Annotated in this window: 50 protein-coding genes (1 of these 50 running past the window's edge); 31 read left to right on the top strand and 19 right to left on the bottom strand. The window is 70.1% G+C overall.

Features of this window, described 5'->3' with window-relative positions; genetic code table 11:
* Both GD748_RS18830 and GD748_RS18825 read left to right on the top strand, forming a co-directional pair.
* Positions 1–989, top strand: partial view of a PhoH family protein gene (locus GD748_RS18830; RefSeq protein WP_152196834.1) — the 3' portion only. It extends 349 nt beyond the left edge of the window; the window shows 989 of its 1,338 coding nt (coding positions 350–1,338); the start codon falls outside the window, past its left edge; its stop codon occupies positions 987–989.
* 96 nt (positions 990–1,085) lie between these two features.
* Positions 1,086–1,931: a sulfite exporter TauE/SafE family protein gene (locus tag GD748_RS18825; RefSeq protein ID WP_152816115.1), complete on the top strand. Its 846-nt coding sequence runs from the start codon at positions 1,086–1,088 to the stop codon at positions 1,929–1,931.
* Positions 1,932–1,968: 37 nt separating this feature from the next.
* On the opposite strand, the gene GD748_RS18820 is transcribed toward GD748_RS18825, so the two are convergent.
* Positions 1,969–2,667, bottom strand: a complete 699-nt coding sequence (locus GD748_RS18820; protein ID WP_152196777.1) for a carbonic anhydrase — start codon at positions 2,665–2,667, stop codon at positions 1,969–1,971.
* Between the two features lie 372 nt (positions 2,668–3,039).
* Here GD748_RS18820 and GD748_RS18815 point away from each other — a divergent pair, with 372 nt between their 5' ends.
* The 4 genes from GD748_RS18815 to GD748_RS18800 are packed head-to-tail and all read left to right on the top strand — an operon-like array spanning position 3,040 to position 7,438.
* Complete coding sequence (locus tag GD748_RS18815; protein ID WP_152196833.1) at positions 3,040–4,263, top strand: extracellular solute-binding protein; 1,224 nt, start codon at positions 3,040–3,042, stop codon at positions 4,261–4,263.
* Positions 4,260–5,288: a carbohydrate ABC transporter permease gene (locus GD748_RS18810; RefSeq protein ID WP_152196776.1), complete on the top strand. Its 1,029-nt coding sequence runs from the start codon at positions 4,260–4,262 to the stop codon at positions 5,286–5,288. Before GD748_RS18815 ends, GD748_RS18810 begins: the two co-directional genes overlap by 4 nt.
* An 8-nt stretch (positions 5,289–5,296) precedes the next feature.
* Positions 5,297–6,136: a carbohydrate ABC transporter permease gene (locus GD748_RS18805; protein WP_152196775.1), complete on the top strand. Its 840-nt coding sequence runs from the start codon at positions 5,297–5,299 to the stop codon at positions 6,134–6,136.
* A gap of 24 nt (positions 6,137–6,160) precedes the next feature.
* Positions 6,161–7,438: an ABC transporter ATP-binding protein gene (locus GD748_RS18800; protein WP_152196774.1), complete on the top strand. Its 1,278-nt coding sequence runs from the start codon at positions 6,161–6,163 to the stop codon at positions 7,436–7,438.
* Positions 7,439–7,595: 157 nt separating this feature from the next.
* Here GD748_RS18800 and GD748_RS18795 read toward each other — a convergent pair whose 3' ends face one another.
* From GD748_RS18795 to GD748_RS18780, 4 genes are read right to left on the bottom strand one after another with little or no spacing between them, the layout of a single operon-like run.
* Positions 7,596–8,747: a carbohydrate kinase family protein gene (locus GD748_RS18795; protein WP_152196773.1), complete on the bottom strand. Its 1,152-nt coding sequence runs from the start codon at positions 8,745–8,747 to the stop codon at positions 7,596–7,598.
* Positions 8,744–9,076 (bottom strand): exodeoxyribonuclease VII small subunit, encoded by a 333-nt coding sequence (locus GD748_RS18790; protein WP_152196772.1) that lies wholly within the window; start codon positions 9,074–9,076, stop codon positions 8,744–8,746. The genes GD748_RS18795 and GD748_RS18790 overlap by 4 nt, the downstream gene beginning before the upstream one ends.
* A gap of 21 nt (positions 9,077–9,097) precedes the next feature.
* On the bottom strand, positions 9,098–10,390 hold the full coding sequence (xseA, locus tag GD748_RS18785; protein ID WP_152196771.1) for an exodeoxyribonuclease VII large subunit: 1,293 nt from the start codon (positions 10,388–10,390) through the stop codon (positions 9,098–9,100).
* Between the two features lie 4 nt (positions 10,391–10,394).
* Positions 10,395–10,814, bottom strand: a complete 420-nt coding sequence (locus tag GD748_RS18780) for a DUF3151 domain-containing protein (RefSeq protein ID WP_152196770.1) — start codon at positions 10,812–10,814, stop codon at positions 10,395–10,397.
* Positions 10,815–11,077: 263 nt separating this feature from the next.
* Here GD748_RS18780 and GD748_RS18775 point away from each other — a divergent pair, with 263 nt between their 5' ends.
* Positions 11,078–12,151, top strand: coding sequence for a 4-hydroxy-3-methylbut-2-enyl diphosphate reductase (locus GD748_RS18775; protein ID WP_227659339.1), 1,074 nt, complete (start codon positions 11,078–11,080; stop codon positions 12,149–12,151).
* Positions 12,152–12,401: 250 nt separating this feature from the next.
* Here GD748_RS18775 and GD748_RS18770 read toward each other — a convergent pair whose 3' ends face one another.
* Positions 12,402–13,649, bottom strand: a complete 1,248-nt coding sequence (locus tag GD748_RS18770; protein ID WP_152196769.1) for a DNA recombination protein RmuC — start codon at positions 13,647–13,649, stop codon at positions 12,402–12,404.
* 132 nt (positions 13,650–13,781) lie between these two features.
* Between GD748_RS18770 and ychF the strand changes: the two genes are divergently transcribed.
* The 3 genes from ychF to GD748_RS18755 all read left to right on the top strand — a co-directional run bounded on the left by ychF (position 13,782) and on the right by GD748_RS18755 (position 16,201).
* Complete coding sequence (gene ychF / locus GD748_RS18765; protein WP_152196768.1) at positions 13,782–14,867, top strand: redox-regulated ATPase YchF; 1,086 nt, start codon at positions 13,782–13,784, stop codon at positions 14,865–14,867.
* A gap of 276 nt (positions 14,868–15,143) precedes the next feature.
* Entirely contained in the window at positions 15,144–15,533 is a 390-nt protein-coding gene (locus tag GD748_RS18760; protein ID WP_152196767.1) for a hypothetical protein, read from the top strand.
* Positions 15,530–16,201, top strand: coding sequence for a hypothetical protein (locus GD748_RS18755; RefSeq protein WP_152196766.1), 672 nt, complete (start codon positions 15,530–15,532; stop codon positions 16,199–16,201). Before GD748_RS18760 ends, GD748_RS18755 begins: the two co-directional genes overlap by 4 nt.
* Positions 16,202–16,413: 212 nt before the next feature.
* Here GD748_RS18755 and GD748_RS18750 read toward each other — a convergent pair whose 3' ends face one another.
* A complete protein-coding gene (locus GD748_RS18750; protein WP_152196765.1) occupies positions 16,414–16,827 on the bottom strand; it encodes a transposase in 414 nt (137 codons plus the stop codon).
* Between the two features lie 60 nt (positions 16,828–16,887).
* The gene (locus GD748_RS18745; protein ID WP_226921639.1) at positions 16,888–17,679 is read right to left on the bottom strand and encodes a tyrosine-type recombinase/integrase; all 792 of its coding nucleotides are present in this window, start codon (positions 17,677–17,679) and stop codon (positions 16,888–16,890) included.
* A gap of 193 nt (positions 17,680–17,872) precedes the next feature.
* On the opposite strand from GD748_RS18745, the gene GD748_RS18740 reads away from it, so the two are divergent.
* Complete coding sequence (locus GD748_RS18740; protein WP_193313025.1) at positions 17,873–18,100, top strand: helix-turn-helix transcriptional regulator; 228 nt, start codon at positions 17,873–17,875, stop codon at positions 18,098–18,100.
* Complete coding sequence (locus GD748_RS18735; RefSeq protein ID WP_152196763.1) at positions 18,097–19,401, top strand: type II toxin-antitoxin system HipA family toxin; 1,305 nt, start codon at positions 18,097–18,099, stop codon at positions 19,399–19,401. The genes GD748_RS18740 and GD748_RS18735 overlap by 4 nt, the downstream gene beginning before the upstream one ends.
* Before the next feature lie 83 nt (positions 19,402–19,484).
* On the opposite strand, the gene GD748_RS18730 is transcribed toward GD748_RS18735, so the two are convergent.
* Positions 19,485–20,315, bottom strand: a complete 831-nt coding sequence (locus tag GD748_RS18730; RefSeq protein WP_152196762.1) for a hypothetical protein — start codon at positions 20,313–20,315, stop codon at positions 19,485–19,487.
* Positions 20,316–21,357: 1,042 nt separating this feature from the next.
* On the bottom strand, positions 21,358–23,019 hold the full coding sequence (locus GD748_RS18725) for an IS1634 family transposase (protein WP_152196761.1): 1,662 nt from the start codon (positions 23,017–23,019) through the stop codon (positions 21,358–21,360).
* Positions 23,020–23,140: 121 nt separating this feature from the next.
* Between GD748_RS18725 and GD748_RS18720 the strand changes: the two genes are divergently transcribed.
* A complete protein-coding gene (locus GD748_RS18720) occupies positions 23,141–25,276 on the top strand; it encodes a preprotein translocase subunit SecA (RefSeq protein ID WP_152196760.1) in 2,136 nt (711 codons plus the stop codon).
* Between the two features lie 1,332 nt (positions 25,277–26,608).
* Here the strand turns inward: GD748_RS18720 and GD748_RS18715 are convergent.
* From GD748_RS18715 to GD748_RS18705, 3 genes are all read right to left on the bottom strand, one after another.
* Complete coding sequence (locus tag GD748_RS18715) at positions 26,609–27,130, bottom strand: YfcE family phosphodiesterase (protein ID WP_152196830.1); 522 nt, start codon at positions 27,128–27,130, stop codon at positions 26,609–26,611.
* A 34-nt stretch (positions 27,131–27,164) separates the two neighbouring features.
* Positions 27,165–27,461, bottom strand: a complete 297-nt coding sequence (gene yidD / locus GD748_RS18710) for a membrane protein insertion efficiency factor YidD (protein ID WP_152196759.1) — start codon at positions 27,459–27,461, stop codon at positions 27,165–27,167.
* A gap of 83 nt (positions 27,462–27,544) precedes the next feature.
* Entirely contained in the window at positions 27,545–27,985 is a 441-nt protein-coding gene (locus GD748_RS18705) for an NUDIX hydrolase (protein WP_319593325.1), read from the bottom strand.
* 57 nt (positions 27,986–28,042) lie between these two features.
* On the opposite strand from GD748_RS18705, the gene GD748_RS18700 reads away from it, so the two are divergent.
* Positions 28,043–28,840, top strand: a complete 798-nt coding sequence (locus tag GD748_RS18700; RefSeq protein ID WP_152196758.1) for a carbon-nitrogen hydrolase family protein — start codon at positions 28,043–28,045, stop codon at positions 28,838–28,840.
* A gap of 200 nt (positions 28,841–29,040) precedes the next feature.
* Here the strand turns inward: GD748_RS18700 and GD748_RS18695 are convergent, their stop codons facing one another.
* The gene (locus GD748_RS18695; protein ID WP_152196757.1) at positions 29,041–29,328 is read right to left on the bottom strand and encodes a HesB/IscA family protein; all 288 of its coding nucleotides are present in this window, start codon (positions 29,326–29,328) and stop codon (positions 29,041–29,043) included.
* Between the two features lie 255 nt (positions 29,329–29,583).
* Between GD748_RS18695 and GD748_RS18690 the strand changes: the two genes are divergently transcribed.
* The 9 genes from GD748_RS18690 (at position 29,584) to GD748_RS18650 (ending at position 42,613) form a co-directional block, all read left to right on the top strand.
* Entirely contained in the window at positions 29,584–29,991 is a 408-nt protein-coding gene (locus GD748_RS18690) for a spore germination protein GerW family protein (protein ID WP_226921637.1), read from the top strand.
* A gap of 552 nt (positions 29,992–30,543) precedes the next feature.
* Positions 30,544–32,166 (top strand): peptide ABC transporter substrate-binding protein, encoded by a 1,623-nt coding sequence (locus GD748_RS18685; protein ID WP_152196827.1) that lies wholly within the window; start codon positions 30,544–30,546, stop codon positions 32,164–32,166.
* A gap of 156 nt (positions 32,167–32,322) precedes the next feature.
* On the top strand, positions 32,323–33,249 hold the full coding sequence (locus GD748_RS18680) for an ABC transporter permease (RefSeq protein ID WP_152196756.1): 927 nt from the start codon (positions 32,323–32,325) through the stop codon (positions 33,247–33,249).
* Entirely contained in the window at positions 33,242–34,228 is a 987-nt protein-coding gene (locus tag GD748_RS18675; RefSeq protein WP_152196755.1) for an ABC transporter permease, read from the top strand. The genes GD748_RS18680 and GD748_RS18675 overlap by 8 nt, the downstream gene beginning before the upstream one ends.
* Positions 34,225–35,973, top strand: a complete 1,749-nt coding sequence (locus GD748_RS18670; RefSeq protein ID WP_152196754.1) for a dipeptide ABC transporter ATP-binding protein — start codon at positions 34,225–34,227, stop codon at positions 35,971–35,973. The genes GD748_RS18675 and GD748_RS18670 overlap by 4 nt, the downstream gene beginning before the upstream one ends.
* Positions 35,974–36,328: 355 nt before the next feature.
* Positions 36,329–37,312 (top strand): ABC transporter permease, encoded by a 984-nt coding sequence (locus tag GD748_RS18665; RefSeq protein WP_152196753.1) that lies wholly within the window; start codon positions 36,329–36,331, stop codon positions 37,310–37,312.
* Between the two features lies 1 nt (position 37,313).
* The gene (locus GD748_RS18660) at positions 37,314–38,333 is read left to right on the top strand and encodes an ABC transporter permease (protein WP_152196752.1); all 1,020 of its coding nucleotides are present in this window, start codon (positions 37,314–37,316) and stop codon (positions 38,331–38,333) included.
* 2 nt (positions 38,334–38,335) lie between these two features.
* A complete protein-coding gene (locus GD748_RS18655; protein WP_152196826.1) occupies positions 38,336–40,474 on the top strand; it encodes an ABC transporter ATP-binding protein in 2,139 nt (712 codons plus the stop codon).
* Between the two features lie 414 nt (positions 40,475–40,888).
* Positions 40,889–42,613, top strand: a complete 1,725-nt coding sequence (locus GD748_RS18650) for an ABC transporter family substrate-binding protein (RefSeq protein ID WP_152196751.1) — start codon at positions 40,889–40,891, stop codon at positions 42,611–42,613.
* A 474-nt stretch (positions 42,614–43,087) separates the two neighbouring features.
* Here the strand turns inward: GD748_RS18650 and GD748_RS18640 are convergent, their stop codons facing one another.
* Positions 43,088–43,702: a PH domain-containing protein gene (locus tag GD748_RS18640; protein ID WP_193313024.1), complete on the bottom strand. Its 615-nt coding sequence runs from the start codon at positions 43,700–43,702 to the stop codon at positions 43,088–43,090.
* 428 nt (positions 43,703–44,130) lie between these two features.
* Between GD748_RS18640 and typA the strand changes: the two genes are divergently transcribed.
* The 5 genes from typA to GD748_RS18615 all read left to right on the top strand — a co-directional run bounded on the left by typA (position 44,131) and on the right by GD748_RS18615 (position 50,804).
* Positions 44,131–46,044, top strand: a complete 1,914-nt coding sequence (gene typA, locus GD748_RS18635) for a translational GTPase TypA (protein ID WP_152196749.1) — start codon at positions 44,131–44,133, stop codon at positions 46,042–46,044.
* A gap of 98 nt (positions 46,045–46,142) precedes the next feature.
* Complete coding sequence (locus tag GD748_RS18630) at positions 46,143–47,255, top strand: PIG-L family deacetylase (RefSeq protein WP_152196748.1); 1,113 nt, start codon at positions 46,143–46,145, stop codon at positions 47,253–47,255.
* 62 nt (positions 47,256–47,317) lie between these two features.
* A complete protein-coding gene (locus GD748_RS18625) occupies positions 47,318–47,791 on the top strand; it encodes a DUF6113 family protein (RefSeq protein WP_152196747.1) in 474 nt (157 codons plus the stop codon).
* A complete protein-coding gene (locus GD748_RS18620; RefSeq protein ID WP_152196746.1) occupies positions 47,788–48,330 on the top strand; it encodes a flavin reductase family protein in 543 nt (180 codons plus the stop codon). Before GD748_RS18625 ends, GD748_RS18620 begins: the two co-directional genes overlap by 4 nt.
* A 170-nt stretch (positions 48,331–48,500) precedes the next feature.
* Positions 48,501–50,804, top strand: coding sequence for a VanW family protein (locus GD748_RS18615; RefSeq protein ID WP_152196745.1), 2,304 nt, complete (start codon positions 48,501–48,503; stop codon positions 50,802–50,804).
* 59 nt (positions 50,805–50,863) lie between these two features.
* Here the strand turns inward: GD748_RS18615 and GD748_RS18610 are convergent, their stop codons facing one another.
* On the bottom strand, positions 50,864–51,196 hold the full coding sequence (locus GD748_RS18610; RefSeq protein WP_226921635.1) for a putative acetyltransferase: 333 nt from the start codon (positions 51,194–51,196) through the stop codon (positions 50,864–50,866).
* 126 nt (positions 51,197–51,322) lie between these two features.
* On the opposite strand from GD748_RS18610, the gene fdxA reads away from it, so the two are divergent.
* The 3 genes from fdxA to GD748_RS18595 all read left to right on the top strand — a co-directional run bounded on the left by fdxA (position 51,323) and on the right by GD748_RS18595 (position 54,242).
* On the top strand, positions 51,323–51,640 hold the full coding sequence (gene fdxA / locus GD748_RS18605) for a ferredoxin (RefSeq protein WP_152196744.1): 318 nt from the start codon (positions 51,323–51,325) through the stop codon (positions 51,638–51,640).
* A gap of 4 nt (positions 51,641–51,644) precedes the next feature.
* Positions 51,645–52,781: a succinyldiaminopimelate transaminase gene (dapC, locus tag GD748_RS18600; RefSeq protein WP_152196743.1), complete on the top strand. Its 1,137-nt coding sequence runs from the start codon at positions 51,645–51,647 to the stop codon at positions 52,779–52,781.
* Between the two features lie 162 nt (positions 52,782–52,943).
* Positions 52,944–54,242, top strand: coding sequence for a citrate synthase (locus GD748_RS18595; RefSeq protein WP_152196742.1), 1,299 nt, complete (start codon positions 52,944–52,946; stop codon positions 54,240–54,242).
* 204 nt (positions 54,243–54,446) lie between these two features.
* Here GD748_RS18595 and GD748_RS18590 read toward each other — a convergent pair whose 3' ends face one another.
* The 3 genes from GD748_RS18590 to GD748_RS18580 all read right to left on the bottom strand — a co-directional run.
* A complete protein-coding gene (locus GD748_RS18590; RefSeq protein WP_452176698.1) occupies positions 54,447–55,433 on the bottom strand; it encodes a hypothetical protein in 987 nt (328 codons plus the stop codon).
* Positions 55,426–56,391: a 2,3,4,5-tetrahydropyridine-2,6-dicarboxylate N-succinyltransferase gene (gene dapD / locus GD748_RS18585; protein WP_152196741.1), complete on the bottom strand. Its 966-nt coding sequence runs from the start codon at positions 56,389–56,391 to the stop codon at positions 55,426–55,428. Before dapD ends, GD748_RS18590 begins: the two co-directional genes overlap by 8 nt.
* Before the next feature lie 607 nt (positions 56,392–56,998).
* Positions 56,999–57,671, bottom strand: a 673-nt coding sequence (locus GD748_RS18580) for an IS110 family RNA-guided transposase (RefSeq protein ID WP_193313022.1), incomplete at its 5' end; no start/stop codon positions are given.

Raw genomic sequence — 57,671 nt, 5'->3', positions numbered from 1 at the left:
CCGTCGCGGCGAACCTCGCCGCCGAGGGGCACGCGGTCACCGTCGTCTCCAAGGACCTGCCCATGCGGGTCAAGGCGTCCGCCGTGGGCCTGCACGCCGAGGAGTACCGCTTCCAGCAGGTGGTGGACTCCGGCTACACCGGCATGACGACGGCGGAGCTCACCGAGTCGGAGATGGCGCAGCTCTGGGAGGACGGGCACGTCGTCGTCGGCGACCTCGCGACGCCCGGCGACCTGGCCACGGCTCCCGGGCACACCGGGGTGGTGCTGCACTCGCCGCGCGGCTCGGCGCTCGCCCGGACCGCGGCGGACGGGACCCTGCAGCTGGTGCGCGGCGACCGGGAGGTCTTCGGCGTGCGAGGCCGCAGCGCCGAGCAGCGCATCGCCATCGACCACCTCCTCAACCCCGACGTCGGCATCGTCTCCCTCGGCGGTCGGGCGGGCACGGGGAAGTCCGCGCTGGCGCTGTGCGCGGGTCTGGAGGCGGTCATGGAGCGCCGCGAGCACCGCAAGGTCCTCGTGTTCCGGCCCCTCTACGCCGTCGGCGGCCAGGAGCTGGGCTACCTCCCGGGCGACCAGGGCGAGAAGATGAACCCCTGGGCCGAGGCGGTCTACGACACCCTCGGCGCGCTCGTCAGCCCCGAGGTCCTCGACGAGGTCATCGCCCGCGGGATGCTCGAGGTGCTCCCGCTGACCCACATCCGCGGCCGGTCCCTGCACGACGCGTTCGTGATCGTGGACGAGGCGCAGTCGCTGGAGCGCAACGTGCTGCTGACGGTGCTCTCGCGCATCGGGCAGAACTCCAAGGTGGTGCTGACCCACGACGTCGCCCAGCGCGACAACCTGCGGGTCGGCCGGCACGACGGCGTGGCGGCGGTCGTCGAGGCGCTCAAGGGCAAGGAGCTCTTCGCCCACGTCACGCTCACGCGGTCCGAGCGCTCCGCCGTCTCCGCCCTGGTGACCGAGCTGCTGGAGGGCATCGAGCTCTGACACCGGCCGACGCTGCCGCGGCCGGCGGCGAGGTGACATGCTCGGGCGGTGCCTGACCTCTCCGCACTCGCCTGGGCCCTTCTCGCCGTCGGCGCGCTGCTCGTCGGCCTCAGCAAGACCGCACTGCCCGGTGCGGCCACCATCTCGGTGGCCCTGTTCGCGGCTGTCCTGCCGGCCAGGGAGTCCACCGGTGCGCTGCTCGTCCTGCTGATCCTCGGGGACCTGTTCGCCGTCCGGATCTACCGGGCGCACGCCGACTGGCCGACGCTGCGCCGGCTCGTGCCGACGGTCCTCGCCGGCGTTCTCGTGGGGACGGCGTTCCTCGCGCTCGTCGGCGACGAGGGCGTGCGCCGCACGATCGGCCTCATCCTCCTGGTTCTCGTCGCGGTGACGCTGGTGCGTGCGCGGTGGGGGCGGAGCCCCCGACAGCATCGCGGCAGCGGTGAGGGCGGCACGGCCGGCAGCGGCGCGGACGACGTCCTGGCGACCGGCGGCACGGACGGCTCTGGGGTCGGCAACAGCTCTGTCGGCGAGAGCGGGGTCGGCAGCAAGAGCGACGACGGCGGCGCGGATCCGCGCCGGTGGGGCCGACGCCTGGAGACCGGCACGTACGGCGTGCTCGGCGGCTTCACCACGATGGTCGCGAACGCGGGCGGGCCGGTGATGTCGCTGTACTTCCTGGCCTCACGGTTCTCCATGAAGCAGTTCCTGGGCACCGCAGCCTGGTTCTTCCTCGCGGTGAACCTGGCCAAGACCCCGTTCTCGGTGGGCCTCGGACTGATCGACGGACAGTCCCTGCTGACGGACCTCGTCCTGGCACCCGCCGTCGTCGTCGGCGCACTGGCGGGCCGGAGCCTCGCCAAGCACGTGAACCAGCGGCTGTTCGAGCGGCTGGTGCTCGTGCTGACGATCGTCTCGGCGGTCTACCTGCTCCTGCCGTGACCCGCCCGGGCAGCACCGAGCCGCCGACGAGGCGCGCTCAGATCTCGCCGATGTGGTCGACCAGGTGGGCGGTGCCGTCGGCGAGGGTGTACTCGACCCCGACGATGGCGGTGCGGCCCTCGGCCACCGCCGTGGCGAGCGACCTGGAGTAGTCGCGCAGCATCTGGACGGTGGCACGCACGTGCTCGCGGCGCAGCTCGTCGTCGTCGGGCAGCTGCAGGGTCCGGGACTCGGGCCCCGCCCCGGCGTCGCGCGGCGCTCCGGCGTCGTCCGCCAGCTCGGCGTGGGTGAGCAGCGAGGGGATGACCCGGTCGACGACGGCGCGCACGAAGCTGGTGGGCATCCGGCCGGTGAGCAGGGCCTGGGCCGCCGCGCCCACCGCGCCGCAGTGGTCGTGCCCCAGCACGACGACGAGCGGGGCGTTCAGGAGGTCCACGCCGTACTCGATCGAACCGATCACGGTGGTGTCCACGACGTGCCCGGCGGTGCGCACCACGAAGAGGTCGCCGAGCCCCTGGTCGAAGATGATCTCGGCGGCGACCCGGGAGTCGGAGCAGCCGAAGAGCACGGCGTAGGGGTGCTGCTCGCGGGCGAGCGCCGAACGGGACGCGGCACCCTGCGACGGGTGCTCCATGGCGTCTGCGACGAAGCGGGCGTTGCCCTCCTGCAGCCTGCGCCAGGCCTCGGCCGGGGTGATCGGGACGGACGGGGACGGTGGGGCGCTGGAGGTGCTCATCCGGACATCTTGCACCCGCGCCTGGTGCTCGCGCGTCGGCGGCCCGGAGTGCGGCAGCCGCTGCCGCCCGGCGGCCCGCGTCGTCGGCCCGGGGTGCGGCGGCGCCCGGCCACGGCGGCCCTACGTCGTCGGCCCGGGGGCGTCGGCGCCTGGCCACGGCGACCCTCCGTCGTCGGCCGGGGGTGCGAGACGCAGCCTCGGCGCGACGGTCCTGCGTCGTCCGCCCGAGGTCGTGAGCCGGCCTTCCGGATGCGGACCGGCCGCAGCCGGTGTTCCCTGGGTCCACCACGGTCGTGGAGGACCGGGGACCTGCAAGCCGAGGAGGGCCACGTGCGACGACGTCGTCTGGTGGGCGCGGCAGCGGTGCTGGGCATGACCACCGCCGTGCTCGCGGCCTGCGCCGATGACTCCGGTCCGCCGGTGCTCACCTGGTACATCAATCCCGACGACGGCGGGCAGGAGGAGATCGCCGGGCTGTGCACCGAGGCGGCCGGTGGCGAGTACACGATCGAGACGTCCCTCCTCCCGCGTGACGCGGCGTCTCAGCGCGAGCAGCTCGCGCGCCGGCTGGCCGCCTCCGACGACTCCATCGACATCATGAGCCTCGACCCGCCCTTCATCCCCGAGCTGGCCGAGCCGGGGTTCCTGGCCCCGGTTCCCGAGGATCTGCAGACCACCGACGGGATCGTCCAGGGCGCCGTCGAGTCCGCGACCTGGGAGGACGAGCTCGTCACCGTCCCGTTCTGGGCCAACACCCAGCTGCTGTGGTACCGCGAGTCCGTGGTCGAGGCCGCCGGGCTCGACATGAGCCAGCCCGTGACCTGGGACCAGGTCATCGAGGCCGCAGAGAGCCAGGAGAAGCTTCTCGGCGTCCAGGGGGCGCGCGCCGAGTCGCTCACGGTGTGGATCAACGCGCTGGTGGCATCCGCCGGCGGGGAGATCGTCGTCAACCCTGACGCGGCGGCCGACGAGGTCGAGCTGGGCCTGGAGTCGGAGGCCGGCCGGAGCGCGGCTGAGATCATCGGCTACATCGGGCAGGAGGGGCTCGGCGGCGCCGGGCTGCCGACGGCGGACGAGAACGCCTCGATGAACCTCTTCCAGGGCGAGCGGGGCTCGTTCATGGTCAACTGGCCGTTCGTGTGGCCGGCGATGTCCGAGGCGAACCCCGAGGTCATCGAGGACCTGGGCTGGACCATCTACCCACGGGTCGACGAGGGCACCGAGGCTGCGCCCCCGGTCGGTGGGATCAACCTCGGCGTCGGCGCCTTCAGCGAGCATCCGGACCTGGCGTACGACGCCGTCGCGTGCATCGTCCAGCCCGAGCACCAGGCGGAGTACTTCGTCACCAACGGCAACCCGCCGTCGTCGATCGAGGCGTACGACGATCCGAGCGTGCAGGAGCAGTTCCCGATGGCCGACACCATCCGCGACTCTCTCGACCAGGGCGTCCCTCGGCCCCAGACCCCGTACTACAACGAGGTCTCGCTCGGTCTGCAGGAGACCTGGCACCCGCCGCGCTCGGTCGAGCCGGAGAGCACGCCGGCGCAGTCCGCCGACTTCATCATCGCGGTCCTGCGAGGGGAGAGGTTGCTATGAGCTCCCAGATTCCGGCCGGCGGGCCGGCGGCCGGTCGTCGGCCGGACGAGGAGGCGTCGGGGCGGCCCGAGCCCGGGCGGCCTGCGGGGCGCTCGGAGCGTCGCCCCGCGGCCACGGGGCGACGGTCGGACCGGTCGCGCTCCGAGGCGAGGCTCGGCTGGTACCTCGCCGGCCCGGCGTTCGTGATCATGCTCGCCGTGACGCTCTACCCCATCCTGCAGGCGATCTACGACTCGCTGTTCAGCCTGCGGCTCACCGCGCCGGACGACACCGAGTTCATCGGGTTCGCGAACTACGGCGTCGTGCTCGGCGACCCGGCGTTCTGGCAGAGCCTGCGGGTGACCCTGTTCATCACGGTGGTCACCGTGCTGATCGAGCTGGTGCTCGGCTTCGCCCTGGCCATGGTCATGCACCGCGCGGCCACCCGGCTGCGCGGCCTCGTGCGCACCGCGATCCTGGTGCCCTACGGCATCATCACCGTGGTCTCCGCGTTCGCCTGGTTCTATGCCTTCGACATCAACTCCGGCGGGTACATCAACAACTGGTTCGACTGGGTGCCGGGAATCGAGCCGAACCTGAACTGGTTCGCGGCCCAGGGGACGTCGCTGTTCGTCATCATCGCCTCGGAGGTGTGGAAGACCACGCCGTTCATCTCCCTGCTGCTGCTCTCCGGCCTGGCTCAGGTGCCGGGCGAGCTCGAGGAGGCCGCCAAGGTCGACGGCGCCACGACCTGGCAGGTGCTGCGCAAGGTGATCCTGCCGAACATGAAGGCGGCGATCATGGTGGCGGTCCTCTTCCGGGCGCTGGAGGCGTTCCGGATATTCGACAACGTCTACATCATGACGGCAGGCGCCAACAACACCCAGGTCCTCTCGCTGCTCGCGTACGACACCTCGATCGGACGGCTGGAGATCGGGCTCGGCTCGGCGATCTCGGTCCTGCTGTTCCTGTGCGTGCTGATCATCAGCTTCATCGCGATCAAGGGCTTCAAGGTGGACCTGGCCGGCACGAGAGGAGAGAAGTGATGGGTGGGATGACGACCAAGCAGAAGGTCGGGTGGCTCGCGATCACGCTGCTCGTGCTCGTGTGGTCACTCTTCCCGGTCTTCTCCATCCTCATGACGTCGTTCAAGACGCAGTCCGGTCTCTTCTCCGGCACCCTGCTGCCGCCGGAGTGGACGCTGGAGAACTACGAGTCCATCCTCGCGCCGGGCGGCAGCGCCCAGGACCTCTTCCTGCCCTCGCTGCGCAACTCGATCGGCATCTCCCTCATCGCCACGCTCATCGCGGTCGTGCTGGCGACCTTCTGCGCCTACGCCATCGCCCGGCTGGACTTCCGCGGCAAGAGGCTGATCCTCACCACCGCGCTCGCCGTCTCGGTGTTCCCGGTGGTCTCCATCGTCACGCCGCTGTTCAACCTCTGGCGGATCATCGGCCTCTACGACACCTGGCTCGGCCTGATCATCCCGTACCTCTCGCTGACGCTGCCGATCTCGATCTGGACCCTCGCGGCGTTCTTCCGGCAGATCCCCTGGGAGCTCGAGCAGGCGGCCCAGGTCGACGGCGCGACGCCGTTCCAGGCCTTCCGCAAGGCCGTCGTCCCGCTGGCGGCCCCCGGTGTCTTCACGACGGCGATCATCGCCTTCTTCATCGCCTGGAACGACTTCGTCTACGGCATCTCGCTGACGTCCACCAGCGCTGCCCGGCCGGTACCCGCGGCGTTGTCCTTCTTCACCGGCGCCTCCCAGTTCCAGGAGCCCACCGGCGCGATCTCCGCCGCCGCCATCGTGGTGACGGTGCCGGTGGTGATCGTCGTCCTGCTGTTCCAGCGGCGCATCGTCTCTGGCCTGACCCAGGGTGCCGTCAAGGGCTGACGTCCCGATACTCAAGGAGCAAACATGGCTGCCATCACCTTGGACAACGTGGTCAAGACCTACCCGGACGGCTTCATGGCGGTCAAGGGCGTGGATCTGGAGATCGCCGACGGCGAGTTCGTGATCCTCGTCGGCCCCTCCGGCTGCGGGAAGTCCACCCTGCTGCGGATGATTGTGGGCCTGGAGGACATCACCTCCGGCGAGCTCCGCATCGATGACCAGGTCGTCAACGACAAGGCGCCGCGCGACCGCAACCTGGCCATGGTGTTCCAGAACTACGCGCTGTACCCGCACCTGAGCGTCTACGAGAACATCGCCTTCCCGCTGCGCCTGACCAAGGGCCAGTTCAGCGACGAGGAGATCGACGAGCGCGTCCGGAAGGCCTCGAGCCTGCTCGAGCTGGACGAGCACCTCGAGCGCAAGCCGGCCAACCTCTCCGGCGGTCAGCGCCAGCGTGTGGCGATGGGCCGGGCGATCGTGCGCCAGGCTCAGGCATTCCTCTTCGACGAGCCGCTGTCCAACCTCGACGCGAAGCTGCGCGGCCAGATGCGTACGGAGATCGCCCGCCTCCAGCGCAACCTCGCCACCACCACCGTCTACGTGACCCACGACCAGACCGAGGCGATGACCCTGGGGGACCGGGTGGCGGTGCTGCGGCGGGGCGAGCTCCAGCAGGTCGCGAGCCCACGGGGGCTGTACGACCAGCCGCTCAACCTCTTCGTCGCCGGCTTCATGGGGTCTCCGCCGATGAACTTCCTGCCCGGGATCGTCGACGGCGACACGCTGCGTCTCCCGGTGGCCGGGGTGCCCCTGGACGAGCGTCTCCGCGCCGCCGTCGGGGACCGCGAGGTCGTCATCGTCGGCATCCGTCCGGACTCCTTCGAGGACGCCGACACGCTCTCGGCCGAGAAGCTCGACGCAGGCGTCCGCTTCGAGGCCGACGTCGACGTCACCGAGTGGCTCGGCGAGGTGTTCTACGCCTACGTCCCCTTCGAGACCCACGAGGCAGTGCGGGAGAAGCTGGACGAGCTGGACCGCGACCTGGACGGTGAGGGGATGCGCCCTCAGCTGGTGGTGGCGCTGGAGGCGATGAGCAGGATCCGGGCCGGTGACACGGCCGAGCTGTGGTTCGACCCGGCGTCGCTGCACATCTTCGACCCCGAGGGTGGCACCAACCTCACGCGTGACGAGGACAGGGCGCAGCAGCTCGAGGAGGAGGCCCGGGAGCAGCGTCGCCGGGCCCTCGAACGGGCGAGGAAACGGTCGGAGCGGGCCGAGGCGCGGGCGGGCGTGGACAGCTGAGCGAGGTCATAGGTCACGTACCGCTGGACGGAGGTCACGGGCCTCTGGACGGCGGTGGCGCCGTCGCGCTGGACGGCGGTGGCGCCGTCGCTGATCCCTTCCGGCTGTTCGTGGTGACCAGCGACGCCCTTGGGTGGCCGGTCGCGGTGCTGAGGTGTCAGTCCGTGGTGAGCTCGGCGCGGGTGGGCGGGTTGGCGCCCTCGCGGGAGACGGTGATCGCCGCGATGGTGCTTGCCCGGTCCAGCACGCCCTGGAGCGTGCCGGCGTCGATCTCACGCAGGGCCTGGCGACGGTCTGCGCCGAGCAGTCCGGCGGACCAGAGGCCGTCGAGGATCCCCGCCATGAAGGAGTCGCCGGCGCCGACGGTGTCCACGACCTCGACCTCGCGGGCCGCCGCGGTGAGCTCGGTCCCGTCGGCCGCCGCGGCCCACGCACCCTGCGCGCCGCGGGTGACGACGACGAGCGCGGGGCCGGTCCGCAACCACTCGCGGGCCACGTCGAGCGGCTCGGCCCCGGGGACGAGCCAGGCCAGGTCCTCGTCGGAGACCTTCACGACGTCTGCGCGGGCGACGAGCCCCTCGACGACGCCGCGGGTCTGCTCGGCCTCGCCCATCAGCGGTGGGCGCACGTTGGGGTCGTAGGAGATGGTGGCGCTGCCGCGGTACTTCTCGACGGCGGCCGTGACGGTCTGCGCACCGGGCTCGAGGACCGCGGCGATCGACCCGGTGTGGAGGATGCGCGGCTGGGAGGTCGGCTCCGGCGTCGGCGGCGCCCACTCGAGGTCGAAGTCGTAGGTGGCGCCACCGGCGTCGTCGAGGCGGGCGCGAGCCGTGGAGGTCCTGCCCGCGCGGGCGGAGGCGGCCGAGAGCCGCACGTTCTCCAGCTCCAGGTGCGAGCGCAGGAGCGAGCCGTGCGGGTCCGCGCCGAACCAGCTCACGAGCTCGACGTCCCGGCCGAGGCGGGCGAGCCCGACGGCGACGTTCGCCGGCGAGCCGCCGGGGTGCTCGGCCGGCTCTTCGCCCGGACGTTCGACGATGTCCACCAGCGCCTCGCCGACCACGAGGGCGGAGCCGGCGGTCGCCGCGTCGTCGGGCAGGCCCTGCGTGGCTCCCCAGGCCTCGCTCGTCGGCGGCTTGGCCCCGTCGCCGAGGGTCGGGTCGTCGCTCGGGCGGCGGAACGGGTCGTGCTGGGCGGGTGCCTTGGCGGAGCGGACGGTGGGCTCGGTTCCGCCGGGGGCGTTGCCCGCCTGCCCGGGCGGGACGGCGCCGTCGGGCTCGACGGGGCCGCGGGCGGCGTCGCGGGTGCTCATGCGTTCTCCTCTGCGGGGAGGGCTGCGGCGGCGTCGTCGAGGGCGGCCTCGCGGTCGGCGCCTGCCCCCTCTGCGCCGTTGGCGGAGGCCGGGACGCCCGCCGCGCGGGCCTCGGTGCCGTCCCGCGCGGCGTCGAGGCGCTCGCGGGCACCGTCGAGCCACGTCTGGCAGCGGGCCGCCAGCGCCTCGCCGCGCTCCCAGAGACCCAGGGCGTCCTCGAGGGAGGTGGAGCCGGCCTCGAGGTGGCGGACCACCTCGACCAGCTCGTCGCGGGCCTGCTCGTAGCTGAGGGTCGACACGTCGGGACGGTCGGTCGTGTTCTGGCTCACCTCGTCAGTCTCCCAGAGCCCTCAGAGTTCCGCAGCGACGGACTCCGCGGAGGTGGCCGTGACCTCCACGCCCAGACGTCCCGACGCCAGCAGCGCCTCCAGCCGGTCGCCGGCGGTGACCTCCTCGGCGGCGCGCACGACCTGCCCGTCGCGGGTGCGGAGCACCGAGTAGCCACGGGCCAGCGTCGCGGCGGGGGAGAGGGCGACGAGGCGACCGTGCAGGGTCGCGAGCTCGCCGCTCGCCCGCTCGGTCCGCCACGAGAAGGACTGCCGGGCGGCGGTGCGGAGCCGCAGCAGCTCCTCCTCGCGCAGGTCGACCAGGGCGTGCGGGTCCGCCAGGACGGGGCGGGAGCGGAGGGAGTCGAGGCGGTGCTGCTCGTGGCGGAGCCGGCCGGTGACCGCGAGGTGCATCCGTTGGCGTGCCTGGCTCAGGCCACGTCGCTGCTCGGCGACGTCGGGCACGATGCGCTTGCCGGCGTCGGTAGGTGTCGAGGCGCGGTGGTCGGCGACGAGGTCGAGCAGCGGGCTGTCGGTCTCGTGGCCGATGGCGGACACCAGCGGGGTGCGGCAGGCGGCGGCCGCCCGGACCAGGGTCTCGTTGGAGAAGGGCAGCAGGTCCTCCACCGAGCCGCCGCCGCGCGCGACGACGATGACCTCCACGGCCGGGTCGGCGTCCAGCTCGGCGATCGCCGCGGTGACCTCGGTGACGGCGTTCGCGCCCTGCACGGCCACCTCGCGGATCTCGAAGCGCAGCGCGGGCCAGCGCGCCTGGGCGTTGACCACGACGTCGTGCTCGGCCTTCGACTCACGCCCGCACACCAGTCCCACCGTGCGCGGCAGGAACGGCAGCGGGACCTTGCGGTCCGCGTCGAAGAGGCCCTCGGCGGCGAGCACCCGCTTGAGGTGCTCGATCCGGGCGAGGAGCTCACCCACCCCGACCGGCCGGAGCTGGTCGGCCTGGAGCTGCAGCGTGCCGCGCTTGGGCCAGAACGTCGGCTTCGCGTGGACGACGACGTGCGCCCCCTCGGACAGCGGCGTCGGTACGGCCGCGAGGACCCGTGCCTGCACGGTCACCGGCAGCGACATGTCGGCGTCGGTGTCGCGCAGGGTGAGGAAGGCGAGGCTCGCGCCGGGGCGGCGGTTGAGCTGCACCACCTGCCCCTCGACCCACAGCGGGGACATGCGGTTGACGTACTCGGTGATCTTCGACGATAGCAGCCGCAGCGGCCACGGGTTCTCGGCGGTGGTCTCGAGCGCGCGTGCGGCCAGCTGCCGCGGGGCTGGCGCGTGGTGGTCGCTGCTCACGGTGCCCACGTCCTCACCGCGCCCCGAGCACCTCGAGGGCCCGCGGGTCGGAGTCGGTGAGTAGCGTCATGCACCGCTCGTGCTCCTCGGTCTCGCCGATCGCCTGGGCGGCGTCGGCCAGCGCGAGGACCGAGAGCAGGACGCCCTGGTTCGGCAGGTGGTCGGCCGGCACCGGTCCGGCGCCCCGCCAGCCGGCCCGGCGCAGGGAGTCCAGTCCGCGGTGGTAGCCGGTGCGGGCGAAGGCGTAGGCGACGACCGCGTCGCCGTCGTCGAGCGCGGTCCGGGCGAGGGTGGCCCACGCCAGGGAGGAGGCGGGGAGGCGGGTGGCTACGTCGCGGGCGTCCTCGCCGGCTTCCAGGGCGGCGCGGGCGGTGACGTCGGGGTGGTCGTCGGGGAGGCGGACGGGCTCGGGGCCGAGCAGGTTCGTGGGCATGGCCCCATGGTGGCACTCTCCGGTGACAGGGTGTGCCGCCGGTGTGGTTGCCGGACACCGTCACGAGGTCTCGCTGGGCGGTTCCGGACATCGTCACGGGTCTCGTCGGGCGGCTCCGGACACGCCACGGCGGCTCTCCCGTGTGGCATCGGACACCGCGATGGCCCTTCCGACGCGGCCCCACGTACCCTGGCAGGGTGACTTCCGCACCGATCGACGCCACCGCTCCCGCCGGCCGGACCGCTCTGCCCGTGACCTCGTCCCTGGCAGGTGCATCGGCCTTCCCCTCCTCCGTGGAGTCGGTGCCCGCCCCCGACGGCAAGCGAATCCTGCTCGCCGCGCCGCGTGGCTACTGCGCAGGCGTGGACCGCGCCGTGGACGCCGTCGAGAAGGCCCTCGCCCTGTACGGGGCGCCGGTGTACGTGCGCAAGGAGATCGTGCACAACAAGTTCGTCGTCGAGACGCTCTCCGAGCGCGGCGCGATCTTCGTGTCCGAGACAGACGAGGTGCCCGAGGGTGCGCGCGTGGTGTTCTCCGCGCACGGCGTCTCCCCGGCCGTGCACGCCCAGGCGGCCGCACGCAACCTCGCCACGATCGACGCCACGTGCCCGCTCGTGACGAAGGTGCACAAGGAGGCCGTGCGCTTCGCCACCGACGACTACGACATTCTCCTCATCGGCCACGACGGCCACGAGGAGGTCGAGGGCACCCAGGGCGAGGCGCCCGAGCACATCCAGGTGGTCAACGGCCCGCACGAGGTCGACCAGGTGCAGGTGCGCGACCCGCAGAAGGTCATCTGGCTTTCCCAGACCACGCTGTCCGTGGACGAGACCATGCAGACCGTGCGGCTGCTGCGCGAGCGGTTCCCGCACCTGCAGGACCCGCCGAGCGACGACATCTGCTACGCGACCCAGAACCGCCAGGTCGCGGTGAAGAAGCTCGCCCCTGACGCTGACGTCGTCATCGTGGTCGGTTCCGCGAACTCCTCCAACTCGGTGCGCCTCGTCGAGGTGGCGCTGGAGGCTGGTGCCGGCGCGGCCTACCGGGTGGACAAGGCCGACGAGATCGACCCCGCCTGGCTCGACGGCGCCACCTCGGTCGGCCTGACCTCGGGAGCCTCGGTTCCGGAGATCCTGGTGCGCAACGTCATCGACCGCCTCAAGGAGCTCGGGTACACGGGCGTCGAGGAGGTCCGGACGGCGACCGAGGACATCATGTTCTCGCTGCCGAAGAACCTGCGCGCGGACCTGAAGGGCGCAGGCGAGCAGCCCGACCGCCCTCACCGGGCGCGCCGGCCTCGCACCGCGGCGGGCGCCACCACCGCCACCCAGGCCTGAGTAGCCGCCAGCGTCGCAACTCAGGCCGCCTGAGTAGCCGTCAGCGCCGCCACCAGCCTCGGTAGCCGCCACCAGCCTCGGTAGCCGCCAGCGCCACAACCCGGGCCTGAGCACGAGGGGAACGGGGAAGGCGCAACCGTGGTTCGTGGCGCCCGACTTCAGTGCGCGAACGCGCAAACCCCGACGCCGCGCGTTACGCCGTACGCCGGGGCGTCTCGCGGTATGCCGCGCTTCCGCCGTACGCGGACGGCTACGCAGAGCGCTCCGCGAGCTCGTCGAGCGTGAGCTGGTCCTCGGCAGTCAGCTCCGGGGCGGTGAAGGTCCGGACCTGGGCATCGTCGGCGTCGACCGGCTGGACGGCCAGGTCCCTGCCCGCGGCCAGGGACTCGAAGTCCCGGGCGGTGACGAGGAGGCGCTGCTCGACCGAGGCGACGGCCTTGTTGTAGTGCTGCACGCTCGAGCGCAATGAGCGGCCGAGGCTGCCCAGGTGTCCGGCGACGACGCCCAGCCGCTCGTACAGCGTCCGGCCGAGGGCAAGCAGCTCCTTTGCCTCGGCGGTGACCTGCTCCGCCGACCAGATCGACGCGACGGTGCGCATGAGCGCGAGCAGCGAGGCCGGTGCGGTCGGGGCGACGCCCTGCCGCAGGGCGTGCTCGAGCAGCGTGGGGTCCGCCTCGAGCGCTGCCGCCAGCAGCCCCTCGGAGGGGACGAACATGACCACCAGCTCCGGCGACCCGGGCAGGTGCTCGTGGTACCGCCGCCGGGCCAGGGCGTCGACGTGACTACGCAGCGCCTTGGCGTGCGTTGCGAGCAGGCGCTCCCGCCGGTCGGCCTCCTCGCCGGTGGTGTGGCTACCGAGCGCGCTCGCCTCCAGGTACGCGTCCATCGGGACCTTGGCGTCGAGGGCGAGGTACTTCTCACCGGGCAGGTGCACGACGACGTCGGGACGCCCGCCGCCAGCGCGACCGGGGCCGCCCGTCCCGGCCGGCCCCAGGGCACGCTGCTCGGTGAAGTCGACGTGGCGCAGCATGCCGGAGATCTCGAGGACGCGCCGGAGCTCGACCTCGCCCCACTGGCCCCGGGCCGACGTCGAACGAAGGGCACTCTCAAGCTGCGCCGTCGTGCGCTGGAGCTCGGCGTCGGTGCGCCGCGCGTGGTGCAGCTGCTCAGTCAGGACCGTGAACTGCTCGATGCGTTCGCGCTCGAGCAGTGCGACGTGCTCGCCGACCTGAGCCAGCGTCGACTGCACCGGCGCCAGCGCGCGAAGCACGTCCTGGTCCTGGCGGGCACGGGTGTGCAGTGCCTCGACCTCCTCTGCCAGGCGCTCGGCACGGGCCTCCGCACCCGCGGTTCGGGTCCGCAGCGCCGCAAGCTCCTCGATCGCCGTCGCGTCCTGCGTCGCGCGGCGGGCGAGGGTCCTGGCGGTACCCACGGCGAGTCCCAGGCCGACGCCGATCAGCAGGGCGAGGACCATGAGCAGCGCGGTTGTCGTCTCCATGTCCTGCACCTTGCCAGCGCCCACCCACACCGGGACGCAGCGACCCGCTTTGCGTCGATCCGTGGGGCGGTGGGTCCGGGGCGGGCAACGTCACAGCCGGTGGGCCCGGAGGAGCCCGTAGACTCGGCCCACGTGGCCCTCACCATCGGAATTGCGGGACTGCCGAACGTCGGCAAGTCGACCCTGTTCAACGCGCTGACCCGCGCGACCGTGCTCGCGGCGAACTACCCGTTCGCGACGATCGAGCCCAACATCGGCGTCGTCCCGCTGCCGGACCCGCGCCTCGGGAAGCTGGCGGAGGTCTTCGGCTCGGAGCGGATCGTCCCGGCCACCGTGTCCTTCGTCGACATCGCCGGCATCGTCAAGGGCGCCTCCGAGGGGGAGGGGCTGGGCAACCAGTTCCTCGCCAACATCCGCGAGGCCGACGCGATCTGCCAGGTCACCCGTGTCTTCCAGGACCCCGACGTCGTCCACGTCGAGGGCCAGGTCGATCCCAAGGACGACATCGAGACCATCAGCACGGAGCTGATCCTCGCGGACCTGCAGACGTTGGAGAAGGCGATCCCGCGGCTCGAGAAGGAGGTTCGGGGCAAGAAGGTCGAGGCGGAGGTCCTGGAGACCGCCAAGGGGGCGCAGAAGCTCCTCGAGGAGGGCACGCTCCTCTCCGCCGGCGCCGAGAAGGCAGGCCTCGACCCCGAGATCCTCGCCACCTTCCAGCTGATGACCGCCAAGCCCTTCATCTACGTCTTCAACACCGACGACGCCGGGCTGGCTGACGAGGCCATGCAGGCGGAGCTGCGCGAGCTCGTCGCCCCCGCAGACGCGATCTTCCTCGACGCGAAGTTCGAGTCCGAGCTCGTCGAGCTCGAGCCCGACGAGGCCGCCGAGATGCTCGCCGAGTCGGGGCAGGACGAGGCCGGGCTGGACCAGCTGGCCCGCGTCGGCTTCCACACGCTCGGCCTGCAGACCTATCTCACGGCCGGGCCGAAGGAGGCCCGTGCCTGGACGATCCACCAGGGGTGGACGGCGCCCCAGGCGGCCGGCGTGATCCACACCGACTTCGAGCGCGGATTCATCAAGGCCGAGATCATCTCCTACGACGACCTGATCGAGCTCGGCTCGGTGGCCGAGGCCAAGGCGCACGGCAAGGTCCGCATGGAGGGCAAGGACTACGTCATGCGCGATGGCGACGTGGTCGACTTCCGCTTCAACGTGTGAATCGGCGCATTTGTGCAGGTCAGAGCCCGGGCCGGGGCTTCCAGTCCCCACACAGTCCGCAAGAGATTTGGCCTGATGGACTCGATCTGGCCGTTCGGAGGACCGATCTCCGGACCACGGGTGCCGCCAGTGACCCTCCCGTGAGGTGACTCTTTGGCGGTGGTATGACGCAGGTTGTCTTCGGACGGCGGTCCGGCCGCCCGGGCGACGAGGGGATCGGCGCGCTCGCGCACAGGCAAACTCGACGTCGCCGCCTGCTGGCTCCAAAATGGGCATGTGAACGAGGACGAATACGGCATCCTTCTTCGAACTCTGCGACAGCGGACCCACGACAGCGGCAGAGCCGACCTTGACGGCCTACTCATGAACTCGCGTGTTAGCGATGCCGAAGGAGCACGAGAGGCGGTCATCGGGTATCTGTTAGGGCTGCGTGACGAGATGTCTCTAGGCGGGGAGGCCGTGATCCGAGAGTCGATGCGGCGGCTCCGCAGGTTTCCTACCGAGTCGGGCACTCCGATCGACGGAATAGTCGTCGACATAGACGAGGAGGACCGAGCGGCGTTCGGTGTCGTTGCGGTCGACCTGGTGGGTAGCACCCAGCTTGATGAGGCCGTGAGCCAGATAGACGAACTGATAAGGGAGTTGCAAGGAGACGAGGCTCGATGAGTCTCGCCTTAGAGTCAGTAATCGCCAAGGTGAACGGAATATTCGCTACATACGACTCTGCAGGCACTGCAAGTAGCCTCGTTGGGGAGGACTGGAAGGCAGGCAAGGTCTACGAGGCGTGGGTGCTCTCGGTAGTGCTCGATCGGTTGGAGCAGGTCGAAGGCCTTCACGTGATGCTGGTCGGAGGCACCAAAGTGCACCTGAAATCTTCGCCTGGGCCTATCAACACCAACTACCCGCATTTCCGGGTGGCCCGTGCGGGAGGGCCCCACTACAACGTCTGGACTGATGTCGAGTTCGCAACCCTGAGCTACGCCATGTCGGGGAAGACGGGTAAGCCGTCTCAGGCGCATCGACACGAACTTGACATAGTCGTGGTCAAGGACGGGGTTTCTGGTCACCCAGGTCATGACGAGGTAGTCCTCGGTATTGAGTGCAAGAACACCGGATTCGAGAAGGTTATGGCTCGAGCAGCGCTCGGCGTTCGACGTGAACTGAGTTTTCTGCAACAAGACCGACCAACCGCGTTTCGTTCGTGGCCCAGATTGACGGTGCCCGCAGATCCGCCGTCTGTTCTCCTGGTCTATTCCACGGACGCCTCAGTCGAAGGCTATAACGATGCTGGCTGCAAGTTTGGTGTCGACTTCCGCTACGAGCCAATGCCGTGATCGCTTTGCGTCCGACTCGATCCTGGGACAGTCGCGGCGGGAAGACGCACCGACCGGAACGTGCGAATAGTGGCAGTGGCGTGCGCCGGACCTACAGGGAATCAACGGCGATGCGTCCGATTGAAACTCTTCTCTCGCAGGTCTGCCCCTTCTCGTCCAGGCTGTACGTCACGAGCGCCTGCCCAAGGAGGGTGCTTCCGGTCTCGATCTTCTTATTGATTGCAGCGAATGTCTGCTCGCCAGCATGAAGGCAGATTCCGCCAATTGATCGTGGTGGTCCCGGATTCTTCGTAGATCTCGCCGCCCGCGCTGGGAACGACCCGAGCGAAAAACGCTGACGCGGTCTTGAGGATCTCGTTCGCCCGCTCGAGCTCAGTGACCCTCTTCTTCAGCGCCCGCACCTCCTCGCTGTCCCCCGACCGGGCCGCCGCGGCCGGTGCCCGCGTCCCCTCGGCACGCTCGGCGTCCTCGACCCAGTTCCGCAACGTCGCCGGGTTCAGGTCCAACAGCGACCCGACGTGCCGTCGGGCCCCGAGCTTCGAATCGTTTCCCTCCGCGAGCCGCTCGCGGTACATCCGCACCGCCCGCTCACGAAACTCCTGGTCATACTTCCTCGGTGCTGACATGCCTGCAGTCTCCCTCGCTAGATCAGCACCCTCCGGGAGATCCAGGGCGGTTCACTCGGCTCAATCACTAGTATCCGCCGCCAGCTCGGTAAATGCCGCGGCAGATTGGCCGAGTGACGCGGACATGATCGACTCCGCTGCCTTACGCGTACGGTCTTCGGCGGTGGGCCAGAGGTGCGCGTAAGTGTTGAGGGTCGTCGTCGCCTTCGAATGGCCGACCGAGCGCTGTACGGTCACGACGTCGCACCCGGCCGCGACCAGCCTGGAGGCGTAGAAGTGCCGTAGGTCGTGCAGCTTGATCCCGGACAGTCCGGCGTCGCGGAGCGACTTACGCCACCAGTAGCCCACGTTGTTCTGGTGAGGCGGGCCCTCATCCTCGCCGCTGAAGAGCCAGCGATTCTTCCCGATGGTGCCGTAGTTGGCGACGTGCTTGGCGAGCACGTTGACCAGGCCATCGGCGAGGTAGACGACGCGCTCAGAGTCATATTGCGGCGCTCGGACATCGATCTCCCCGCCGTTGAGGCGCTGGACCTGTCGGGAGACCTTGAGCGTCTTGCGCAGGAAGTCCACGTCGCCGAGCTGGACCCTGGCGGCCTCGCCGAGCCGCAGGCCGGCGAACGCGCATAGGGCGATGAAGGGTTGGAACCGCTCCTCGGCCACGGCCATCAGCCGTCCCACCTCCTCCGGAGTGGGAATCGACATGGCGACGTCCGCCCGACGACGGCGGGGGAGGCGCACGCCGTCGGTAGGGTCGGAGCCGATCACCCTGTCCTTGAGGGCGGCGCGGAATACCGACCTGACGTTGACGCACCGTGTCTTGATCGTGCCGGGGGCGAGGCTCGCGGCGTTCATCTGCTTGATCCAGGCCTCGACGTCGGAGCGGCGGACCTCCTTTATCGGCTTCCCCGCGAACGGCGTTCTGACCATGTAGGCGATGTCCTCAGGTGCGAGGGTGTCGGTGGGCCGGGCTGCATGTCCGAATATCCGGACAGACCGACTCGTGTCACGATTTCGCGACACGGGCCCGGTGTCACGATATGCTGACATGGTGAAGCATGGACCCGTACACACCCCGGCCGACCTGGGCCGCATTATCCGCGATGCGCGGCTTGAGGCGGAGATAACGCAGGAGGAGTTCGCCGACGAGCTCGGCGTCTCGCGCCAGTACATTTCCCAGCTCGAGAGCGGCAAGAGTTCGCTGCACGTCACCCGCCTGTTCAGCTGCCTCCGGCTGCTCGGTGTACGCCTCGAAGCGCGCTGGGGCGAGGCGTGAGTCGCGGCCACCTGGAGGTGCACCTATACGGCACCCACATCGGAGACATCGCCGACACCGACCGACTGCCTGCGTTCACCTTCACCGACGCCGCCCTTCGACGCTGGGGCATCGGCTCTCGCGTCGTGGGGCATAAGTTGCCTACGAGCCAGGACGCCCCGCACCGTCGCCTCGCCGCCACCTTCTTCGCCGGGCTGTTGCCGGAAGGTCGAGAGCGGGTGCGCCATGCCGAGCGTGCAGGCGTCGTCGCCGACGACCTTTTCGGCCTGCTGTACCACTACGGCCGCGACACGATTGGGGCCCTCGACATCCGCCGGCCGGACGAGCCGGAGGATGCCGGCCAGTTGCGCCCCGCCTCGGAGGACGAGATCCGCGCATTGCTGACGAGCTCTCCTGATGTGAAGGCTGGCATATACGGCCGTGGATCGCGGACGTCGCTTCCCGGTCTGCAACCGAAGGTGGGGCTCACGCTCACGCCGAGGGGTTGGTCCCTTCCGAGTGGCGGAGCATTGTCGACTCATATCATCAAACTCGGCGCCGGGCCCGACACCGTCGCGGCCGACGTCATCGACACCGAGGTCGCCGTGCTCGACCTGGCTCGCCGAGCTGGATTCGAGGCCCCGCGGGCGTGGATCGAGTTGTTCGCCGGGGCCCGGACCATCGTTGTAGAGCGGTTCGACCGCAAGATGGCAGGGGAGAGCGTCAGCCGCATCCACCAAGAGGATGGGGCACAGGCGCTTGGACTCAACACCGACGACCCGGACCGGAAGTTCCAGCGCGGCGGGCGCCACCTGCCCTCCTGGCGGGCACTGGCAGCGGTGCTCACCGACTCGTTCTCTGAACCGGACGGCCTGCTGCGGCTGGTGACGTTCAAGCATGCGGTCGGCGACGTCGACTTCCACGCCAAGAACGTCTCGTTCCTACGCCGCCAGGACGGCTCCATCAAGGTGGCGCCTGTGTACGACAGCGCCATGCACATGCACGAGCCCAACGGCCATGACGGGCGCAGTGCGATCGAGATCAACGGCAAGTCCGACATGGATGCCATCACCGCCGCCGACCTGGTCGCAGAAGCGGCCTCATGGCCGATTCCGGAGCGCCGGGCTCAGCGAATCGTCACGCAAGCACTCGAGCGCCTCGCGGCGGCGCTTGACGAGATCTCCCCATCCGACCACCCCGGTGTGGGCGACAGGGCCTGGAGCGTGGTACGTGAACGAGTCGGCCGACTCTCGGCGGAGTCGTTGAAGACGATGAAGACCTCGAAGAAGACGAAGAAGATGTCCAAACCGATCCGCGGCTGAAGCCGGGCGAGGGCCTCGACCACGATGGACACGAAGGGGGAGAGGTCGCGCGACCGGACCACCCCTGAGTCGCTCGATCACGGTTAGCGCGCCCGCCGCATCACCTCGGCTATGTGCCTCGGCACAAGGTGACTGGTCGATTGCCTGAGCGGGGTGCCTAGCAGTTCCGAGGACACGCGCGGGCTGCGGTACGTGGACAGGTCGGTGAATGCCGCGCGAGGGACGGGGGTCTCCACGACCCAGGCGAACCCATTGGGCTTCTCGACGGCGAGGAACAGCCCGCGAATCGCGTCCTCGGGGCTCATTGGCTCGATCCGGTCGGCGCCCTCGGGGGTGGGGAACTTCGCGAGGGAGCGGTGGTGGCTCACGGCGGTGAGCACCTGGCCGGACTCGTGGACAAGCGGGCCCATGCCGGCGTTGTTCTCTCGGACAGGGTCCACAGTGGGCCAGTAGGGCTCGGAGTCAGAAACGTAGAAGTCGACGTCGACCGCATTCAGCGGCTGCGGCGGCGGGACCAGTGCACCCACGAACTCACCCTTGAAGGTCTTCGCGCCGAGGCCATTCGGGAGCGATCCGTCGAGCGTGTACCAGGGCACCCGCACACGCAGGACGCGCCGCACGCCGTCAGCCACTTCCTCGCTGTCGTACCACTTCGGCTTGTCCCCGTCCTCACCGACGAGCACGCCGGACTGGGGCCGCGGGCCGTCGAACTCGAGCTTCCAGCCGGGCCTCATGCCGCGAGGGTCTGGCCCGTGCAAGCTGAGTTTCATCGCGCTCAGCGCACGGTCGCGGGGCTTGATGTAGAAGGACGTCTTGCTCGTCCACACACGGTAGGTGTGGCTCCACGGGCCCGTGCGGGATCCGACCACGAAGTAGAAGCCACCGCGGTCTTTCGGCTGGTCATCGACACCCATAACGGGACCATATCCCCGCGCGCCGACGGCTCTGGCGCCCTTGGAGGCGGGCAATCGTCACTCGTACGAAGCACTACTGTGGCAATCGATCAACGCGGTCTGGCAACCTGGCTTCCATACGTAGGAGCCTGGACCTGAACCCACCGCCTTTCACGGGCGTACTCGCGGGGCAGTTGCCGCGGCGCATCGCTGGCTCTAGCTAAGGCCCGCGATCTACGTCGGCCGATGGTCGTGGGAATCGCTGGATCGGTATGCCGCGGACGACCGCTAGTGTCCCGGTTATGTCATCGAAGTCACAGCGTCGGAGACGACGCGCGCGACAGAGGTCGGGCAACCGGACGCGCGCCATCGACCCTCACGCCAGAATCATATTTGAGTCAATCGGCGCCACCGCTGCCATCGTGGACGAGATCGGGCGAGAAAATGACCCAGCCCAGGCAGCGATAGCAAAGCTCAATGAGGTCATCGACGAAGTTTCAGCGTGGTTCTCGACAATCGCCGCAGTTCGCGTAATCGAGGTCGCTCGGCTCGCATGCTTGCCGTGGTCAACAGCCGGCGAATCACCTATAGGGCGGCCAGGAGCCGACGGTGGACCGACGCGGGCTGAGGTCATATCTCTCCTCGCGCTCGCCGCTCCAGACAGCGACTCGACACCCGCCAGAAGAGACCCGATCCGGAGTCCGCTCGCCCCTGACGTCGCGGAGCAAGGGCAGCGCGGACCGAGCCCAAACCGCAACACCGACCTCGCCCCTTCGCCGCGCCACCACAGTATCGCGGCGGGCACAGGAACAGGCTCACAGGTCGCGGAGCATGCGCCCAGTCCCTCCGTTCAGCCGATCACCAACATGGTGAATGAGGCGCTCCCTCGGATCGAGCGCATCCTGCAGTTAGCACAAGCCTCAGACCTCATGACCACCGCAGAGGTAGATCCGCTCACCCTCATCGCGGCACGCATGCGTGGAAACGAGGTGTGGGTACGCAACACTTCCTACCCCGACATGGTCGCCCGAACCGTGCGTCAACTCTTTTCTCCTGAGTTTGGTCATTCGCTTAGTGCCTGAGATTTCTCGGTCATGAGGGCGTCGATGATGGCTCGTCGGTCGGGGTCGATCTGGGGCGGGAGGGTTTGGGTGGCGCCGTTGGCGGTGATGGTCGCCGAGCGCAGCGGCCGGAGCTGGCGGATGACGTTGCGGATCGCGAGCCCGGAACGGGCCTGGACCTCGCGGGAGACGGCCAGGGCGGTGAACACGATGGTCAGGTGGGCCTCGATCGCGTCTCGGGTCCGGACAAACATCGGCCTGGCAGCGAGGTCGGTCTTGGACATCCGGAACGATTGCTCGACGTGCCAGAGCTCGTGGTAGGACCCGATGACCTCACCGGCCGGCATCAGCTGGGCGGGGATGTTCGTCACGTACCCTTTGAGCCCGACCAGGCGCCGTGCCCGGGCGAGGGCGGCCTCGTCCAGGCTGCGCGCGTCGCCGGTGGTCTTGACGAACCTCGGGGTGCGGGCGGCCTTCTCCCCGGCGATGACCGCCCGGGCCCGGTTCTCCTGCAACGTCAACGTCTTCGCATCCCGCGCCGCCCGTTTGGCCGAGTAGGCCCAGACCGCCCGCCACGACCCGGGATGCTGGTCGCGGTCCCAGACCGGCTCGGCCCGGACCGCGTCGTTGTTCTCGCTGCGCTTGCGCCCGGTCCTCGGGGTGATGGTGTCGATGATCCGCCCGTCGGTGAACGCGTCCCCGTGCCAGCGAAAGTGCGAGGCCAGGTCCAGCGGCGCCTTCGTCACTCTGGAGCCGACGATGAAGCGCAGGTTCGCTTCCTCCAGCGCGGTCAGGTTGCCCGCGGAGAGCATGCCGGCGTCGGCGACGACGACCATGTCCTCGACGTCGTGCCGGTCCTGGAACTGCTTCACGATCGGCACGATCGTGGCCGTCTCGGCCTGGTTGCCCTCGTAGCAGCCGATCTCGAGGGGGAACCCGTGGCGGTCGACGAGCAACCCGACGACGATCTGCGGGTCGACGCGGCGTTCCTTGGAGTAGCCGACCTTGCGCAGGTCGTCCTCCTTCTCCGCCTCGAAGTACAACGTCGTCACGTCATAGAGACAGAGCGAGACATCCCCGCTGGTCACCGCGTGGGTGAAGCACAACGCGGCGACCTTGTCCCGGTACGCGCCCGGGCCCTCACCGGCCGCGGCCCGGGCCAGGGTGCGGCGCATCGTCTTCTCGCTCGCCGGCCGGACCCCCAGGTCGGTCAGCACTCGGGCGGTGTCCAGGATCGAGGTCGGCTCCACGATTCGGGCGATCACCAGATCCCGGAACACCCCGTCACCCAGGGCGTCGAACCCCAGGTCCGAGTACACCGCGGTAAGGGCGTCGTAGAGCACCCGGGAGGAGGTCCCCACCACCCGCGGCGGTGCGACCGGGCCACGCTCACCTACCGCAGAGCCCGGCTCGCCGAAGAGTGCCGGCACCCCGGCCCGGCCGATCAGCGGCGTCCTGGGCGCTGCCGGCTCGAGACGGAGGTCGAGCTCGCCCTGCCCAGGGTCGTCCAGCAGCTCCCGCGCCCGCTCGACGAGCAGCCCGAGCTCGGCCTCGGTATGCGCAGAACCGACATGGGCGACGATCCGCCGACGGCCCTGGACGGACTCAGCGATCTGCACGGCCGTCGCTCCCGAGGCCGTCCGTACCCGCCGAATCCACGCCACGGGGTCCACGGTAGAGCACCAATTAGTGCCTCAGAACCGCCCCTGACGCGCCCATCACCGCAGGTCAGCGAGTTACTCGATTGCGAAACGCGACGCAGTGACCAAACTCAGGTCAGACCTCATGACCACCGCAGAGGTAGATCCGCTCACCCTCATCGCGGCACGCATGCGTGGAAACGAGGTGTGGGTACGCAACACTTCCTACCCCGACATGGTCGCCCGAACCGTGCGTCAACTCTTTTCTGATTCGCAGGTTCAGGCGCTACTGCGCGCCGAACTGGGCTTCGACGCGAACGAAGCGATTCTGGTACTCGACTCCTGCCACGACCTACAGGTGGAGAAGCTCAACCTCCGAATGCAGCGCATGGTCAGCAGCATCGACCGCGCGAGCGCCTCTGGCACTCCAGATGCTCCCAAGCGGACAGCTCTCGAGGAGGCTCGCCGGCAATGGGCTGCGGCATGGGACGCGGAGGCGCACGAGGTTACGGTCGCAGCGGCGGATCTCGCAGCCCACTGTGATCTACCTGAGGGAACCGTCACCTCAGTCCTGAACCACTTCCGCCTCGACGTAGGCCAGTGGAGCCCACGCCAAGTTATCGACGAGTTTGTGAGCGGCAACAACCCCTTGCGAACAAATCCTGTCATCCATCACTCAGACGGCCGTGTGATGCTCGTCCATAACGCACATAACTTGGTCGCGGTGCGGGAAAGCCTGGAGCAGCACCTCAAGGGAACCGCGCGCTGGGAGATCTACCAAAAGATGCGGGGGAACCTGCTAGAGAGTCGTACGCAAGATGCTATGCAGCGGGTCTTCCCTGGAGCCGAGTCCTGGCACGGGTTCGAATACTACGTGCCAGCCACAGCGGAAGAGAGTCATGCTGATCCCAGTAGTTACACAAAGAGAGTGGAAGGCGACCACCTGATCGTCCAAGATGACGTCGCCGTGATCGTCGAAGACAAGGCCGTCGCCGTCTCACCGCTCGCTCGAGCGGGCGACACCCGGCGTCTGCGAGGTGACCTTACCGGTATCCTCAAGAGAGCATCCGAGCAAGCTGGACGCCTCGAGGAGCGGATCGAGCAAGACGGCGGAATGCGACTCCACAAAGGCGACTGGCTAGACCTCTCTCATGTGCGAGAGATTCATACGATCGCTGTGAGCCTCGACGATTTGGCAGCCGCGTCGACCACCACGGCCGACCTCGTCAACGCCGGCCTACTCGACTCGAACCACATCCCATGGACAGTCTCCCTCCACGACCTCGAACTGATCACGGAGCTGATCGAAGCTCCCGCGGAATTCCTTCTGTACTTGCGTCGGCGCCGGCACCCGGACGTAACCACGATGTTCACAGCGGCAGACGAACTCGACCTTTTCTTGTACTTCTTCGAGGCCGGCCTCTATGTGGAACCGAACCCACACAAGATCAGGGAAATATACAACTTCCTTCCACCGCCCACGGCCGCTGAGAAGAGGCGCTTCCAAGAGCAAGTGCCGGTCTTCTTGACGAGCCGCACCGATCCCCTCGACGCCTGGCACTACTCGAGGCTCGCGGCCAGAACCGGAACACCACACGAGGTAGCCTCGCGCGTTGGCGCGCATCAGCAAGTCCCAGGGAAGGACGAGGACGCAGGGCCCACTAAGTCGGTGTCGGGCGAGGTAACGGAGAAGATCCAGACAGCGACACCTAAGCCGAGGATGACTCTCAGCCCGCTTCAATCCCTGATCGAAGCGCTCCATGCGCGCCACGATTTCGCGTGGCAAAGCATCGGCGCCACTCTTCTGTCCAGCGCTTCAAGCGCCCAGGCTGCAATGGCGCGGCTTCCGTTCCAATTGCTTGCTGAGCCACGGGACGACGGCCGAGGAAGGAGCGCCGCCATCCCGTTCGCGAGCAGTGAAGGCGACGGATGGCTCCTGGTCTGGATGACGCGTCCGGTCGGCCAGGACTCGGACAACTTCGAGCGAGAGTCTCGTGATTATCTGCGGGCAAAGAAGTATCAGATGCGCTTGACCCGTGGCGCGGTGTTCGTCTATGACGAAGGCAGTAGGCAAGTCGACGATGTGTACTACGACGGCTACGTTGGCGAACTTGAGCCGCGCCTGCACCATGAGCTCAGTCGCCTGCGGCCCGTCGATAGTCTCGAGAAGATGTCAGTGCTGGCAGCGAAACGTCGAAGTTCCAACGCCAGTGCCTCACAGCACAATCACACGCGCGCTAAGAAGCGCAGAGGGAAGTCGAAGACCCGCAAGCGCCGATAGTGAGGTCAACCCGTGGCGCTCCACTCGACTGACTCCTCGAGCGAAGCACTGCCACCCGGCTTCGCCGGTCGCCCGCCGCCAGTTCGCCTTAAGCGACGCCGAATGCCAAGCTCGAGCGGCGGAGGATGGCGCGCCAGGGCGCGTAGTGCGAGGAAGGTTCTAGTGCCAGGGCTCATGGACTCCATACAGCCGACGGGAAGACGCCAGAGAACCTCGAAATCGTCAGGGCGATCCCTGCTCGACGCCCGCACCAGGGCACACCGATTTCGAGTGGGTGAATGATCACGCCGTCGACGAGTTCAACGAACTCATCGACACGCTGCTACGCCGAGGCCGCCCAAGGCCGCGTAGAGCGACGCTTCGTCGGCCGGTGAGCTTGTACCCGGAGAACCAGGTTTGCCGCCACGTCGCCGTCGCCCGGTCGAGAGGCGTCAGCTCGACGCCATGGTCGGACAAACGCGCGAGCGGCGTCGACCAGCATCGACTCGATCTTCGCGACGTTGTGCTCCAGCGTCCGGGCGAGAGTTTCCCGCTGAAGCTGGGGCCCACGCTGCTTCGCGTCGCTCGCCGTGCGCGCGACGTTGTCATACCGGCCCATCTCACCCTCTGCTCGCCGAGGTGCGATCAGGGTGTCGCACGATGGCGTCTCCGCGAACTGAAACGGCCGACCCGTCACGGCCCAAAGCTGTCCGCGCCTACCCGGCGTCCTGCGCGCCGGCGGACGGGCGGCCGGGTAGCGCGACGACTTCTGGAGGCGAATTGGCGCCGGACGGTGATCCGCCGGACGTCCGGAGCCAGTCCCGTTAGCACCGGCGAACCGAACAGGTGGCGATTGGTTGCTGCGTGCCCGCGACGTTCACTGCACCAGTGGCACGTCTCCGATCAGCGGCATCCCAAGGATGTGGTCCAGGTCGAGCTCGACCACCCGACGACGTTGGCGGGGTGGGGCCCGAAGCCGGGGCGGGTGGAGCGCAGGTCGTTGCTTTGCTCAGGCGATTCCCGCAGACTGCCGTGTACCTCGTCGGCGAGGACCCGGCTCGAGATGCTCGCCGTCGTGGGAGTCCTCCTGGCCTCCTTGCCTGCGAGCCAGGTAGGCGAGATGGACGACCGCGCCCGTGCGAGCCGACACCTAGCAGTCCGCAAACAGTCCGCAAGAAGTCCGCCGGAGCCCGATGAGCACCAACGAGACCCAACGGTCCGACAGTCACGTTCGTGCAGGTCAGGCCAGGGTTTCGGCGTCTTCCGACGATGACCGCGACCAGCCAAAAACCGGCGGAATCGTTGCGCTTCAACGTCTGACTGGGTCGCACGGCCGCCAGGGCGCGCCAGTGCTCAGAGCCTTCGAATACGGCGAGGCGTGCGCGGCGGCAGTTCGTGGAGGACAACCGCATCCACCCGACCGGCGCGGAGCGTCGCGGTGAGATAGGTGCAGTGCGGCTGGCGGCGTCGGTCCGTCGGTGAGCCGGGGTTGAGCAGCCGCAGGCCGTCGGTTTCGGTGTCCCACGGGATGTGGCTGTGGCCGAAGACCAGCAGGTCGAGGTCGGGGTACGCCGCCCGCATCCGGCGCTCCCGCCCGGTGCTCGCCCCAATCTCGTGGACTACTCCGACCCGCACCCCGGCGACGACGGCGCGGGCCACCTCCGGCAGGCGCTCCCGCAGCTCCGGGCCGTCGTTGTTGCCCCAGCACGCCAGCAGCGCGCGCGACCGGGCTGTCAGTTCGTCCAGCAGGGCCGCGGTCACCCAGTCCCCGGCGTGGATGACCAGGTCCGCGGCCTCGACCTGGTTCCACACCTCGGTCGGCAGGTCACGCGCCCTGACGGGGAGGTGGGTGTCGGCGAGCAGCAGCACCCGCACCGGGCCGTCGTCGGTCATCACGAAGGATCCTCGCTCAGCGTCGCCGCCCTCCGCCGAACCGGAATGGGATAGGTATCCCACCGCAGCAGCACACGCCCTGCACGTCCGCGGCCATGAGCAGCGCGGCCGCCTGGTAGCAGGCGAAGAAGCGCGCGACGGTCGACGGCACGGAACGCAGGACACCACGCTCGATGACGAGCTCGCGCACCGCCTGCGAGCACGACGCCCCACCGTGGGCCACCCGGTGGGCGCAGGACCAGCCCTTCCGGGGCGAGATGCGCCGCTGGTAGAAGCAGATCGCTCGATCGGCCGACCGCGTGAGAGGTCCCATACCCGATCAGGCTACGGGCGCCCTGCGACGGCGCCACCTTTGTACGTCGTGGAATCCGCCCAGAACGGCCGTGAGGTGGTGGCTCAGCGACCGGTGGCCCGCCGGAACAGCGCCACTGCCTCGTCCACGAGCGAGACGCGCTCCAGCGCCGCCACGTCGTCGAGGTCGAACCAGCGTGCGTCGTCGGTGGACCCGTCGGCCTCGGCCGTGAGCACCCCACCGGTGATCCGGGCACGGTAGATCACGCGCAAGCCCTGAAGCGGGCCGGGGCCACCGCCGTCCTGCCGTTCCTCGACCGGAATCCAGAAGTTCGTCACGCCGAGCAGGTCGTCGAGTGTCACGGTGAAGCCGGTCTCCTCGAGCACCTCGCGCACCGCTGTCTCCTGCGGCGTCTCGCCCGGCTCCATCCCGCCGCCTGGGAGCGTCCAGCCCGCTCCGTTCGCGCCGGCCCAGTGGGCGAGCAGTATCCGGCCGTCGTCCACGACGACGCCGTAGCAAGCCACCCGCGTGTCCATCGTCGCCATGACGGCGAGCCTAGGCGCGGGTCGTACGCCCGACGCGGCGGGCCGTACGCTCAACTCATGCTCATGGCACTGGCGCAGCTGAGCGCGACTACCGACAAGCCTGCGAACCTGGCAGCTGCCACCGACCTGATCGCGCGGGCCGCCGACGCCGGTGCCGGCCTGGTGGTCCTGCCCGAGTACGCCATGTCCTGGGACGCGCGCGCCGACGCCGAGTCCCTCATGGCGGACGCCGAGACCTTGGACGGCCCGTTCGTCCAGGGCCTCGCCGCCGCGGCGCACGCTCACGGCGTCACCCTCATCGCCGGCATGACGGAACGGCCGGCGGACGGCTCGGTCCTTCCGGCGAACACCGTTGTCGCCCTCAACGCGCACGGCGAGCTGATCGGCGCCTATCGCAAGATCCACCTCTACGACGCGTTCGGCGACCGGGAGTCAGAGCGGCTCCGGCAGTCGGCGCCCGAGGCGCTGGTGCTCGCCGTCGGCGACCTCCACGTCGGGGTGATGACCTGCTACGACCTGCGCTTCCCCGAGATGGCGCGCTACCTCGTCGACGCCGGGGCCGACGTCCTCGCAGTGCCCGCCACGTGGATGGCCGGTCCCGGCAAGGCCGCGCACTGGGAGGTCCTCGCCCGGGCGCGGGCGATCGAGAACACCGCATACGTCCTCGCCAGCGGCCAGTGCGGACGCCACCGCACCGGGCGCTCGACAGCGATCGACCCCAGCGGCGAGGTGCTGGTCACGCTCGGCGACGAGCCGGACGTCGCCGTCGCCGAGGTCTCGGCGGACAAGATCGCGGCGGTGCGTGAGCGCAACCCGTCCCTGGTCAACCGGCGCTTCACCGTCCACCCGCGCTGACGCCGACGCCAACCGAGCCGACGGCCTCGGAACGACGACACCACCCCCGCTGGTCGGGTCGGGTCGCGGCCGCGCCACCGACGTCCGCCGTCGCCGACGACGCTACGTCCCGCCCTTCGGCAACGACGCCACCACGGACGACGACGGCGCCCGCCCCCTTCGGGTGGGGACGGGCGCCGTCGTACTTGGTGCTCAGGCCGTCAGGCCTGCGGCTCCTGCGGGCGCAGCGTGAAGCCGACGCCCTCGGCCGTCTGGCCGGCGTCGAGGGTCTGGCCCTCGAGCAGCGGACCGGTCTCCTCGGCCACGAACACGCGTGCCTCCTCGGTCTCGACGACCTGGTCGGTGGCCTGCGGCTCGGGCACGAGGCTGAGCTCGAGCTGGTCGTTGGCGGCAGTCAGCGCGATGCGCACGCCGCCGCCCTCGGGCAGGCCGGCCTCGGTGGTCAGCCCCTTGACGGCGGCCTGGGCGTTCTCGGTCAGGGTGAGCATGGTTCTCCCTCAGTCTTCGGTGCGGGGAGCCGGCTGGGCAACCGGCGCGACGCCTACGACCACCTCGCAGGGCGGGTCCGCACGCGCCTCGGACCCCACCACCGTGCGCGGCGCTCCCCGCCGGACGCAACCCCGCAACGCCGGGCGCCGTCCCCTGATCCCAGCCGGACCGGCAGCCTGGTGCCGATCGCCCGCTGTCGGATCTTCCGGCGTGTCGGCACCCGTCCTAGGGTGGATGGATCGGCGGAGCGCCGCGTGGCAGCCAGCACAGAGGAGACCACCATGGACAAGCAGGACGCCAGCGTCGACCTGGTCACCGAGAGCGCGCGCGACGCGCTGCACGTGCGCCGGGTGTTCGGCGAGCCCTACGTCTCGGGCGAGGTCACGGTCATCCCCGTCGCCAAGGTGATGGGCGGCTCCGGGATGGGCTACGGCAACGGTGCCCGTGGCGCGACGGACGAGGCGGCCGGGACAGAGGAGGGAGCCGGCGGTGGCGGCGGGTTCGGCGTGCGCGCCAAGCCGGCAGGCGTCTACGTCGTGCGCGAGGGCAAGGTCCAGTGGCAGCCCGCGCTGGACGTCAACCGGATGGCCCTCGGCGGACAGATTCTCATGGCGGTCGCCGTCGTCGCGCTGTCCTGGGCACTGCGCAAGCGGCGCCGGTAGTCCCGGTGCACATTCGGGCATTGGGCATCGCCGTCCGGACGCCGCATCGCCGGCCCGTCTGGCCACCCGAGAGCGCCGCACCGCCGGTCCGTCTGGCCACTCGGGCGCCGCATCGCTGGCCGGTGTGGCCACCCGGACCCCGCGTCGCCGGCCCGTCTGGCCACCCGGGCGCCGGACCTGGCCCGCCCACGCATTGGTGAGGGTTCGATGCTTCTATCGCATCGGATCTTCACCGATGACGGCTGAGTCACCTCCGCGCCATCACCCTCCGCGCGCCTGTCGCTTCCGCGCCGACCGTGCGAGCGGACATCGCGCACTGCGGCCCGGCGAAACGCCGGGATCCGGCCATACCGCGCCCTTCAGGTTATGTGACAGACGTCTCACGATGCGGTCACGATCACGTAACGATCGGGTCGTGGGTTTCATCACGCGCGGGACCGAGACTTATCGTTTCGGCATCTCGACAGCGATGACGCGCGGCCCGGGGTCGCTCGCTGCTGCGAGGGGAGCACTTCTGCTCATTCACCAGGAGGAACATTGAAGACCAGGCGTATGGCGGGCGTGGCCGCCTCGATCCTCGCCGGATCCCTCGTGCTTGCCGCGTGCAGCTCGGGCGGTGACGGTGACGACACCACGGAGACCGAGGGCACCGAGGGCGCAGCGGCCACCGGCGGCATCATCACCGCGAACAGCAACGAGCCCCAGAACCCGCTCATCCCGACCAACACCAACGAGGTCGGCGGCGGCAAGATCCTCGACCTCATCTTCGAGGGTCTCGTCTACTACGACTCCGAGGGCGCCGTGCACAACGGGGCCGCCGAGTCCATCGAGACCGAGGACAACCAGACCTACACGATCACCGTCAAGGAGGGGCTGACCTTCTCCGACGGTTCGCCCGTCACCTCCTCCAGCTTCGTCGACGCCTGGAACCAGGGCGCGCTGCTGAGCAACGGCCACCTCTCGAGCTACTTCTTCGAGCCCATCGAGGGCTTCAGCTACGAGGAGGACTCCGAGCTGACCGGCCTGGAGGTCGTGGACGACCAGACCTTCACGGTCACCCTCACGCAGCCCGAGGCCGACTTCCCGCTGCGCCTGGGCTACTCGGCGTTCTTCCCGCTGCCCGAGGCCGCGTTCGAGGACCCCGACGCGTTCGGCGAGAACCCGATCGGCAACGGCCCCTACATGCTCGACGGCGAGGGCGCCTGGCAGCACAACATCGGCATCGACCTCGTGCCGAGCGAGTCCTACAGCGGTGACCGCGTGCCGCAGAACGGCGGCATCTCGCTGCAGTTCTACGAGACCCAGGACGCGGCCTACGCCGACCTGCTCTCGGGCAACCTCGACGTCATCGACGCCATCCCGGACTCCTCCTTCGCCACGTTCGAGGACGAGCTGGGAGACCGTGCGGTCAACCAGCCCGCGGCGATCTTCCAGTCCTTCACCATCCACATGGAGGAGCCGCACTTCGCCGGTGAGGAGGGGCAGCTGCGCCGTCAGGCCATCTCCCACGCCATCAACCGCGAGGAGATCACCGAGACGATCTTCCAGGGCACCCGCACCCCGGCCAGCGACTTCACCTCCCCGGTGATCGACGGCTGGTCCGACTCGATCCCCGGCAACGAGGTCCTCGAGTACGACCCCGAGCGGGCGCAGGAGCTGTGGGCCGAGGCCGACGCCATCGCCCCCTGGGAGGGCACCTTCACCCTGGCCTACAACACCGACGGCGGGCACCAGGCCTGGGTCGACGCCACGGTGAACTCCATCCGCAACACGCTCGGCATCGAGGCGGAGGGCAACCCCTACGCCCTCTTCGCCGACCTGCGCACCGACGTCACCAACCGGGAGATGGAGGGCGCCTTCCGTACCGGCTGGCAGGCCGACTACCCGGGTCTCGGTAACTTCCTCGGGCCGCTCTACGGCACGGGCGCCGGCTCCAACGACGGCGACTACTCGAACGAGGAGTTCGACGCGCTGCTGGCCGAGGCCGCGTCCGCGGAGTCGGTCGAGGCGTCGAGCGAGCTGTACAACCAGGCGCAGGAGATCCTCTTCCGGGACCTCCCGGCCATCCCGCTCTGGTACTCCAACGTGACCGGTGGTTCCGCCGAGACGGTGGACAACGTGGAGTTCGGCTGGAACAGCGTGCCGATCTACTACCAGATCACCAAGGCCGAGTGACGAGCTCACCCACGAGCCGTTGACCGAGACGGGGGCGGGACCTCACGGTCCCGCCCCCGCTTTCGTGCCCTGAGTCGGGAGGACGTATCGTCGTCCCGCGCACCATTGACGCCGTACCGTCTGGCGTACTGACATTTTCTTCGAGGAGGCGACCTGATGCTCCGGTACATCGGGCGCAGGGTCCTGCAGGTCATCCCTGTGTTCCTGGGGGCGACGCTGCTCATCTATTTCATGGTGTTCTTCATGCCCGGCGACCCGGTGGCGGCGCTCGGCGGCGAACGCGGGCTGCCCGAGGCGGTCCAGGAACAGATCCGTGAGCGCTACAACCTGGACGAGCCGTTCTTCGTGCAGTACCTGCTCTACCTGCAGGGCATCCTGACGCTCGACTTCGGAATCACGTTCTCCGGCCGCGAGGTGATCGACGTCATCAAGGAGGCCTTCCCGGTGACGATCCGCCTGGCGGTCATGGCGCTGATCTTCGAGGCCGTCTTCGGTGTGGTCGCCGGGCTCGTGGCCGGGCTGCGTAAGGGCGGCTTCTTCGACGCCACCGTGCTCGTGGTCAGCCTGCTCGTCATCGCCGTGCCGACGTTCGTCATCGGCTTCGTGCTCCAGTACTTCGTCGGGGTCGAGCTCGGCTGGCTGCCGGCGACGGTCGGCCGCGAGGGGTCCTTCTACGACCTGCTGATGCCCGCCGTCGTGCTCGGCGCCGTCTCCTTCGCCTACGTGCTGCGCCTGACCCGTACCTCCGTCGCGGAGAACCTCACGGCGGACTACGTGCGCACCGCCACGGCGAAGGGCCTCTCGCGCGGCCGCGTGATCAACGTGCACGTCCTGCGCAACTCCCTCATCCCCGTGGTGACCTTCCTCGGCGCCGACCTCGGCTCCCTCATGGGCGGCGCCATCGTCACCGAGGGCATCTTCAACATCAACGGCGTCGGCGGCACCCTGTACCGGGCCATCCTCCAGGGCGAGTCCGCGACAGTCGTCTCCCTGACCACCGTGCTCGTGCTGGTCTACATCGTGGCCAACCTGCTGGTCGACCTGCTGTACGCGGCCCTGGACCCGAGGATCCGTTATGCCTGACATCACCCACACCGGCACCGGTCACGGCCCCGAGCCGGTCGCGGCCCGCCGTCACCAGGAGCACTTCTTCGCCGAGCTCGACGAGACCGGCCTCGGTGCCGTCGACGCGGTCGACGACTCCGGCGCCCCCTCGAGCCTGTGGGGGGAGGCGTGGAAGAAGCTGCGTCGTCGGGCGATCTTCTGGGTCTCGGCCTTCATCATCGTGCTGGTCTGCGCCGTCGCCGCCTTCCCCACGCTCTTCACCTCGCTGGACCCCCGGTTCTGCGAGCTCGGCAACAGCCTCGACGGCCCCACGGCCGGCCACCCGTTCGGGTTCGACCGGCAGGGCTGCGACATCTACGCGCGCACCATCTACGGCGCCCGGGCGTCGGTGACGGTCGGCGTCCTCGCCACGATCGCCGTCGTGATCATCGGTACGATCATCGGTGCGGTCGCCGGCTTCTTCGGCGGCTGGTTCGACACGATCCTCTCGCGCATCACCGACATCTTCTTCGCGATCCCGCTGGTCCTCGCCGCGATCGTGATCATGCAGGTCTTCAGCCAGCACCGGAACACCCTCACGGTGGCCGCGGTCCTGGCAGCCTTCGGGTGGACCCAGATCGCCCGCATCACCCGCGGCTCGGTCATGAGCGTGAAGAACAACGACTACGTCACCGCCGCGGAGTCCCTCGGCGTGAGCCGGCTGTCCGCGCTGACCAAGCACATCCTGCCCAACGCCGCAGCGCCGATCATCGTGTACTCCACGGTCGCCCTGGGCATCTTCATCGTCGCCGAGGCGACGCTGAGCTTCCTCGGCATCGGCCTGCCGCCCTCGATCACGTCCTGGGGCGGTGACATCTCCAAGGCGCAGGCCTCCCTGCGGTCCAACGCCACGGTGCTGTTCTACCCCGCCGGCGCCCTGGCGCTGACCGTGCTGGGCTTCATCATGATGGGCGACGCGGTGCGCGACGCCCTGGACCCGAAGGTGCGCACCCGATGACCGACAACCTCACCTCCGCCTCCACCGCCGGCGCCACGCTGCTCGAGCCGGACGTCGACCCGAACGCGCCGCTGCTCGAGATCCGTGACCTCGAGGTCGCCTTCCGGTCCTCGACCGGCATGGTGCCCGCCGTGCGCGGCGCGAGCCTGACCGTCTACCCGGGCCAGTCCGTGGCCATCGTTGGCGAGTCCGGCTCGGGCAAGTCCACCACCGCGCACGCGATCATCGACCTGCTGCCCGGCACGGGGAAGGTGGTCGGCGGCTCGATCAAGTTCGCCGGCCGCGAGCTCGTCGGCGCCTCCCGCAAGGAGATCGAGCACCTGCGCGGACGCGAGATCGGCCTGGTGCCCCAGGACCCGATGTCCAACCTCAACCCGGTGTGGAAGATCGGCTTCCAGGTGAAGGAGGCCCTCGTCGCGAACGGCGTCGCCAAGGGCAGCGCCGACGCCAAGGCCAAGGTCGAGAAGGTCCTCGCCCAGGCCGGCCTGCCCGACGCCGCCCACCGCGCCAAGCAGTACCCGCACGAGTTCTCCGGCGGCATGCGCCAGCGCGCCCTGATCGGCATCGGTCTGGCCGGTGAGCCCAAGCTGCTCATCGCCGACGAGCCGACGTCCGCGCTCGACGTCACCGTCCAGCGGCAGATCCTCGACCACCTCGAGCACCTCACCCAGGAGCGGCACGTCGCCGTCCTCTTCATCACCCACGACCTCGGCCTGGCCGCCGAGCGGGCCGAGCACCTCGTGGTGATGCACCGCGGCCGCATCGTCGAGTCCGGTCCCGCGCGACAGATCCTCGCGGCCCCCCGGCACCCCTACACGCAGCGGCTCGTGGCCTCGGCGCCGTCCCTGACCTCGCGGCGCATCCAGAGCGCCAAGGAGCGCGGGATCGAGTCCGAGGAGCTGCTCGCCCACGAGACCGACGAGCGCACGAACATCGTCGAGGTCGAGAACCTCACGAAGGTGTTCCACCTGCGCGGCGCGGTGCCCGGCGCCGGCAAGGAGTTCAAGGCCGTCGACGACGTCTCCTTCTCGATCCCGCGCGGATCGACCATGGCGCTGGTGGGGGAGTCCGGCTCGGGCAAGTCCACCGTCGCGAACATCATGCTCAACCTCCTCGAGCCCACCGAGGGCCGAGTGGTGTTCGAGGGGACCGAGGTCGGCTCCCTGAGCCGCAGCGACCTGTTCAGGTTCCGTCGCCAGGTCCAGCCCATCTTCCAGAACCCCTACGGCTCGCTGGACCCGATGTACTCGATCTTCCGGACCGTCGAGGAGCCGCTGCGGGTGCACGGCATCGGCGACAAGAAGTCGCGCGCGAGCCGGGTGGCGGAGCTGCTGGAGCTGGTGTCTCTGCCGAAGTCGACGATGCGGCGCTACCCGAACGAGCTCTCGGGCGGGCAGCGCCAGCGCGTGGCCATCGCCCGGGCGCTCGCGCTGCAGCCCAAGCTGGTCGTCTGCGACGAGGCGGTCTCCGCCCTGGACGTGCTCGTCCAGGCCCAGGTGCTCACGCTCCTCAACGACCTGCAGGCGGAGCTGGGGCTGACGTACATGTTCATCACCCACGACCTCGCCGTCGTCCGGCAGATCGCCGACCACGTGGCCGTCATGGAGAAGGGGCGGATCGTCGAGCAGGCCAGCACCGACGACGTCTTCGACCACCCCCAGCAGCAGTACACGCGCGAGCTCCTCGAGGCGATCCCCGGCTCGAAGCTCGAGATCGGTCCCGAGGTCCCCGACCTCGAGGGCTGACGAGGCCAGCAGGGCCGACGGCGGAGCTTGTGCGCCGTCGTAGGCCCGGCCGCGCCTCGGGCATCCCGACGGCGGTCCCTGGGGTGCGTCGCGAGCCGACTGCGGTCCTGGGGCGCGTCGGGTGCCGTCGGCGGGACGGGTGTCGCCGTGCGCCGCGACGTCGGCAGAATCCGGCCGCGTCGAGACCGGATCGCAACCTTGACGGCATGACCAACCATGTACTCTGACTAGACGCCATCATGACCCAGGTCACACCTGTGCCCGTGGCGTCCGACCAGAGGACAGGGACGTCGACGAGCCACCCCCGTGGGTGGCTCATCGTCTGCCCGGTCCGCCAGCCCCCGAAAGTCTGCCGATGCTCCCGTACCTCTCCCGCAGGTTCCTGAACTATCTGGTCCTGCTCTTCCTGGCGGTCAGCCTCACGTACATCCTGGCCGCCACCCAGCTCGAGCCCCGTTCGCTGTACGAGCTCCGCAACCCCCCGATCGACCCCGTGTCGATCGAGAACTCGCTGACCGCGTACAACCTGAACGACAAGACCCCGGTGCTCGAGCGGTACTGGACCTGGCTGACCGGCGTCATCACCTCGTGGGACTGGGGACGCACCCCCTTCGGCAACTCCGTCAACGACGAGATCGGCACGCGGGTGTGGGTCTCGCTGCGGCTGGTGACCCTCGGCTCCCTGCTCGGCATCACGCTCGGCGTGGCGCTGGGCGCCTGGACGGCGACCCGGCAGTACAAGATCTCCGACCGCGCCGTCACCTTGATCTCCCTGATCATCATCTCCACCCCGACGCTGGTCATCGCCGTCGTGCTGCAGATCCTCGCCATCCAGGTGAACCAGGCGACCGGGTCCCAGTTCTTCGAGTTCCTCGGTGAGACGGGACGCCACGGCGACGGCGCGCTGGACCCCCTCTTCGACCGCCTCCAGCACCTGCTGCTGCCGACGATCACGCTGACCCTGAACGGCATCGCTTCCTACAGCCGGATCCAGCGCAACCTCATGCTGGACACGCTCGGCGCCGACTACGTGCGTACCGCCCGGGCGAAGGGGCTGCGCAAGGGCCGCGCACTGTCGCGCCACGCCCTGCGCACCGCGCTGATCCCCACCGGCACGTACTTCGCCTTCACCATCGCCACCCTCGTGCTCGGCACCACCTTCGTGGAGCTGATCTACGGCTGGCACGGCATGGGCATCTACGGCGTCCAGGCGATCACGGCGCACGACGTCAACGGGTCGGTCGCCGTCGCCGCGTTCGGCGGGGTGTGCGTCCTGGTGGGCGCCATGCTCTCGGACGTGCTGGTCGCCGCCCTGGACCCGCGAGTGAGGGTGAGCTGAGATGACGACGACGAACAACAAGCGCGACGTGAAGAACAAGCGCGACCAGGGGCCGGCCGGCATCCCGCTCGACCACGACATCGGCGACCCCAACATCAACCTGCGCTCGGAGATCCCCGAGGTCGCGCAGGGCGACTCGCCGGAGCTCAGCAGCCGGCGACTGTCCCGCCGACGCATCATCTTCCGCCGGTTCCTGCGGAACAAGACCGCCGTCGTCGGGCTCGTCGGCATCGTGCTGCTCGCCGCGTTCGCGATCGTCGGGCCGTACCTGTCGCCGTGGACCTACACGCAGGTCGACCAGACCGCGTTCCTCCAGGCACCCAGCGACGCCCACATCCTCGGCACCACCCAGGCCGGGCGCGACGTCTTCGCGCTGACGGCCGAGGGCCTGCGCAAGTCGATGATGATCGGTCTCGGCGTCGCCGCCCTGCAGACGTTCATCGCCGCGTGCATCGGCTCCTTCGCCGCCTACTACGGCCGCTGGTTCGACAAGGTCGCGCTGTGGATCATCGACCTGCTGCTGGTGGTCCCGGCGTTCTTCATCATCGCCATCATCTCGGTGCAGACCGGTGACTCGCGCGGGTCGGTGCTCATGCTGATCCTGCTGCTGGCGGGTCTCGGCTGGATGCTCTCCGCCCGCGTCGTCCGCTCGATGACGCTGGGCATCAAGGGCCTGGAGTACGTCACCGCGGCGAAGTACATGTCGGTCTCGACGCCGAGGATCGTCTTCCGGCACATCATCCCGAACATCTCCTCGCTGCTGATCATCGACGCCACGCTGGCGCTCGCCGCGGCGGTGCTCGCCGAGACCTCGCTGTCGTTCTTCGGCTTCGGCGTCCAGGCGCCGGAGACCTCGCTCGGCACCCTGATCGCCGAAGGCCAGCGCATGGCCTCCACCTACCCGTGGATCTTCCTCGCGCCGGCCACCGCGCTCACGCTGATGCTCGTGTTCATCAACTTCGTGGGCGACGGGCTGCGCGACGCCCTCGACCCGTCGTCCAAGTCCGGAGGCCGTGCGTGAACATCGTCAGCCGCAGCAGGAACCGGGGCGGCGGCACCGCCACCGCACCCCGGCACAGCGTCCCCTCGCGCGCCGAGGGCGTGCCCGTGCTCGACGTCGCCGACCTCACGGTCGACTTCCCCTCCGAGGACGGCGTCGTGCACGCCGTGCGCGGGGTGAGCTTCACCGTCGGGGCCGGCGAGGTCCTCGGCATCGTCGGCGAGTCCGGCTCCGGCAAGTCCGTGACCTCCATGGCCGTCATGGGGCTGCTCCCGGAGTCGGCCAGCGTGGCCGGGTCGGTGAAGCTGCACGGCGAGGAGCTCCTCGGCCGCTCGGACGCCTACATGTCGCGCATCCGCGGCGAGCGGATGGGCATGGTCTTCCAGGACCCGCTCTCCGCGCTGACGCCCGTCTACACGGTGGGCGACCAGATCGTCGAGGCCCTGCAGATCCACCGCAACATGGACGACAAGGCCGCCTGGGAGCGCGCCGTCGAGCTGCTCGACCTCGTGGGGATCCCGAACCCGCAGGTGCGCGTCCGGGCCTTCCCGCACGAGTTCTCCGGTGGCATGCGCCAGCGGGCGATGATCGCGATGGCCATCGCGAACGACCCGGACCTGATCATCGCGGACGAGCCGACGACGGCGCTCGACGTGACGATCCAGGCGCAGATCCTCGACGTGCTCAAGACCGCCCAGCGCGAGACCGGTGCCGCCGTCGTCATGATCACCCACGACCTCGGCGTGGTCGCCGGGATCGCGGACCGGGTGGCCGTGATGTACGCCGGGCGCGTGGTCGAGCGCGGCGAGGTCGACGACATCTACTACCGCACCACGATGCCGTACACGATCGGGCTGCTGGGGTCGCTGCCGCGGCCGGACGCGGACGAGAAGACGGCGCTGGCGCCGGTCGAGGGCAACCCGCCCTCGCTGCTGAACCTGCCGACCGGCTGCCCCTTCGCGCCGCGCTGCCCGATGGCGATCGATATCTGCCGGCAGGTGGAGCCGCCGCTGGAGGCCACGCTCGGCGAGGGGCACGTCTCGGCCTGCCACCGCAAGGAGGAGATCGAGGAGCAGGGCCTGACGTTCAAGGACATCTACCCGCTGCCCGGGATCATCGAGCACCCGCTGGCGGCCGTCCCGCGGGAGGACCGCGAGGAGGTCCTGCGGGTCACGGACCTCGAGCGGCACTTCCCGCTGATGAAGGGCTCGGTGTTCAAGCGCCGCGTCGGCACGGTCCACGCGGTCGACGGCGTCAGCTTCGACATCCGGGCTGGGGAGACCCTCGGCCTCGTGGGGGAGTCCGGCTGCGGGAAGACCACCACGCTGCTGGAGATCCTCGACCTGAAGGCACCGTCCAACGGCACGATCGTGGTGCTGGGCAAGGACGTCGGGCAGCTGAGCGGGCGGCGCGAGCGCAAGCAGGTCCGCAGCGACCTGCAGGTCGTGTTCCAGGACCCGATGGCGTCGCTCGACCCGCGGATGCCGGTCTTCGACATCATCGCCGAGCCGCTGGAGGCCAACGGGGTCAAGGGGGAGCGGGCCGAGGAGCGGGTGCGCGAGCTGATGAAGCTCGTGGGCCTGGAGCCCTCGCACGCGAACCGGTACCCGCAGCACTTCTCCGGCGGGCAGCGCCAGCGCATCGGCATCGCCCGGGCGCTCGCGCTCGAGCCGAAGCTCCTGGTGCTCGACGAGCCGGTGTCCGCGCTGGACGTCTCCATCCAGGCGGGGATCATCAACCTGCTCGACGAGCTGCGCGCGAAGCTCGAGCTCAGCTACCTGTTCGTGGCGCACGACCTGTCGGTGGTGCGGCACATCGCGAACCGGGTGGCCGTGATGTACCTCGGCCGCATCGTGGAGGTCGGCGAGGTCGACAAGGTGTTCGAGCAGCCGACGCACCCGTACACGCAGGCGCTGCTCTCGGCGATCCCGATCCCGGACCCCGCACTCGAGCGGAAGCGGGAGCGGATCATCCTTTCCGGGGACCTGCCCTCGCCGGCGAACCCGCCGTCGGGCTGCCGGTTCCGGACGCGGTGCCCGAAGTTCCTCACCCTCAGCGAGGGGGAGCAGTCCCGGTGCATCTCCGAGGACCCGCCGCTGTACCCCATGGGCACCGACCAGAAGTCGGCCTGCCACTACGCGGAGGCCGTCGAGGTCTTCTGACGACGACGAGCACGGGCCGGTCGGGGGCGACCCCGGCCGGTCCGTGCGTCGTCGTGCGGCCGGCGGCCCGTGCCGTCGTCGTGCCGGCACGCCTGTCGCTGCGACCGGTTGCGCCCCGACGGGGCGTTGCCCTGGCTCGCGGCCGGGCCGGTCCGGGGACTCCTTCCAGCCGCGACAAGCCGCCCGGACCGGACGACGTAAACGGGCAGATCACCGCCGTGGAGCGCTCGTGAAGCGGTCTTACATCACCGCGCGGTCTCAATTGGGTCACAAGTGAATCCCGACACCCTGTCGGGGTGCCGTGCGTCACACCGGCCGTGGTTCAGTACTGACCAGAACGTGCCGCAGACCGATGTCTGCCAATCAAGCGGGGTACCGCCGACGTTCTCGACACACCTTGATGGAGGTTCAACAGTGCGCACGAAGAAGGGTGCAGCAGTCCTGGCGACTGGCGCAGCGCTTGCGCTGGTCCTCGCGGCCTGCAGCGACAGCGGCGACGGCGGCGAGACGTCGGACGGCCAGACCAACGCCGGCGGTGAGACCGGCGGCACGGCCGATGGCGAGGGGGAGCTCTTCCAGATCAACGCCACCCCGCGTGACGAGCTCGAGCAGGGCGGGACGCTGCGTCGCGCCGTCGCCGAGCTCCCTCCGCAGTGGAACCCCATGCACGTGAACGGCAACAACGCCGACTACACGGACATCCGCGACGCGCTGAGCGTGGCGAACTGGGACTACGACGGCGAGGGCAAGCCCACGCCGAACGAGAACTACCTCGTGGACTTCACCGACGAGATGGAGGGCGAGCAGCAGGTCATCACCCTCAACCTCAACCCGGACGCCAAGTGGAACAACGGCGACCCGATCGACTGGGAGGACTACGAGGCCACCCTCACCGCCTGCAACGGTGAGAACGCCGAGTTCCAGTGCGTCCAGACCGGTCCCTACGAGGAGATCGAGTCGGTCGAGATGGGCGAGGACGAGTTCCAGGTCGTCATCACCTACAAGTCGACCTACCCCGACTGGAGCGCGACGGTCTCCAGCGTCTCCCCGGCCGAGGGCGTCGCCGACGCCGCCGCCTTCAACGAGGGCTGGCTGGAGTACCCGGCGGACTGGTTCACCGGTCCGTACATGGTCGACAACATCGACGACGCGCAGCAGGTCCTCACCCTCGTCCCGAACGAGAACTGGTGGGGCGACGAGGCGCTGCTCGACGAGATCCAGTTCCGCGTCGTGGCGCCGGACGCCACCGGCACGGCCTTCCAGAACAACGAGATCGACGTGTTCGACGTCGGCCCGGACCCGAACGCCTACGCGCTCGCCCAGACCGTCGCGGGCGCCGAGATCCGTGAGGCGAAGGGCCCGAACTGGCGCCACTTCACCTTCAACTCGGAGGCCGGCCTGCTGCAGGACCAGGGCATCCGCCAGGCCATCGCCCGCGGCGTCGACCGCCAGGCGATCGCCGAGTCCGACCTCGCCGGCCTGCCCGGTGAGAAGAAGCCGCTGAACAACCACATCTTCATGGAGAACCAGGCTGGCTTCGTGGACAACGGCAGCGAGTGGGGCTACGACCCCGAGGCCGCCGGTGCCCAGCTCGACGAGCTCGGCTGGACCATGAACGAGGAGACTGGTATCCGCGAGAACGCCGACGGCGAGCCGCTGACCGTGAAGTTCTCCGTCCTCACCGGCGTGCCGGTGTCGGAGAACGAGGGTCAGCTCGCCCAGGCGCAGCTCAAGGAGATCGGCGTCAACCTCGAGCTCGTGCAGACCCCGGTCGACGAGTTCGGGCCGGCCCTGTCCAACGGCGACTTCGAGATCATGGCGTTCTCGTGGATCGGGACCCCGTACCCGATGAACGGTCTGTCGCAGCTCTACGGCGACCCGGCCACCAACGAGTCGAACTACGCGAACCTCCTCAACGAGGAGCTCAACGCCCTGATCGACCAGATCGACGTCGAGACCGACAACGACGCCCGCGTCGACCTGGCCAACCAGGCCGACCAGATGATCTGGGAGTCGGGCCACACGCTGCCGCTGTACCAGCGTCCGGAGCTCGTCGCCACGGTGAGCAACCTCGCCAACTTCGGCGCCACGGGCTTCAGCACCACGCGCGCCGAGAACTGGGGCTTCGTCGCCGAGTGATGATCACTCGCTGAGGCACTCAGCACACGTAGCACGCACAGGGCCGGTGGGTAACCACCGGCCCTGTGCCGTGCCCAGCGATCGTGCGCCGGCCCCGGCCCGGCCCCGGCCCGGCTCTGGCCCGGCTCTGGCCCCGGACCCCGGCGCGCGGCCCGGCTCCTCGGCCCTCGCCGCGGTCTCCGGCTTCCCGGCCCGCGCCCCTGACTTCCCGGCTCCCGGCCTGGGCTCAGGTCCGCGTCAGGCTGAAGGGTTCGTACCGATAACCGGTACGAACCGTTCAGGCTGTTCGGTCGGACTCGTGCCGGGTCATCTTGGGACGGCTCGAGCTGCCCGGCGGGCTAAAGCGGGACGCGCCTGGAGCGGGCTCGAGCAGGCCGGGCGTGGAGCGGGCTCGTGCCGGACGAGCTTGGCGGGCTCGAGCCAGACGGGCGGAGCGGGCTCCAGCCGGACGGGCTGGGGCGGGCTCGAGCCGGATCAGCCCAGCGTCGTGGCGGTGAGCACCGCCAGCGCGAGGCTTCCGGCGAGGAGGCCGATCGAGACCGCGTTGACCCGCTTGCGCACCTGGGTCGGAGCCGCCGGCTCACCGGTGCGGCCGGTCGTCCCGACGCCGCCTGCTCGCGCCGCAGCGAGGCGTGCCTCGATCACCTGCCCGACGAGGCGCGAGTCACCGGTGGCAGACAGGCGTCCGGTGCCCTCGGTGTCGAGGAGGTCGACGCCTGGCACGTCTGGCTCCCGCCGACGGTTCGAGATCCCGCCCTTCGCCGGTGCAGCCCACACGTTCACCCGGCCGTCCGCCGTCTCCAGCCGCAGCCCCCACCGCGTCTCGACGGCGTCGATCGTGAGCCACGGGACGTCGACCGTCGTGAACACGTTCGCAGCTGTGACACCGGCGGGTGCCACGACGACGTGCGGCTGCCAGAACACCGCCCAACCGACGGCCACCAGGACGAGGGGCACCGCCCCGTACTGCAGGAGCTCACCGAGCCCGCCGTTGGTCGCGAACGCTACGAGGAGCACGACCGCGACCACCCAGAAGATGACCGCGTACACGCGCGCGGAGGTCGTGCGGAAGACGATCGTCGGTCCCATGCCCCCATCATCACTGAGCCGGCGGTGCTGGCTGTGCACCCCAGCCGTCGCGGGCGGGGTGCGTCGGCACGTCTCCGGCCGGCTAGTGCCTTGAGGACGGCGGCGGCCCATCGTGATCGGCTCGTGCGGTGAGGACGGCGGCGGCCCATCGTGATCGGCTCGTGCGGTGAGGACGGCGCGTATCGGGACGGCTCGTGCCGTGTGGACGGCCGCGCACTGAGCAAGGCGTCACCAGCGCGTTCGCGAAGCCGGCGTGACCCTGCGCACAGGCGCCAGGGGTGACGCCGGAACCGCCTGCGGCAGTAGAATCGTCGGTTGGCGCCCAGAACAGGGTGCTTGCCCGCCCGGGACAGGGTGCCTGCCCCTCGGCGACACCATCGCCAGCACCGGTGCGCGGGCAGCCCCTGAGATGAAATGAGTACCCGCGTATGCCTTTGCGCTCAGATCTGCGCAACGTCGCGATCGTCGCCCACGTCGACCACGGCAAGACCACCCTGGTCGACGCCATGCTGTGGCAGTCCGGTGCCTTCGGCGAGCACCAGCACGTGGACGAGCGGGCCATGGACTCCGGTGACCTCGAGCGCGAGAAGGGCATCACGATCCTCGCCAAGAACACCGCGGTGCACTACCGCGGTCCCGCTGCGCAGGCCGCCGGGCTCGAGGACGGCCTGACCATCAACGTCATCGACACCCCCGGGCACGCCGACTTCGGCGGCGAGGTCGAGCGCGGGCTGTCGATGGTCGACGGCGTCGTGCTCCTTGTCGACGCCTCCGAGGGGCCGCTGCCCCAGACCCGCTTCGTGCTGCGCAAGGCGCTGGCCGCGAAGCTCCCCGTCGTCCTCCTGGTGAACAAGGTCGACCGGCCGGACAGCCGGATCAGCGAGGTCGTGTCGGAGGCGCAGGACCTCCTGCTCGGCCTGGCCTCCGACCTCGCCGACGAGGTCCCCGACCTCGACCTCGACGCCATCCTCGACGTCCCGGTCGTGTACGCGTCGGCGAAGGCCCGCCGCGCCAGCCTGGAGCAGCCGGCCGACGGCACGCTCCCCGACAGCGAGGACCTCGAGCCGCTCTTCGAGACCATCATCGAGAAGATCCCCGCACCCTCCTACGAGGAGGGCGCGCCGCTGCAGGCGCACGTGACCAACCTCGACGCCTCCCCGTTCCTCGGCCGGCTCGCGCTGCTGCGCGTGCACAACGGCGAGCTGCGCAAGGGGCAGTCGGTGCTCTGGGCGCGTGCCGACGGCACCACCAAGAGCGTCCGTATCTCCGAGCTGCTGCGCACCGAGGCCCTCGACCGGGTGCCCGCCGAGGTCGCGCACGCCGGCGACATCGTCGCCGTCGCCGGGATCGAGGACATCACCATCGGCGAGTCGCTCGTGGACCCGGACGACCCGCGCCCGCTGCCGATGATCACCGTCGACGACCCGGCCATCTCCATGACCATCGGGATCAACACCTCCCCGCTCGCCGGCCGGGTCAAGGGGGCGAAGGTCACCGCGCGCCAGGTCAAGGACCGCCTCGACCGCGAGCTCATCGGCAACGTCTCGCTGAAGGTGCTGCCCACCGAGCGCCCGGACGCCTGGGAGGTGCAGGGCCGCGGCGAGTTGGCGCTGGCCATCCTGGTGGAGCAGATGCGCCGCGAGGGCTTCGAGCTGACCGTCGGCAAGCCGCAGGTGGTCACCCGCGAGATCGACGGCAGGCGCCACGAGCCGATGGAGCGCATGACCATCGACGTCCCCGAGGAGTACCTCGGCACCGTCACCCAGCTCATGGCCGCCCGCAAGGGCCGCATGGAGACGATGTCCAACCACGGCACCGGCTGGGTGCGCATGGAGTTCGTCGTCCCCGCCCGCGGCCTCATCGGCTTCCGCACGCGGTTCCTCACCGAGACCCGCGGCACGGGCATCGCCTCCTCCATCGCGGAGGGTTACGAGCCGTGGCAGGGCACCATCGAGATGCGCAACACCGGCTCGATGGTCGCCGACCGGGCCGGCGCGGTGACGCCGTTCGCGATGATCAACCTGCAGGAGCGCGGCTCGTTCTTCGTCGAGCCCACCTCGGAGGTGTACGAGGGCCAGGTCGTCGGGGAGAACTCCCGCAACGAGGACATGGACGTCAACATCACCAAGGAGAAGAAGCTCACCAACATGCGCTCCTCCACGGCGGACAACTTCGAGAACCTCGTGCCGCCGCGCAAGCTCACCCTCGAGGAGTCCCTCGAGTTCGCGGCCGAGGACGAGTGCGTGGAGGTCACGCCCGAGTCCGTGCGGATCCGCAAGGTGATCCTGGACTCCCAGGAGCGCTTCCGCAGCGCGTCGCGGGCCCGGCGCGCCGAGGCCTGAGGCTCGGACGGGGCGGCGCCGTCGTGACGGCCCGCCCAGTCCTCAGCTCGACGCGAGCTCTACCTGCGGGCGACGACGACGAGGGCCATGATGGGGATATGACCGACCTCCACGCCATCTCCCAGGCACCGTTGCCCACGGGCGGGCTCCTCGGGGTCTTCGCCCATCCCGACGACGAGACGCTCGGCGCCGGCGGCCTGCTCGCCGCCGCTGCCCGCGCCGGCGTCGGGGTCGCGGTCGTGACGGGCAACCGCGGTGAGCTCGGCGAGGTCATCCCGGCCGAGCTGGCGCACCTGGAGGACGACCGGCCCTCCCTGGCGCACCACCGCGAGCACGAGCTCGCACGTGCCCTCACCGCGCTGGGCGTGCGTTCCCACCGGTTCCTCGACGCCGTCCCCGGCCTCGCGGAGCGGCGTGCCCGGCACTTCACCGACTCGGGCATGGTCTGGCTGCGCCACGGTCTCGCCGGGCCGGGCACCGACGCCGGTGCGGACGCCTTCTCGGCCGTCCCGGTCGAGGTGGCCGCCCGTCTCCTCGCAGTCCTGCTGCGCGAGGCCCGCCCGCAAATGGTCGTGACCGAGGAGCCGCACGGCGGGTACGGCCACCCCGACCACGTCCACGCCCACCAGGTCACCATGCGTGCGGTCGAGCTCGCCGCCGACGCCTCGCCCGTGGACGACGACGACGACCCGCTCACCGGGCTCGAGCCGTGGGACGTGCCGGTCGTCGGCTGGGTCGTCGAGTCCGAGGAGCGCTACCGGGCCGCCCTGCACTGGCTCGAGACGAGGCTCGAGCACCACCCCCAGTTCGGCACCCGCGGCGACGTCCTCGCCACGATCCCCGCCACGAGCGAGATGCCCTCGATGGTGGTGCCGGCCGACCAGGTCGACCTGACCGTTGACATCACCGCGGTGCTCCCGGCGGTGGCGGCGGCGATGCGCGCCCACCGCTCCCAGGTCCAGGGGATCCACCTCCTCGACCTCACGCAGCCGGAGAACCGCGGGCAGGCCGTGTGCGGCTGGTTCGCCGTCAGCAACGGCCTCCTGTTGCCGATCCTCGGCACCGCCAGTCTGCGTCTCGCCCCCGGTCACGACAGGGTCGACGAGCTCACCCATCTCCGGACCATCGACGGCCTGACCCGGGACCGGCTGACCGGCTGGACCGGACGCGACCGTCTCGCCGCCTTCGTCGGCGGCACGGTGACGGCGTGAGCGGCGACCGTCCAGACGGCTATGACCGGACTGACCGTCCGGCCCAGTTCGACCATCCGGCCTTGCCCGACGACGGCGACCGTCCCGACGACGGCGACCGTCCCGACCGAAGCGACCGTTCCGACAGCGAAGACCGGCTCGACCGACCCGACCGTGTCAGCCGGGCTGTAGCGGCGTTCGTCGCGGTCGCCGCCGGCATGGTGGTCGCGATCGGCGGGACGTTGGTGCACCGCTGGGAGAGTGCGGACCTGCCGGCCGGGATGGCGCTCGCGCTCCTGGGGGTCGCCGTCGGTGCGGTGTTCGCCCGCTCGGTGTCCGACGGCACCGGTGTGTTCCTCTTCGGTCTCGCCGGCCTGGTCACCGCGCAGGTCCTGACCTTCGTCGGCCCGGGCGGTGACGTCCTGGTCACCGACGACGTGCTCAGCTACGTCTGGCTGGTCGGACTGCCGCTGGTGACGGCCGCCGTCGCACTGACTCCGCGGTCGTGGTACTCCGACCGGCCGGCGCCGGCGGCCCGGCACGCGGTGGACGGATGAGCCCCGGCGACCCGGCCGCGAGTCCTGGGACGACGACCGGCGAGGCCGACCCGGAGGAGCTCGTCGAGCGCTTCCGCGCCACGATGGGCCGCCTGCCGGGCGGCATCTCGGTGGTATCGGTGCGCCACGGACGGCTTGACCTGGCAATGACCGCCACCGCGGTCGCGTCGGTCTCCCTGCGGCCCCCGATGGTGCTGTTCTGCGTCTACTCCGACGCACGGATGCGCGAGGCCCTGGACGACGTCGACACCTGGGCGATCAGCCTCCTGGACGCGTCGGCCGCCGTCGCCGCGGAACGGCTCGCCATGCCAGGACGGCCGGCCTTCGGTCAGCTGACCGGTGTGCCGCACCACCGTGGCGAGACCTCCGGTGCCGCACTGGTGGATGCCGCCCAGGGGTGGGTGGAGTGCCGAACGGCGTGGATCAAGAACGCCGGGGACCACGACGTCGTCGTCGGCGAGGTGCTCGACGCCCGGATCGGGACCACCGGGATCGGCGGACTGGTGCACCACCTCGGCCGGGTCCGGCCGTTGGCGTGACGGTCAGCTGGCCAGGCTCTCCGAGGCCCCAGCGTCGACGTGCGCGCGCAGACGCAAGTCAATAACGATGTGGTGACGTTGCTCATGCCGACCGTTTTCCCCCAATTCCCGCGACTACCATTCTGAAGGTCGCACGCGGCGGCAACCCTGGGGGAAGAGGACGCGAGCCAGTGACACAGGACTTCATGCGCGGCCCGGTGCCCGAGCACCGGCCGGAGAGCCACGGTGCAGGCCGGGCCTCCTCACCGTCCCTGGAGTCCCCGACCGGCGGGATGAACGATCTCGACGCCGTCCTGGCCCGCCGGCTGAACGAAGCCGGTCCTGCTCCGGCGCCGCCGGACGGTGCACCTGCCCCGGCCGACGAGCCGGGTCCGGCGCCCGCGCCTCCCGACGAGCCCGGTCCGGCACCTGCACCGGGCGACGAGTCAGGTACGGCACCCGCGCCTCCCGACGAGGCAGCATCCGCCCAAGCCGGTAGCCTCGCCCCGGCCGACGAGCCGGCGCCGGCACCCGCGCAGGTAGACGAGCCAGGTTCCGTACCCGCCCCGGTAGACGAGCCAAGTTCGGCATCCGCCCAAGCCGGCGCCCCCGCCCCGGCTGACGAGCTCGATGACGTCGAGCCCAGCACGGCGGCCCAGCGGCACGACGACCTCGAGGTCTCCGCGGTCCGCCACGACCCTGACAGCGCCGCGGTATTCCCAGCCGCCACGCCGCACTCGCCGACCTACGACGACCCCGAACCCAAGGATGACCGCATGCCCTCGCCGTTCGACGAGTTCGCCGCCGAGCCGCCCAGGCGGCGCAGCAGGCGCGGTCTGGTGATCGCGGCCGTCGTCGTCCTCCTGCTCGCCGCCGCCTACGGCGCGGGCGCCTGGTTCCTCGGCGACCGCACGCCGAACGGTGCCACCGTCGCCGGCGTGCCGATCGGCGGTCTCTCCGCGGCGGACGCTCGCGAGCGCCTGGCCGATGAGCTCGCCCCCCTCGCCGAGGAGCAGATCCCGGTGAGCGTCGGCGAGGCGATCTCGAGCGTCGACCCTGCCGCCGTCGGGCTGACCCTCGACGTCGAGGCGACGCTGGACGACCTCACCGGCTTCACCCTCGACCCGCGCGTGCTCTGGGGCCGAGTGTTCGGCCTCGGCGCGGTCCCGCCGGTCTCCACCGTCGACGAGCCGGCGCTGCGCGAGGCGCTGCAGTCGGCGGCCACCGAGCTCGACGTTGCCCCCGTCGAGGGCGTCATCACCTTCGCCGGGACGACGCCGGAGGTCACCGAGCCCGAGCCGGGCACCGCCGTCGACGTCGACGCCGCCACCGCGCTCCTGCCCGAGGAGTGGCTCACCGCCGAGCGTCCCATCGAGCTGCCGACGCAGCCCGTCGAGCCCGCCGTGGGCACCGACGCCGTCGCCGACGCCCTGGACAACCTTGCCGAGCCGCTCGTCTCGGCGCCCGTCAGCGTCAGTGTCGAGGGCAAGCTCGCCGAGCTCACCCCCGAGCAGCTCGCCGCCAACGCCACGTTCGTCGACGACGGCGGCACCCTCGTCCTCGAGCTCGACGGGGAGGCGCTCGCCGACGCGGTAGTCGAGGCGAACCCCGAGATCGTGGTCACGGGTCAGGACGCCCAGATCGTGCTCCAGAACAACGAGCCGACCATCATCCCGTCCACCAACGGCACCGGCGTCGACCCCCAGGAGCTCGCCGCCGCGGTCAGTACTGCGGCAACCTCCGCGAACCGCACGGCCGAGGTGTCCCTGGTCGAGGCCGAGCCGGAGTTCTCCACCGCCGACGCCGAGGCGCTGGGCGTCAACGAGATCATCGTCGACTTCTCCACCCCGATGCCCTACGACCCGGTCCGCACCGAGAACCTGCGCGTCGGGACGGCGAAGGTCACGGGGACGCTGGTGATGCCGGGGGAGGAGTTCTCCCTGCTGGAGGAGCTCGGTCCGATCGACGAGGCGCACGGCTTCGTCTCCTCGGGCGTGGTGGAGAACGGCTTCTCCTCCGTGGCGCTGGGCGGCGGTCTCTCGCAGCTCTCGACGAACATGTACAACGTCGGCTACCTCGCCGGCTACGACGACATCGAGCACAAGCCCCACTCGCGCTGGTTCGACCGGTACCCGGCGGGCCGAGAGGCGACCCTGTGGGTGCCGACGGTGGACATGATCTGGCGGAACAACACCGACTACGGAGTCATGGTCCACGCGTGGGTGACCGGCGACGCGGTGCACACACGGCTGTGGAGCACGCCGGTGTGGGACGTCGAGACGTCCAGCTCGGGGCACTACAACATCGTCAAGCCCACAACCGTGTACAACCCGGCCGACGACTGCGTCGCGGAGGGCTTCGGCCCGGACGGCTTCACCGTCACCAACACGCGGGAACGGTCCAAGGCCGGCGAGGTCTTCGACGAGGAGAGCTGGACCTGGACCTACCGTCCCTGGCACCGCGTCGTCTGCGGTGACCCGCCCTCGGACGGCTGACGCCCACGGCTGGCCTGGCCGCCTCGGACGGCTGACCACCCACGGCTGGCCTGGCCGCCTCAGGCCGACGGCGGAGGCGTCCTGCGGTACCGGGCCGGGTCCGGCGGCGGGGGCACCCGCTTGCCCGTCACCATCGCGCCCGCCGGGACGTGCACGTCGCCGCGGCGGGTCCTGACGACGACGCCGTCGGCGCGTACCGCGACCAGGTCTCCGAGGGCATCGCTGAGACGCGGCCGGCCGCCGGTCGGGTCGTCCGCCTCCTCGAGGCGGTAGCGCACGACGACCCGCTCACCCACCTGCCACCGCAGCCAGGGCGGCTCGCCGGGCGGGGGCGCGTCGCGCTCGGCCTCGGGCGCTTCGTCGGGTGTCGTCCGGTCGTCGTCGTGCTCCACGCACCCCATGCTGCCTCAGCCCGGCGGGCGGCCGCGTTCGTGATCCCCGCGCACGCGAGGGATACTAGGGTCGACGTCGCAGCCCAGGTGTGCGCCACGTCGTCGCCCGCTCGAAAGGAAGTGCTCGTGACCTACGTCATCGCCCAGCCCTGTGTGGACGTCAAGGACCTGGCGTGCGTGGACGAATGTCCCGTCGACTGCATCTACGAGGGCAAGCGGATGCTGTACATCCACCCCGACGAGTGCGTCGACTGCGGCGCCTGCGAGCCGGTCTGCCCGGTCGAGGCCATCTACTACGAGGACGACACCCCGACGATCTGGTCGGACTACTACCGGGCGAACGTCGAGTTCTTCAACGAGCTCGGGTCCCCGGGCGGCGCCGCGAAGATGGGCGTCATCGACAAGGACGACCCGATGGTCGCCGCGCTCCCGCCGCAGGCCTAGGAGCGTGCTGCACGCCGGCGCCCTGCCGGACTTCCCCTGGGACTCCCTGACGGACGCCAAGACCCGCGCGGCCGCCCACCCGCGCGGGATCGTCGACCTGTCCGTAGGCACCCCGGTGGACCCGACCCCGGCCGTCGCGACGGCGGCCCTCACCGCGGCGGCCGACGCCCCGGGCTACCCGACGACGGTCGGCACCCTGGCGCTGCGGGAGGCGGTCGTCGCATGGTTCGCGCGTCGGCGCGGGGTGCCCGACCTCGGCGTGGACGCCGTCCTGCCGACGATCGGCTCCAAGGAGATGGTGGCGCTGCTCCCGGCCCTGCTCGGGCTGGGGGAGGGCGACGTCGTCCTGCACCCGCGCGCGGCGTACCCCACGTACGACGTCGGGGCCCGGCTCACCGGGGCCACCCCGGTCCCGATCGACGCCGACCCGGCCGGCTGGCCGGACGCCAAGCTGGTCTGGCTGAACTCCCCGGGCAACCCGGACGGCCACGTGCTGTCCGCGGAGCGGCTCGCCGCTGTCGTCGCCTGGGCCCGTGAGCGCGGCGCCGTCGTCGCCGCCGACGAGTGCTACGCCGAGCTGCCCTGGGACGAGCCATGGGCCACTGACGGCGTGCCGTCCCTGCTCGACCCGCGGGTCACGGGCGGCAGCCACGACGGCCTGCTGGTGCTGTACTCGCTGAGCAAGCAGTCCAACCTCGCCGGCTACCGGGCCGCGCTGATCGCCGGCGACCAGCGGATCGTGCACGCCCTGACCGAGGTGCGCAAGCACGCCGGGATGATGATGCCGGCACCGGTCCAGGCCGCCATGACCGCCGTCCTGGGCGACGACGCGCACGTCGCCGCCCAGCGCGAGCACTACCGCGCCCGGCGGGCCACCCTGCTGTTCGCCGTCGAGGGCGCCGGACTGGCTCTCGACCCGGAGTCGGTGGCCGGGCTGTACCTGTGGGTGCGCCCGGCGGCGGGCGAGGCGAGCTCGTGGGAGATCGTCGACGCCCTGGCCGCACGGGGGATCCTCGTGGCGCCCGGGACGTTCTACGGCCCGCAGGGCCAGGGCTACGTCCGCATCGGCCTGACCGCCACGGACGAACGCATCGCGGAGGCGGCCCGCCGGCTGGCCGAGGGCGGTCCGCTGCTCGGTTAGGGGTCGGCCGCGGACCAGGACGTGGGCGGGTTCGGGGTTTGTCCGCACCATGGCATATCTTTGTGTACCGGATCACCACCACATCCCCGGCGCCGCGACGCGCCCGGACACGCAACGAGGCGCTCGTACCCCGAGGGCCGACCATCCCGAGGAGGGCACCACATGTCGAATGCTGAGCAGAGCCCGGCAACGTTCGAAGTAGACGGGAAGACGCTCCGGTTCGATCGAGTGCCCGCCGTGGAGGGCAGCGACGGCGTCAACATCTCGTCGCTGCTGAAGGAGACCGGCCTGGTCACGCTCGACCCCGGGTTCGTGAACACGGCGTCGACGACGTCGTCGATCACCTACATCGACGGCGAGGCGGGCATCCTGCGCTATCGCGGCTACCCGATCGACCAGCTCGCGAAGGGCTCGAACTTCCTCGAGACCGCGTACCTGCTCATCTACGGCGAGCTGCCCGACGCCGACACCCTCGAGGCCGTCGCGCGCCGCATCAAGCGGCACATGATCCTGCACGAGGACTTCAAGGCGTTCTTCACCGCGTTCCCGGCCAACGGCCACCCGATGTCGATCCTGCAGGCGGGCATCGCCGCGCTCGGCACCTACTACCAGCACACCCTCGACCCGCACGACGAGTACCAGCGCGAGCTCTCGACCGTGCTGCTCATGGCCAAGGTGCCGACGATGATCGCCGCGATCGCCAAGCGCGCGAACGGCCTGCCGCTGCTCTACCCGGACGCGTCGAAGCCCTACGTCGAGGACTTCATCCGGATGACCTTCGGCCTGCCCTACCAGCGCCACGACGTCGACCCGGCCATCGTCAAGGCCCTCGACATGCTGCTCATCCTGCACGCCGACCACGAGCAGAACTGCTCCACCTCGACGGTGCGCATGGTCGGCTCGGCCCACGCCAACGTCTACTCCTCGATCGCGGCCGGCGTCGGCGCGCTCTCGGGCCCGCTGCACGGCGGCGCCAACGAGGCCGTGCTGGAGATGCTCGGCAAGATCCAGAACGCCGACTACTCCGTGGAGAAGTTCATGGAGAAGGTGAAGAACAAGGAGGACGGCGTCCGCCTCATGGGCTTCGGGCACCGGGTCTACAAGAACTACGACCCGCGTGCGGCCATCGTCAAGGAGGCCGCCCACGACGTGCTCGCGCGCCTCGGCAAGAACGACGAGCTCCTCGACATCGCCATGGGGCTGGAGGAGATCGCCCTCAACGATGAGTACTTCATCCAGCGCAAGCTCTACCCGAACGTCGACTTCTACACTGGCCTGATCTACAAGGCCATGGGCTTCCCCACCCAGATGTTCACCCCGCTGTTCGCCCTCGGTCGCCTGCCCGGCTGGATCGCCCAGTACCGCGAGATGATCGCGGACCCGAGCACGAAGATCGGTCGCCCGCGCCAGGTTTACACCGGTGCGCCCGAGCGCGACTTCGTCCCGGTCGAGAAGCGCTGACTTTTCTCTGACCACCGCGGGAGCCCCGGCCACCACGGCCGGGGCTTCCGTGTCTCTGTCGCGCTCAGCCCCTCTCGCGAGCGGCGGCCACGGTCGAGGTTCCCAGGTACCCGCAGCTCGCGCCGACCGACGATGGTTGCGGTCTTCACTTCCGGCTGCGCTCGCCGCGTCATGTCTTGCGGGCCTCAGCCCATGACGCAGTCCTCAGCTGATGACGACGGCGCCCGGTCCGGCGCCGGCCGCGGCCTCGGTGACGGCGGCGGGGACGTCCGCCTCGACGAGCGGCACCCAGGCGGCATCCTCGCCGTCGTCGCGCACCCATGCGCGCCCGTCGACCGCCACGACTCTCGCACCTGTCTCGGAGGCGGCCGCCACGGCCCACTGGGCCACCGCCCAGGCACGCCGAGCGGGGTCGGCGTCGAGCCCGGCCGGCACCGACGTGGCGTCGACCACGAGCACGCCGCCGGGAGCCACCGCCGTGGCCACCGACACGAAGTCCCGGGTCAGCCGGTCCTCGACGACGGCCAGCCGCTGCGCACCACCGGCCGAACCGGTGGCGGTGCTGGACTCGCCGTCCTCGGGAGCGTCGAGGTGGCACACCAGTGCCGCGGGGGAGTACCCGGTCAGCGCCGAGGCGAAGGCGCGGCCCCTGCCCTCGTGCTGGGCGTACGCATCGGGGAAGGCCGAGCGCTGGACGTCCTGGGCGGCGTCGGTCACCTCCTTGGCCTCCCAGCCCTCGACGGTCACCAGGACGTCGTAGAACGCGTTGGTGGAGTAGACGGGGTCCATGATCTGCTCGACGGTGCCCCAGCCCTGGGACGGCCGCTGCTGGAACAGGCCCACGGAGTCGCGGTCGCCGTAGTCGATGTTGCGCAGCTTGGACTCCTGCAGCGCCGTCGCGATCGCGACTGTCACCCCGCGGGCGGGCAGCTCCCGGTGCATGGCGACCGCCCCCAGGAGCGCAGCGTTGTCCGCCTGGTCGGCGGCCATAGTGGCGGTCGAGCCGTCGTCGAGCGTCACCACACAGGCGCCGGACGCGCCGTCGGTCGTGAGCAGGTTCAGGACGAGCACGACGGCACCGGTGGCGAGGGCCGTGGCCCCGAGCAGGACGGCCACGCCGCCGGCGCACCCGCGACCGGCGCCGCGGCCACGCTGCGCGGGGCGCGGGCGGGTGGACCGGCCGCTACGCATGCAGGGCGGCGTTGAGCTCCACCCCGGTGCCCTTGCGCGGGAGCGCCTCGACGGCGCCGGAGAGGGAGTTGCGCCGGAAGAGGAGGTTGTCGTGGCCGGATAGCTCACGGGCCGGGACGACGCGCGGCTCGGTCAGCTGGCCGTGGTCCGGGCGGGTGCCGCCGCCCGTCAGGACCGAGACCTTCGTGCCGGCGGTGAGGTAGAGGCCCGCCTCGACGACGCAGTCGGCACCGAGGGATATGCCGAGACCGGCGTTCGCGCCCAGGAGCGAGCGCGGCCCGATGGAGATGACCTGCGCCCCGCCGCCCGAGAGCGTGCCCATGATCGAGGCTCCGCCGCCGATGTCCGCCCCGTCGGCGACGACGACGCCCTGGGAGATCCGCCCCTCGACCATGGAGCGTCCGAGCGTGCCGGCGTTGAAGTTGACGAACCCCTCGTGCATCACCGTTGTGCCCGGCGCCAGGTGGGCGCCCAGGCGCACCCGGTCGGCGTCGGCGATGCGCACGCCGACGGGCAGGACGTAGTCGACCATGCGGGGGAACTTGTCGATGCCGTGCACGGTCACCGGGCCGTGGGTGGCCCGCAGACGGGCGCGGGTGGCCTCGAAGCCGTCGACGGCGCACGGGCCGGCGGACGTCCACACCACGTTGGTGAGCCGGTCGAAGATGCCGTCCAGGGCGATCGTGTTGGGGGCGACGACCGTGTGCGAGAGCAGGTGGAGGCGCAGGTAGGCGTCGGCGGCGTCGGCCGGAGCGGCGTCGAGGTCGATCTCGGTGCGGACCACCTCCGTGCGCACGGCACGGTCGGTGTCGGTGCGCTCCAGCGCGGTCAGCTCCGCCGGGGCCGAGGTGTCCGCTGGCGCGTGGCCCAGCGCAGGCGTGGGATACCACACGTCGAGGATGTCGCCGGAGTCCGTGATCGTGGCCAGTCCATGGCCCCACGCGCTGCGCTCGGTCATACCTGCCAGCCTACGTGGGCCGGGGCTCCTGCGTCCGACGGCGCCGCTCGCCGAGTGGCACGTCATGGCGGTGTCGCGGGCGGCGGGACGGTGCGAAAGGTGCCGCTCGGTGGGGGAAGCGCGCCGAGTGGCATCCCTGAAGGAGCGGTGGTGAGTCAAGGGGGTGTGGTGAGTCTGCTCAGGCTTGTTTCTTGCTTGTCCGGCTGGGTTTTGGGTGCGCTCGGTTGAGGCGTCGGGGTCAAGGCTCGCGCGGAGCGCGACCGCGCAGCGGCCATAGGGCCTTGAGGCCGGCGCCGTGCCGGGCCACGATGTTCAACCAGCGGAGAAGCTCAACGGGTGTGTGCTCCCAGGGTGTGTGGTGGTTCCGGAGTTGTGTCAGTTTCGCTCATCAGCGCCGTTTGTGGGCGGGTGTGCAGGCCCCCGGGGGCTGCTCGGTCATCCCTTCGCCGGTGTTCCCCTCGCGTGAAAGTGTTAGTGAGCGAAGGGGCGGCATGATGGGGTTCGCAGGTTCGACCGGGACGGGATCAATCACTATGACGGCCGCGCCACCAGGTGGTGGGGGTCATGTCACTCTCGGTCCCGCGTCCCGGTCGAGATTCGGTGGCACTCATGCCGCCGGGGCCAGCGCGCGGACGCGGCCGTCGCGCATGGCGTAGAAGACGAACTCGAGTTGTTTGCGGGCGGCTGCGATCACGCCGATGTTGCGTCCGCGCCGGTCGGCGACCTGGTCGCGGTAGCGACCGACCCGGGAGCTCGCGGGCAGCAGCTGGACCGATTCCACCGCCGCCCACCGCACCAGGGGCGAGCCCTGCTTGGTGATCCGGCCGCGGTGGACCTTGGTGTCGGACTCGTGGTGGCGAGGAGTCAGTCCCGCCCAAGAGGTCAGCTGCTCGGCCCGGGTCAAGCGGGTGATGTCACCGATCTCGGCGATCAGGACCGCCGCCAGGACCGGGCCGATGCCCGGGATCGTGCGCAGGGCCGCGTACGAAGGATCCTGTCGCAGCCGGTCGCTGATCAGCCGGTCGAACTGGCTGATCTCTACCTCCAGCGTCTGGATCAGGCGCCGCTGAGAAGCGAGCCGGGCAGCGAGCGTCTCGGGCAGCTCGAGCCGGTCGAGCAGCTTGGTGCCCTTGACGCCGAACAGGTCCGAGAACGGCACCGCGATGCCACGCTTGGCCACCACCGCGTGGACCTGAGCCTTCAGGCTCGAGCGCATCATCACGAGCTTGGCCCGGTGCCGGACCAGCTCACGCAGATCACGGGTGGCCGGCGGGGAGATC

The sequence above is a fragment of the Georgenia subflava genome, assembly GCF_009193155.1.
In the GTDB taxonomy this organism is placed as follows: domain Bacteria; phylum Actinomycetota; class Actinomycetes; order Actinomycetales; family Actinomycetaceae; genus Georgenia; species Georgenia subflava.
This window is presented reverse-complemented; position numbering and strand designations above follow the sequence as displayed.

Bases quoted from the DNA above. Each gene is read 5' to 3' on its own strand.
- GD748_RS18595 (WP_152196742.1), top strand. From the start codon at position 52,944: ATGTCGAATGCTGAGCAGAGCCCGGCAACGTTCGAAGTAGACGGGAAG.
- GD748_RS18815 (WP_152196833.1), top strand. From the start codon at position 3,040: ATGACCACCGCCGTGCTCGCGGCCTGCGCCGATGACTCCGGTCCGCCG.
- GD748_RS18755 (WP_152196766.1), top strand. From the start codon at position 15,530: ATGAGTCTCGCCTTAGAGTCAGTAATCGCCAAGGTGAACGGAATATTC.
- GD748_RS18590 (WP_452176698.1), bottom strand. From the start codon at position 55,433: ATGCGTAGCGGCCGGTCCACCCGCCCGCGCCCCGCGCAGCGTGGCCGC.
- GD748_RS18620 (WP_152196746.1), top strand. From the start codon at position 47,788: ATGAGCCCCGGCGACCCGGCCGCGAGTCCTGGGACGACGACCGGCGAG.
- dapD (WP_152196741.1), bottom strand. From the start codon at position 56,391: ATGACCGAGCGCAGCGCGTGGGGCCATGGACTGGCCACGATCACGGAC.
- GD748_RS18745 (WP_226921639.1), bottom strand. From the start codon at position 17,679: ATGAACGCCGCGAGCCTCGCCCCCGGCACGATCAAGACACGGTGCGTC.
- GD748_RS18705 (WP_319593325.1), bottom strand. From the start codon at position 27,985: ATGGCGACGATGGACACGCGGGTGGCTTGCTACGGCGTCGTCGTGGAC.
- GD748_RS18750 (WP_152196765.1), bottom strand. From the start codon at position 16,827: ATGTCAGCACCGAGGAAGTATGACCAGGAGTTTCGTGAGCGGGCGGTG.
- GD748_RS18800 (WP_152196774.1), top strand. From the start codon at position 6,161: ATGGCTGCCATCACCTTGGACAACGTGGTCAAGACCTACCCGGACGGC.
- GD748_RS18640 (WP_193313024.1), bottom strand. From the start codon at position 43,702: ATGGGACCGACGATCGTCTTCCGCACGACCTCCGCGCGCGTGTACGCG.
- GD748_RS18795 (WP_152196773.1), bottom strand. From the start codon at position 8,747: ATGAGCACCCGCGACGCCGCCCGCGGCCCCGTCGAGCCCGACGGCGCC.
- GD748_RS18770 (WP_152196769.1), bottom strand. From the start codon at position 13,649: ATGGAGACGACAACCGCGCTGCTCATGGTCCTCGCCCTGCTGATCGGC.
- GD748_RS18740 (WP_193313025.1), top strand. From the start codon at position 17,873: ATGGTGAAGCATGGACCCGTACACACCCCGGCCGACCTGGGCCGCATT.
- GD748_RS18660 (WP_152196752.1), top strand. From the start codon at position 37,314: ATGACGACGACGAACAACAAGCGCGACGTGAAGAACAAGCGCGACCAG.
- GD748_RS18720 (WP_152196760.1), top strand. From the start codon at position 23,141: ATGACCACCGCAGAGGTAGATCCGCTCACCCTCATCGCGGCACGCATG.
- GD748_RS18730 (WP_152196762.1), bottom strand. From the start codon at position 20,315: ATGGGTGTCGATGACCAGCCGAAAGACCGCGGTGGCTTCTACTTCGTG.
- GD748_RS18675 (WP_152196755.1), top strand. From the start codon at position 33,242: ATGCCTGACATCACCCACACCGGCACCGGTCACGGCCCCGAGCCGGTC.
- GD748_RS18630 (WP_152196748.1), top strand. From the start codon at position 46,143: ATGACCGACCTCCACGCCATCTCCCAGGCACCGTTGCCCACGGGCGGG.
- GD748_RS18805 (WP_152196775.1), top strand. From the start codon at position 5,297: ATGACGACCAAGCAGAAGGTCGGGTGGCTCGCGATCACGCTGCTCGTG.
- GD748_RS18820 (WP_152196777.1), bottom strand. From the start codon at position 2,667: ATGAGCACCTCCAGCGCCCCACCGTCCCCGTCCGTCCCGATCACCCCG.
- typA (WP_152196749.1), top strand. From the start codon at position 44,131: ATGCCTTTGCGCTCAGATCTGCGCAACGTCGCGATCGTCGCCCACGTC.
- GD748_RS18810 (WP_152196776.1), top strand. From the start codon at position 4,260: ATGAGCTCCCAGATTCCGGCCGGCGGGCCGGCGGCCGGTCGTCGGCCG.
- GD748_RS18695 (WP_152196757.1), bottom strand. From the start codon at position 29,328: ATGCTCACCCTGACCGAGAACGCCCAGGCCGCCGTCAAGGGGCTGACC.
- GD748_RS18680 (WP_152196756.1), top strand. From the start codon at position 32,323: ATGCTCCGGTACATCGGGCGCAGGGTCCTGCAGGTCATCCCTGTGTTC.
- GD748_RS18670 (WP_152196754.1), top strand. From the start codon at position 34,225: ATGACCGACAACCTCACCTCCGCCTCCACCGCCGGCGCCACGCTGCTC.
- GD748_RS18665 (WP_152196753.1), top strand. From the start codon at position 36,329: ATGCTCCCGTACCTCTCCCGCAGGTTCCTGAACTATCTGGTCCTGCTC.
- GD748_RS18780 (WP_152196770.1), bottom strand. From the start codon at position 10,814: ATGCCCACGAACCTGCTCGGCCCCGAGCCCGTCCGCCTCCCCGACGAC.
- yidD (WP_152196759.1), bottom strand. From the start codon at position 27,461: ATGGGACCTCTCACGCGGTCGGCCGATCGAGCGATCTGCTTCTACCAG.
- GD748_RS18685 (WP_152196827.1), top strand. From the start codon at position 30,544: ATGGCGGGCGTGGCCGCCTCGATCCTCGCCGGATCCCTCGTGCTTGCC.
- GD748_RS18700 (WP_152196758.1), top strand. From the start codon at position 28,043: ATGCTCATGGCACTGGCGCAGCTGAGCGCGACTACCGACAAGCCTGCG.